The following is a 57120-nucleotide window of genomic DNA, read 5'->3' on the forward strand; positions in this document are numbered from 1 at the left end:
TACCTGACGTCCGACGAGGGCAAGGAGGAGCTCAAGGGCATCGGCGGCCTGTCCCCCGCGACCGCCGGCGTCATCCTCCGCGAGCTGGTGACGTTCGAGTCCCAGGGCGCGGAGGCCTTCTTCGGCGAGCCGGCGTTCGAGGTCTCCGAGCTGATGCGCACGGCCGCCGACGGCCGGGGCGTGATCTCGGCGATGGAGCTCGCCGCGGTGCAGGACCGCCCGGCGCTCTTCTCCACGTTCCTCATGTGGCTGCTGGCCGAGCTGTTCCAGGCGCTGCCGGAGGTGGGCGACCCGGACAAGCCGAAGCTCGTCTTCTTCTTCGACGAGGCGCACCTGCTGTTCGCCGACGCCTCGAAGGAGTTCCTCGACGAGGTGATCCGCACGGTGCGGCTGATCCGCTCGAAGGGCGTCGGCATCGTGTTCGTCACGCAGTCGCCCAAGGACGTGCCCGCCGACGTGCTGGGCCAGCTCGGCAGCCGGGTGCAGCACGCCCTGCGCGCGTTCACGCCCGACGACGCCGCCGCGCTGCGCGCCGCCGCCCGCACCTACCCCACCTCGTCGTACGACCTGGAGCAGACGCTGCAGCAGCTCGGCACCGGCGAGGCGATCGTCACCGTGCTGAGCGACCGCGGCACGCCCACCCCGGTCGCCTGGACCCGGCTGCGCGCGCCGCAGGCGTCGATGGCCGCCGCGCCGGAGGCCACCGTGGTGGCGACCGTCGCCGCGTCGGCGCTGCAGGCGACCTACGGCACCGCTGTCGACCGGCAGTCCGCCTACGAGATCCTCACCGCCAAGGCGCAGCAGGCCGCGGCGGACGAGCAGGCGCAGGCCGACCAGGAGGCGCAGGCGAAGGCCGACCAGCAGGCGGCGCGGGCCGAGCGCGCGCCGGGCGGCCGGTCACGGCCGGAGCCCAGCGCGTTCGACACGATCCTGCGCGCCGCCAACAGCCCGTTGGGCCGTCAGATCACGCGCTCCGTGCTCGGCACGCTCCTCAAGCGCTGACCGGGCGTCACGGGGCGGTGAGCCAGATCGCCGACGCCGCCGGCTCGGCGAGGTCGACGCGCGCGCCGTCGGCGAACGTCACCGACACCACGCCGGCGACGTCCTGCCTGGCCACCGTGACGTCCGCGTCGAGGACGAGGCCGACCGAGGCGACGTAGCGCAGCAGGTCCGGGTCGGCGTCGGAGATCCGCGCGACCCGCCACCGCCCCGGCGCGCTCTCCCACAGGGTGTGCGCCGGCGGCACCCGCACCGTGCCGTCCGCGCCCGGGATGGGATCGCCGTGGGGATCGCGGTCCGGGTTGCCGAGCAGGGTCGCGACGCGCTCGACGAACGCGTCCGAGACCGCGTGCTCCAGCTCCTCCGCCTCGTCGTGCACCTCGTCCCACGCGTAGCCGAGCTGCGCCACGAGGAAGGTCTCGAGGAGCCGGTGGCGGCGCACCATCTGCAGGGCGTGCGCGCGGCCCAGCTCGGTCAGGCCGACCGCGCCGTACGGCTGGTGGCTGACGAGCCCGGCGTCGACCAGCCGGCGCACGGTCTCGGACACCGTCGACGTGCCGACGCCGAGGCGCGCCGCCAGGGCCTTGGTGGTCACCGGCCGGTCGCTCCACTCCTGGGCGGACCAGATGACCTTCAGGTAGTCCTGCGCGACCGGGGTCAGCAGCTGCGTGGCGCCGGGCTCGATCACGCTGCCAGCGTAGGGCCCTACTGGTACGTCACGAGGTCCGGCGTGGGCTGGATCGCGTACGTCCCGACGGGGTCGAGCATCGCCGGCTTGTCCTCGTCGTAGAAGTTCTTCCACCCCCAGTGGACGCCGGCCGGCGCACCCTGCCGGATGGCGTTCCACGTGCCGACCTTCGCGGGCTGGCTGCCCTGGCCGTCGACGTGGATCACGACCGCGAGCTCGTCGTGCGAGGTGTCGAGGCGGTCCCGGCCGGCGATCATGCTCAGCGCGAACTCGTGCAGCACGAGCGCCTTCTGCGGGAGGTGGTGGTCCCGGACGAGCTGGGCCAGCCAGGCGGACACCGCGTTGACCTCGTCGACGTCAACGTGGCCGATCTGCTTGAGGTGCACCTGGGTAGGCCCCAGCCGCCACTCGGGGTCCAGCGCCAGGCTCACGTAGGGCAGCTCGAGCAGCGGCTGGTACTCCTGCGCCTGCGTGAGGAAGTCGGTGCGCCCCGGCTGCAGGTCGAGCACCACGCTCATGCCGGCCGCCCCGGCCGCCTGCACCAGCGGCAGCAGGTCTGCGACGGGTCGCTCCTGGGAGTAGTTGCCGTCCGTGCCGGGGCCGGCGGAGGCGATGGTCGCGATGATCTCGACGCCCGGGACCACGGTGTCGGCGGTCAGCGCGCGGTAGGGCTCGGCGTGCGCCTGCGCGCGGGCGATCGTCGCGGGCACGTCCTGCTCGCCGAGCACGCCGAGCGCCGGCGTCCCCGGGCTGCCGTAGATGGAGACGTACCGCTTGCCGGGCAGCGCCTCGTCCTGCGGGAAGTACAGCTGGCCGCCGCCCGGCAGCTCGACGCCGGTGGTCGCCGTGGCGACGCGCTCGGCCAGGCGATCGCCGGGGCCGAACGCGGCACCGAGGGCGAGGACGTGGGCCGGCGTGGCCCGCGCGAGCGCCTGGACGGCCGACGAGGTGGCGCGCGGGTCCGCCCCCGGGGCGTCGACGAGCGGCAGGCCGGCCGCGCGGACGGTCGCCAGCACGGCCGGCGGCACGGTCCCGGCGCCGGTGAGCGCCACGGTGGCGGCGACGGCGGCGGGTGGGCTCGTGCGCGGCAGCGTCGGGACCAGCGGTTCGGCCGCGGCGAGCACCGGGCTCGCCAGCACGGGCTGCGTCCGTCCCGGTCCCGGGTCCCCCGCCGCGACCGCGCCGACGACGACGGCGGTCGCCGAGGCGGCCAGGACGGTGGGGCGCGGGCGGGCCAGGCGACCCACGGCCGCGGCCTCGTCGCCGGGTGCCACCGGCGCCGTCGATCCGAAGGCCGCGCCGGTCGCACGGGTCAGGGCGGCGCCGCCCGCCCCGCCGGGCAGCCGCACGACGACCACGCCCCGCGGCGCGGGGGCCGGGCCGACGACGAGCACGGCGACGGTGCGCAGGCGGGTCAGCTCGGCCGCGAGGCCCGGCTCGGTGACGCCGCCGGACGCCGCTGCAGCGGGCGGTGTGAGCAGCAGGGGCGCCCCCAGCGCGACCGCGGCAGATGCCGCGGTGAGCTGCCCGGCGGTGTCGTCGGCGGCGGCGAGCACGGCGACCGGGGCGGCGGCGTACAGCGCGCGGCTGGCGGCCAGCGCCGCCTGGACCGGGTCCGTGACGTCGACGACCACCGCCGGCTCGGCCGGAGCGACGGCGCGGATCGGCAGCGGCCCGGACGTGCGCGACGGCGACGGGGGCGCGCCGGTGGGCGTCGTCACCGCGGGCGACGGACCGGTGCCGGCGGTGCACCCGGCCAGCAGGACGAGCGCGGGGACCACGAGCGCGACGAGGCGTCGCCGGGCCCTCGTCCGCACCACGCCACCTCCCGCCGTCGCCGGTCCGCCAGTCTAGGAGGCGCATCGCGCGACGGGCAGGAGGCCGAGGGCCAGGATCGGGCCATGGGCGGCACGCGGGACGCGGTGGCGGAGCTCGCGCGCGGGTACGTCGCCCTGCAGGCCGCCCGCCTGCGCAGTCTCGGCCCGGCGGCCACCGCCGGCGACGACGACGCGGTCCACGACGCCCGCACCGCGACACGCCGGCTGCGCACCGCGCTCGGCGTCTGCGCGCCGCTGGTGGCGGACGGTACCCGGCTGCGCGACGGGCTGCGCGGCGTCGGCCGCACGCTCGGCGCCGTCCGGGACCCCGCCGTCGAGCTCACCTGGTTGCGCGAGGCGCTCGACTCCCTGCCGCACGACGACGGCCGGGCGCGGGCCCGCCTGGTGGAGAACCGGCTGGCCGCCCGGCAGGCCGGCCTCGTCGTCCTGCGCCGCCAGCTGCGGTCCGCGGCGCACGGCCGGCTGCTGGCGGACCTCGATGCCGCGGTCCTCGGTGCCTGGTCGCCCGACGAGGGCCGCATCCTCCACCGCGCCGCCCGGGAGTGGCGCCGGCTCGACCGCGCGCTGGCGGCAGCCGACGCGGCGGGGCACGACGAGCGCGACGCCGCCCTGCACGCCGCCCGTCGCCAGGCGCGGCGCGCACGCTACGCGGCCGAGCTCGTGGGCGCGCCGGCCGGGCGCAGCGTCGAGCGGGCGGAGCGGGTCCAGGAGACGCTCGGCCGGCAGCACGACGCGGTGCTCGTCCGAGCCGTGCTCGCCGAGGTCGCCACGCAGGCCGGTGCCGCGGGCGAGGACCTGTCCGCCTACGACCGGCTCGCCGAGCGCGCCGCGCGCGCGGCCGCGCGCGCGGAGGACGACGCCCGACGCGCGGCCCGCCGGGCCCGGGCCACCGGGCACCGCCGCTGGATGCCGTAGGGCACCCCGTCGGCGGAGCGGCAGAGGCCGTGCCTAGATGTCGACCCGACGGTTGGTGCCGAGCTCGGTGAGGAACGTCGGCCCGCGGGCGGCGAGCTCGGCGGCGAAGTCGTCGGCCCACGTCGAGTACGGCCTGCTGGCCAGCGCGTCGTTGGCGAACCGCGGGTCCACCGTCACCTCGGTGACGGCGAACGTCGGGATGGCCAGGTCGGTCACGGGGCCGCCCCGCTCCACCTCGGCGATGACGAGCGGGGCGTTGCGGCCGGCGAAGACGTCGATCACCCAGCCGTCCTCGCCGAGCCAGATCGCGTGCCGCAGCTTGGCGACGCGCTGCCCGCCGCGGCGCACCAGCTCGACCGCGACGGTGGGGTCGATCTCCCGCTCCGCCTCGTACCGCGTGCCGGCCACCATCGGGCCCTTGACCGTGATGGCGCCGAAGTCGACGCCGTCGACGTGGGCCTCCAGCAGCGCGAGCTCGTCGGCGGCCGGGTCGACCTGCGCCGGCACGCCCGGCACCTGCGCGCGGACGCGGACCGCGTAACCCTCGTCGGACAGCAGGTAGCTCTGCACGATGAGCGCGGGCGTCGTCTCCAGCAGGCCGGCGGGCACGTCCCGCACGACGAAGCGGCGCTCGAACTCGAAGTCGCCGTACCCCTGCTCGCTCATCGCGGCCTCCTCGTCATCGACGGTTGCGAGCCTAGAGCGCCACCGTGCCAGACTCCGGGACATGGACGACGCGCCGCAGCGGTACGCCCCCGACTCCCACCTCGACGGCCGCACGCTGCTGGTCGCGGCCGCGTACGTGGTGCTGTGCCGGCCGGGGGCGGAGCACCACGAGGTGCTGCTCCAGCTGCGCCGCGGCACCGGGTACATGGACGGCCACTGGGCGACGCTCGCGGGGCACGTCGACCCCGGGGAGTCGGTCCACGAGGCCGCGGTGCGCGAGGCCGCCGAGGAGGCCGGCATCGACATCGACCCCGCCGACCTGGTCCCGCTGACCGTGCTGCACCGCTTCGAGCGCGGCGGCCCGGCCGTCGAGCAGCGCGTCGACGTCTTCTTCACGGCGACCCGCTGGCGGGGGGTGCCCACGGTCCGCGAGGTCGACAAGGCTGCCGCGATGGGCTGGTTCCCCCTCGACGAGCTGCCCGAGCCGGTGGTGCCGCACGAGCGGCTCGTGCTCGAGACGCTCGCCAGCGGCTCGCCCGTGCCGGCGGTGCTGTCGCTCCCGGGCTGACCGGCCCCCGGCCCGCGCACGGGCCGGCGCGTCAGCCGGTGTTCTGCAGCCCGGCGGCCACGCCGTTGACGCTGATGAGCAGCAGGCGGCGCAGGTCGTCGGCGTGCTCGGAGGTCTCACCGGTGCGCAGCCCGCGCAGCGCGCGCAGCTGCAGCAGGCTCAGCGAGTCCACGTAGGGGTTGCGCAGCTGGACGGCGCGCCCGAGCACCTTGCGGTTCTCGAGGATCGCCTGGGCGCCCGTGGCGGCCAGGACCCACTTCTTCGTCAGCGCCATCTCGTCCAGCACGGCCGCCGCGAGCTCGTCGCGCGCCCCGAGGGCCAGGTACCGCGCGGCGATCCGTTCGTCCGTCTTGGCCAGCGACATCTCGGCGTTGTCGATGAGCGTGTTGAAGAGCGGCCACTCCTGGTAGGCGGTGCGGACCAGCTCCGGGTCGCCCACCGCCTGCAGGCCGGACCCGAGGCCGTACCAGCCGGCGAGGTTGATGCGGGCCTGCGACCAGGAGAACACCCACGGGATGGCGCGCAGGTCGTCCAGGCTGGAGACGGTGAGGCCGCGCCGGGCCGGGCGGGAGCCGATCGGCAGCAGGCCGATCTCCTCCAGCGGCGTCACCTCGGCGAACCACTCCGGGAAGCCCGGCGCGCGCACCAGCGCGTGGAACCGCTCGCGCGAGGCCTCGTCGAGCGCCGTCGCCAGGTGGGCGAACCGGCGGGTGGCGTCCGCGTTGAGCTTCTCCACGGACGGCGCGCCCTGCAGGAGGGTGGCCGCGGTCACCTGCTCGATGTGCCGCGCCGCGATGGTCGCGTCGCCGTACCGGGCGAAGATCACCTCGCCCTGCTCGGTCAGCTTGAAGCGGCCGTCCACGGAGCCCGGCGGCTGCGCGAGCAGCGCGCGGTTGGCGGGGCCGCCGCCACGGCCCAGCGCGCCGCCCCGGCCGTGGAAGAGCGTGAGGCTGATGCCGTGGTCCCTCGCCCACGCCGTGATCTCGCGCTGCGCCTGGTCGAGGGCGAGCGTGGCGGACACCGGGCCGACGTCCTTCGACGAGTCGGAGTACCCGAGCATCACCTCGAGGCGCCGGCCGGTCTGGCTCAGCCGCCGCTGCACCTGCGGCAGCGCGAGCGAGCCGTCGAGGATCTGCACCGAGTGCCGCAGGTCGGCGAGGGTCTCGAACAGCGGGATGACGTCGAGGACCGGGATCTCGTCGTCCGCCCCGATGTAGGCGTACTCCGCGAGCTTGTAGACGGCGGCCAGGTCGTCCACCGACTGCGTGAACGACACGATGTACCGCCGCACCGCGGCGACACCGAAGCGGCGCTGCACCGTGCCGATGGCCCGGAACGTGTCCAGCACCTCGAGCGTCTGCGGGGCCAGCACGCCGTCCATGCTGTGGGCCTCGACGTCGGCGATGGCCGCGGCGTGCACCGCCGAGTGCTGGCGCACCTCGAGCTCGGCGAGGTGGAAGCCGAACGTGCGCACCTGCCACCGCAGCTTCTGCAGACGGCCGTAGGCGGCGCGGTTCGCCCCGCCCCGCGCCAGCGACTCCTGCACGACGACCAGGTCGGCCTCGAGGGCGTCCGCGTCGCGGTAGGCCAGGTCGGCGTCCCGGCGTCGCGTGGCGGCGATGCGGTCCGCGATGACCAGCAGCGCGCGCCGGTGCGGCTCGTTCGGCGAGTCGGCCGCGATCCGGCCGGTCAGCGCGTCCGCCAGCGCGCGCTGCCGCTGCCAGAGCGAGGTGAGCGCGCTCGACGCCGGCGCGCTGCCGACGTCCAGCGTCAGGCCGTCGGCCGCGGCCCGCGCGGAGGCCTCGAGCGCCGCCAGGGCGTGGTCGGAGGCCAGCGCCGCCGCCGCGCGCGTCACCTCGGCCGTGACGTTGGGGTTGCCGTCGCGGTCGCCGCCGATCCACGTGCCGAGCCGCGCCCAGGGGCGCACCACGGGCGCGGTGGTGCCGGCGCGGTCGCCGAGCAGCCAGTCGTCCAGTCGGCGGTAGACCGCCGGCAGGGTGTCCGCCAGGGTCGCGTCGAACACGTCGAGGACGGTGGCCACCTCGTCGAGCACCGTCGGCTTGGAGGCGCGCAGCGGCGACGTGCGCCACAGCGTGTCGATCTCGGCGAGCAGCCTGCGCTCGTTCTCGGCCAGCGTCATGCCGCCGGGGTGCCGGTCGTCGCGCTCCGCGACGAGCGCCGCGATCCGCCGGATCGCCCGCGCCACCGCCCGGCGCCGTGCCTCGGTGGGGTGGGCCGTGAAGACGGGCCGGAACTCGAGGCGCTGCAGCCGCGCGCGGGCCTCGTCCTCGCCCACCTCGGCCGCCAGCTGCGCGTACGCGGCGGGCAACGAGTCGTCGGGCGCGAGCTGCTGCGGCGGCAGCGAGGCCTCGCGCTCGCGCAGCACGCGGACGCGGTGGTACTCCTCGGCCAGGTTCGCCAGGTGGAAGTAGCAGGTGAACGCGCGGGCCACCTGCTCGGCCCGCTCGAGGGTGAAGCCCGCCACCAGGGCCTCGGCCTCCGCGAGCGCGGCGGGCTCGGGTTCGTCGTGCGCCCGGATCGCCAGCTCGCGCAGCTTCTCGACGTCCTCGTACAGCGACTCGTCGGTCTCGCGCAGCACCCGGCCGAGCAATCCGCCCAGCAGGCGCACGTCGTTGCGCAGCGGCTCGGGGACCTCGTGCCGAGCCAGGCCGCGCGCGGGGACGTCGGGAGTGGTCACGGGCCCCACCGTAGGGCCAAGGTCCTGACCTCGTCGCCGCCGTCCATGTCCGGCCGCGACTTTGCTTGTACTGTCAACTTTTCGCCTAGGCTGGGCGCATGACGACGCCGGACGAGGTCCGCTGGCTGACGGCCGACCAGCTGCGCGCGTGGGTGGGCCTGCTCTCGGTCGCCGAGCTGCTGCCGGCGGCGCTCGACTCCCAGCTGCGCCGCGACGCCGGTCTCACGCACTTCGACTACCAGGTGCTCGCGATGCTCTCCGAGGCACCGGGCAGGTCCCTGCGCATGACCACACTCGCGCAGCGCACCAGCGCGACGCTCCCCCGGCTCTCGCACGTCGTCGAACGGCTGGAGGGCCGGGGGTTCGTCGTGCGCACCCCGGACCCGGACGACGCCCGCGCGACCCGCGCGTACCTGGCGGAGCCCGGGTGGGACACGCTCGTCGCCGCGGCGCCGGGGCACGTCGTCAACGCGCGCGCCCTGGTCATCGACGCGCTGACCGACGAGCAGGTCTCCCAGCTCGAGAGCATCACGGGGGCGCTCCTGGCCCGCCTGGACCCGGAGGACCGGCTGGCCCGCCGCGGCTGAGCGGGTGCGCCGGCGTGGTCACCGCGTGATCACCGCGTGCACGCCCCCGAGGACACCGCCGTGCGGAGCGACTCCGCCTGCGCCACGACCGGCATCAGCTCGGCCGTCGTCATCGCGAAACCGAGGTTCGGGTCCTGGTCGGCCCTGGCGAAGACGATGCCGGCGGCCTTGCCGTCGGTGGTCAGCAGCGGGCCGCCGGAGTTGCCGGGACGCACCGTGGCGGCCAGCGAGTACACCTCACGTTCGTGCGACCCCTGGCCGTAGATGTCCGGGATCGGCGCCGTCGTCACCGAGATCACCTTGGCGCCGCCCGACGTCAGCGGGCCACCGTAGGGATAGCCCTGCACCACCGCGACGCTGCCCGCGGCCAGCGTGGGCACGATCGGCAGCGGAGGGGCGGTCAGCCCGTCCACCGCGATGACGGCGAGGTCGTTCGCCGGGTCGAGATAGACGATCCGGCCCTGCCGCGCGCGCTGCCCGGGGACCTCGACGAGGGGCCGGTCGACACCGGCAACGACGTGCGCGTTCGTGATCACCCGGCCGGGCGCGACGACGAAGCCCGAGCCGGTGGAGCTGATGCCGCACGCGTAGGCGGTGCCGGCGATCCGCGCCACGGAGCGGGACGCCTGCACGAGCGCGGGGTCGGCGAGGTTGACGTCCGGGATCGGCGGCGCGCTGCCGGGCAGCAGCGCGTCCAGCGTCGGCAGCCCCTGGGACAGCACGTCGTTGCGCAGCTGCGCCAGCGTGCGGCTGACGGGCGCCGGCGTGAGCCGGTCGATCGTGCGCAGCACCGACGACGACGCGATCGCGGGCGCCACGACCGGCGACCCGGTGGCGACCAGCGCGGACCCGACGAAGGACATCGCGATCGCGGCCACGACCAGGTTCGCGACGCCCCCGAGGACGCGGTCCACGCCCCGCAGCGGCGTGCGGTCGACGCCGCGACGCGCGACGCGTCCCACCGCGCCGCCGAGCGAGGCACCCAGCAGCGGTAGCGCGAGCGCCACCACGACGACGAGGGGGCCGCGCCAGGCGCTCGACGGCAGCGCGTCGTTGACGGGGGGCACCAGCCAGAACGCCGCGACGCCTCCGACGACGAGGCCGAGCAGACCGCCCAGGGTGCCGAGGAACCCGCGCGAGAGCCCGCCGGCGAACGCGGCGAGCAGGATGACGAGGAGCAGCAGGTCGACGACGAGCATCAGCGACATCCTGGTGCCTGGCGGCGCCGGTCGCTCGTCGGTCCACGGCGCGGCGGCTCGCGATCCACCAGCCGCCCGGCCGGCGCTCTTGCCACCTGGCGGCGGCCGGGTGACAGTTGCGTCGACCGGTCCGGCACGACGAGGAGGGCCCACATGGCCGACGACGCGGAGATCTCGCACCGGATCGGCGCGCTCGTCGACGAGGAGAAGCGCCTGCGGGAGCAGCTGACCGCGGGGCAGATCGCCCGCGACGACGAGCACTCGCGCCTGGCGGCCATCGAGGTGGAGCTCGACCAGTGCTGGGACCTGCTGCGCCAGCGCGCGGCTCTGCGCGACGCCGGCGGCGACCCCGCGAGCGCGACGGTCCGTCCCGCATCCGTCGTGGAGAACTACCAGGGCTGACCGGCCGACGAGCGGGCGGGCTGACCGGCATGCGCACGAGCGCGGCGAGGCGGCCATGACGCCCGCCCAGCGCCGCGTCCTCGTCGTCGCGATCCTGGCGACCTTCATCGCCTTCCTCGACGGGACCGTGGTGACCGTCGCGCTGCCGGCCATCGCGCGCGACCTGGCCGGGACGGGCGAGCAGGCCCTCGTGCTGCAGCAGTGGGTGGTGGACGCGTACCTGGTGACGCTCGGCTCGCTCATCCTCGTCGCGGGGTCCCTCTCGGACGTCTACGGCCGCCGCCGCGTGCTGGCCGCGGGCCTGGTCGGGTTCGCGGTCGCGTCCGCGGCCTGCGCGATCGCCCCGACCGGGGCCGTCCTCGTCGCGGCGCGGGCGGTCCAGGGCGTCGGCGGCGCACTGCTGGTGCCGAGCTCGCTGGCGATGATCGTGTCCGCGTTCGAGGGCGAGGCGCAGGGGCGGGCGATCGGGCGGTGGACCGCGTACTCCGGCATCGCCGGGCTCATCGGCCCGTTCGTCGGCGGGGTGCTGGTGGACCACCTGTCCTGGCGGTGGGTCTTCTGGATCACGGTGCCCGCGGCCGTGGTCACGCTGCTGCTGCTGCGCGGCGTGGCCCCCGGCTCCGTCCGCACCGGCCGGCGGATCGACACACGCGGCGCGGTGCTGGCCGCCGTCGGTCTCGCGGGCACGGTGTCCGCGCTCATCGAGGGCGAACGGCTCGGGTGGACGGACTGGCGGGTGTCCGTCCCGCTGGCGGTCGGCGTGCTCGGCCTCGCCGCGTTCCTCGTCGCCGAGCGGCGAGCCGACGACCCGATGCTGCCGCTGCGCCTCTTCGGCGCCCGCAACTTCGCCTGGGGCAACGCCGCCACGGCCGCGATCTACGGGGCGCTCGGGTTCGGCGGGTTCATCGTGACGCTGTTCCTGCAGCAGGTCGCGCACTACCCCGCGACCGCCGCCGGCCTCGCCTCGCTGCCGGTGACGCTCATCATGTTCGGGCTGTCGAGCCGGTTCGGCGCGCTCTCCGGGCGCTACGGCCCCCGGCTGTTCATGACCGCCGGGCCGCTCGTCATCGCCTGCGGCTACCTCCTCCTGCTCAGCACCGACGAGCGGGCGTTCTACTGGACGCAGGTGCTGCCCGGCATGCTGGTGTTCGGGCTCGGGCTGACGATGACGGTGGCGCCCCTGACCGCGGCGGTGCTCGGGTCCGCACCGCCCGCCGACGCCGGCATCGCCTCCGCGGTCAACAACGCGGTGGCACGGGTGGCGGGGCTCGTCGTCGTCGCGCTCGCCGGGGTCATCGTCGGCGGGACGCTCGGCGTCGGCTCGTTCCACACCGCGCTGCTGGTGACGGCCGCGCTGTTCGCCCTCGGCGGCCTCCTCAGCCTCGTCGGGATCCGCAACGCGCCGCACGTCGCGCCGACCGTGGTGCCGGCCGCGGGCGCCGGGGCGGCGGACCGCCCGGGCGGCGCGCCGGGCGTCTGACGGCCGGTCAGCGCCGCGGGAACGGCGCGGGCGGCCCGAAGGTGGTGCGCACGGGACGTGGCTCGACGCGCCACGCCAGCGCCCGGCCGATCTGCACGACGCCGAGCACGACGAGGACGACGCCGACGAGCCACCACAGCGTGGCCACCGCCCACACCGGCGACAGGAGCGCCAGGACGCCGGCCACGATGCTCAGCACCGCGAACACGGCGGTCCAGGCCTTCGACCCCGTCATCATCGGCAGCGTCGTGAGGGCGACGACGCCCTCGACGACCCACACCACGCCGACGACGAGCCCGAGCAGCGTGGCCAGGGACGCCGTCGCGGCCGAGAGGTCGCTGAGCGCGAACCCGCCGGCCAGGACGTAGAGGACCCCGAGCAGGAGGTGGCCCACGCGTCCCCACCCGCTCCGCGCCCGGCTGCCCAGCGCCGCCACGACGTAACCCAGCCCGGCCACGACCAGGTACACCGCGACGATCGCGGTGACGACCATCGCCGACCGGCCCGGCCAGAGCAGCACGAGCAGCCCCACCGTGAAGGCGAGCACGCCGCCCAGGCCGATCGCGCCACGCAGGGCGTCGCCGATGCCGTGCGGGCTCTCCACGACCGCGGACGTCACGGCGACCACCTCCCCTCGACGTCGTGGGCCGCCGGCAGCGGGCCCGAACGCCATCGTCGGCTCACCGCGGCCGTCCCGCTCGTCGGGAACCTCGTCGACGCCCCGGGGCGGCCACACCGGGGCGACGACCGGTCAGGCGTCGTACGAGCGGAAGTCGTCCTTCACCACGGCCGCCATCGTCGCGACCAGCGCCCGGAAGTCCTTGCGTCGCAGCGCCCGCGCCTGTGCCCGCGCCGCCTTCCAGGCCGGCCGGTCGGTCGCGTGCACGTCGGCCGTCGCCCGCGCCATCGAGCGCAGCAGGCGCGACGCATCCTTCGGCCGCAGGCCGGCGAGCTCGATGCGCACGATGTCCGGCGCCAGATCGCGCACCTGCCAGTCGAGCACCCGGGCCGCCGCCGCCGGGCCCCGGACGGTTGCGACGACGCGGGCGTAGAGCCCCTCGCCGGGCTGCGGGAGGCGTCCGTCGAGGCGGGCGGCCCACACGGCCGTGCCCGGGCCGAGCTCCTTGACCTCGCGCGCGTGCCACCGGCCGTCGGCAGCCCGGCCGACCCCGACGCGCCGGCGGTGGCCGAGCGAGCCGGTCCCGGCCTCGTGGACGTGCCACGTCGGCCGCCAGCCGGCCTCGGCGACGTCGACGGCCGCCGCGACCACCGCCGCCGGCAGGTCCGCTGCCGGGTGGCCGCCGGCGAGCCCGTCGTAGAACTTCGCGGGCGAGGCGAACGGCGGCACGAGCGCGCGCAGGTGCGCCGCGCCGGGCTCGGTCACCGCGACGTCGGCGCCGCCCCGCGCCTGCGCGTAGGCGTCGAGGATCGTGTCGCAGACCTCGTCGTCGTCCATCGCGATGTGCGGGGCGAGCGTGGCCGAGACCGCCAGCCGCAGCGGGTCCAGCAGCCACGGGCCCGTCCCCAGCTCGTCGAGGTCGTTGACGCCCCAGCGGCGCACCTGCCTGGCGTCCCGCCACGTGCCGAAGTTCTCCACGTGCAGGTCGCCGACGAGGGGCACGCGCGCGGTGTCGAGGACGCCGCCGGCCCGCTCGACGACCCGGGCCAGCCACAGGTAGTACGTGCCGCGCAGGAACCGGAGCCGGTCGGCGTGCATCTCCGCGTGCTTGCGGGCGACGTCGGCGCGGACCACCGTGATCCGGTCGGCGAGCCAGCGGTCGTAGTCGATCGTCAGCGCCCGCGCGCTGCGTGCGCCGCTCACGCCGGTGCCGCCGCGCTGGGCGCCGCCGGCCCTGGGTCGCTGCCCGCCACCATCCCGGCGCGCGCGGCGAGGCCGCCGCCGGCCACCGCGAGCCCGATGGTGACGATCGCGCCGAGCATGAGCGCGGCCGCCTCCCCCGGTCGCAGCACCCCGAGCTGCGTGCCGATGGTCGCCGCCGACACCGGGACGCCGAGCTGGGCGGCCGCGAGCATGCCGAGGGAGACGGGTTGGCGCAGCAGGCGCGCGACGAGGTGGGCGAGGCAGCCGCCGACACCGAGCGCGACGCCCAGCGCGATCATCCCGGGATGGCTCCCGAACTCGCGCAGGTCGAGCGAGGCGCCCAGCCACACGAAGTACAGCGGCGACAGGAAGCCGTCGGTCAGCGCGAACAGCTGGTGCGCCAGCCGCCGCGGCTCCCCGACCGCCGTGACGGCCAGCCCGAACGCGAACCCGGCCAGCATGATCGACACGTGCGTCGTGACCGCGAGCGCCGCCAGGGCCGCGAGCACCACCAGCTGGATGCGCAGCTCGAGGGCGAAGAGCCGCTGCTCGGACACGTTGTGGGCGCGCCGGCGCAGGCCCGACCGCTCGGCCTGCCGGTACAGCAGCCAGACGACGACCGCCGCGCCGATCACCGCCGCCGCCCCCGCCGCCGCCCGCGGCACGTGCGCCGGGTCGATGGCCAGCGGGAGCGCCACGATGCACGCGGAGTCGGCGATCGCCACCTGCGGCAGCAGGCCGATGATCTGCGGGCCGCCGAGCCGGAGGCTGTCGATGACAGGCAGGATGAGCGCCGCCGACGACGAGGCCATGAGCACCGCGTACAGCGGCACGTGGGGGATCCCCGCGACCCGCGCGACGCCGACCGCCAGCCCTGTCGCGACCAGCCCCACCACGACGGCCCGCACCGCGCCCGACCGCAGGGCCGGGCGCATCGCCGGGTCGCGCAGCGGCACGTGCGTGCCGGCGACGAACATGACGAGGGCGAACCCGATGTCGGCGAGGAACGAGAAGGACGGGTTGCCGGCATCGACGAGGCCCAGGCCGCTCCGGCCGATCGCGATCCCCGCGACGAGCTCGCCCAGGACGATCGGCAGGTGCCAGCCCTTCGGGTAGGCCAGCACGGGGCCCAGCAGGGCGACCAGCCCGATGACCGCCAGCTGCGCGAACGTCACGGCGGCATTGTGGCGCCGACCGGACCCGGCAGCCCTTCAGGACGTGAGCGCGCCGGTCGCGTGCGGCGGGCTGCACCGCCCGCCAGTTTCAACGTATACGGCACGGGGGGTCTTGCGGCAAGGCCCCCCGCGTGGAGCACGATGGCCGGCCGCGCGCCCCACCGCGGCCGCACACTCCACCCAGACACCCGGGAGCCGATGCCGTGACACCGCCCACCACCAGCGCCTTCGCCCTCCCCGCCCGGCTCGCGGCCAAGGCCGACCCGGCGCTCGTCGGCGCCGACGAGGCGCACTTCGCCGCCGTGGCAGCGGCCCTCGAGCGGCAGGTCGCCGACCTCGACGCCCGCCTCGACGCCCAGCGCCGGCTGCCCGCGACGCTCGGCCAGGAGGCGGTGGAGCGGGACCAGGGGATCCGCCGCCTGGCCGCGCGCCTGCGCGTGCTGCGCTCCTACGGCCTGGACCTGTGCCTCGGCCGCATGGTCGCCGCCGGTGACGGAACGCCGGTCTTCGTCGGGCGCCTCGGGCTGGCCGACGAGGACGGCCGCCAGCTGCTCGTCGACTGGCGCTCGCCGGCGGCGGAGCCGTACTTCGGCGCGACCCGCGCGCACCCGATGGGCCTGGCCAGCCGGCGCCGCTACCGCTGGACGGGGGGCCGCGTCAGCGACTACTGGGACGAGGTCTTCGCCCCGGACGGGAGCAACGGCGCGGCGCCCGACGACGAGTCCGCGTTCATCGCCAGCCTCGGCGCCAGCCGCTCGGCGCGCATGCGCGACGTGCTCGCCACGATCGCCGCCGACCAGGACGCGATCATCCGTGCGGGCTCGCGGGGGGCGCTCGTCGTCGACGGCGGTCCGGGCACCGGCAAGACCGTCGTGGCGCTGCACCGGGCGGCCTACCTCCTGTACGCCGACCCGCGCGTGGGCCGGCACCACGGCGGCGTCCTCGTCGTCGGCCCGCACGAGCCGTACCTCGCCTACGTCGAGGACGTGCTGCCCAGCCTCGGCGAGGAGGGCGTGCGCACGTGCACGCTGCGCGACCTCCTGCCGCAGGGCGCGGGTGCCCGGGACGAGCCCGATCCGCGCGTGGCCCGGCTCAAGGCCTCGGCCGCGATGGTGCGCGCGATCGAGCCGGCCGTCGCGTTCTACGAGCGGCCGCCGAGCACGGCCACGACGGTCGAGACGCCCTGGGGCGACGTCCGGCTCGGCCCGGACGACTGGGCCGAGGCCTTCGACGCCGCCGACCCGGGCACCCCGCACAACGAGGCGCAGGACGAGGCCTGGGAGCAGCTGGTGGCGATCGTCGCCGACCGGCTCGACGGCGTGCCCCCGGACGAGCTCGGGCGGGCGCTACGGCGGGACCGCGACCTCGTCACCACGTTCCGGCGGGCGTGGCCGCTGCTCGAACCGACCGACCTCGTCGGCGACCTCTGGACCGTGCCCGCCTACCTGCGCCTGTGCGCACCCTGGCTGGCGGCCGACGAGGTGGCGGCGCTGCAGCGCCCCGACGCGCAGGCGTGGACGGCCTCCGACCTGCCGCTGCTCGACGCCGCCCGGCGCCGGCTCGGCGACCCGGGAGCCGCGCGGCGACGGCGGCAGCGCGCGGCCCTGCTCGCGGACGAGCGGGAGCAGCGCGACCAGGTGATGGAGCACCTCATCGCGAGCGACGACTCGGAGATGCTCGTCATGTCGATGCTCAAGGGCGCCGACCTGCAGGGCGCGCTCGTCGACGAGGCCGCGCTGCCCGGTGTCGACGAGGACCCCCTCGCGGGACCGTTCGCCCATGTCGTCGTCGACGAGGCGCAGGAGCTGACCGACGCGGAGTGGCAGATGCTGCTCGCCCGGTGCCCCTCGCGCAGCCTGACGGTGGTCGGCGACCGGGCGCAGGCCCGGCACGGGTTCACCGAGTCCTGGCGGGAGCGCCTCGAGCGGGTGGGGCTGCGCGACGTCGGCCAGGCGACGCTGACGATCAACTACCGCACACCGCAGGAGGTGATGGCCGAGGCCGAGCCCGTGATCAGGGCCGCGATCCCCGACGCGAACGTGCCGACCTCGGTGCGCGCCACCGGGATCGGCGTGACCCACGGCCCGGCGTCGGACCTGCGAGCCGTCGTCGACGCCTGGCTCGCCGCGCACGACGAGGGCGTCGCCTGCGTCGTCGGCGACCCGGGCTTCGAGCCCGGGCCGCGCGTCCGCTTGCTGACGCCGCAGCTCGCCAAGGGCCTGGAGTTCGACCTGGTGGTGCTCGTCGACCCGGACCGGTTCGGCACGGGTGTCGAGGGCGCGGTGGACCGCTACGTCGCCATGACCCGGGCCACCCAGGAGCTGGTGATCCTGACGTCGCCGTGACATCCCTCAGGCCCGGAGCGCCGTCCGGGTGACGGCCTCGTGGCGCCGGCCCGGGGGCGGCCGCCTCCGCAGCCGGCGCCAGAGCACGACGACGAGTGCGACGCTCGCCGCCACCGCGATGCCCTCGGCGACGGCGGCGAGCGTCTTGTCGGGGAACCAGAACGGCTCGTACATGTCGGGCAGGGGACCGACGGCCCCCACCTGCCGATACACCGAGAGCAGGAGCGCGCCGAGGGCCGAGGCCGAGACGAGGACCGCCAGGACGGCGACGCCGAGTCCGGCGACCGCCGCCCGCCGCAGCACGACGACGAGCACGAGGACCGCCACGACCGCCGCGGCCACGGCCTCCGCGCGGAACAGGTCCCCCTGGCTGAGGCCGCCCGCCTGCCGGTTGGCGTCGTACCCCGGGGCGAGGCGGGCGTGGACCCACGCGTCGACGCCCAACCCGCCCGCGACCAGCAGCCGCAGCACCCACGTGACCATGTCAGCACCCGCTTCCGCCGGAGGTCGGTGAGGTCGACGGGGTGCCACCCTCCCCTGTCGTCGTCCACCGCTCGTCGGTAGAACGACGTCGGGGGCGCGCCGGCTCACTCAGGTCGCCGCGTGCTGCTCCACCTCGTTGCCGGGCGCGCGCGCCAGCACCAGGCAGCCGACGAGCGCCAGCGCGATCGCGACCGCGGCCGGCACCGCCCACCCGGTGCGGACGGTGTCCCCGAGGACGGCCAGCCCCACCGCACCGGGGACGACGACCTCGCCCACCGAGACCAGCGAGGCGGCCAGGCCGGCGGGACCCCGCTCGAGCGCACGCACGTAGGCGACGACCGCGACGAGCCCCGACAGCGCCACCACCAGGGCCATCGGCTGCCACAGGATCGCAGCGAGCGTGCCCGTGGTCCGCGCCGCGCGGACGCCGATCGCCACGCCCGAGTAGCCGAGGGCGCTGGCCAGCCCCATGACCCAGGCCGGCGCCCGGCGGTAGGAGGCCACGGTGCCGACGACGAGCAGCCCGAGGGCGACGAAGACCCACCGCTCGACGGTCGGGCCCGCGCTGACCGCCGGCTGGCTGCCGCCGGCCCCGGCGAGGACGACGAGGCCGCCGACGACGACCGCCGACGCGACCAGGTCGACCGTCCGCAACGGCGTGTGCAGCACCGGGTGCGCGAGGAGCACGACGACGACGAGCGACGACGCGATGACGGTCTCGACGAGGAACAGCGGCAGCCGCGCGAACGCCAGCAGCGACACCAGGAAGCTGAGGCCGTCCAGCGCGAAGCCGCCGAGCACGGCCGGCTGCCGCAGGGCCGACAGGCCCGTGGACCGCCGCGCGCCGAGCGCCTGGAGCACCGTCGCGACGCCGTACCCGACGCTCGCCCCGATCGCGGCCAGCAGCCCGACGATCACGGGTCCTCCCCCCACCCACGGCGGCCGGCCGGTCGGCGCGTCCCGACCTGCACCGTATCTGCACGCACCCCGCGCGGCGACGACGGCTGCGTGACCCCTGGCGCCCCTACCCTCGTCCACGGCGAACGACGAAGCGATGGGCAGGTCATGGGTCTGACGGACATCCCGTTCCTGGTGCTGGTGCTGGCGCTGACGGTCGGGGCGCTGGCGTGGGGCGCCCTGCGCGCACCTCGCGGCACGGGCGCCCGGGGGGTGCTGGCCCGGCTGGGGATCCAGGTGCTCGTCAGCGCGCTCGTGGTGCTCTCGGTGGCCACCGTGCTCAACCGGCAGAACGAGTGGTACGCCAGCTGGGGCGACCTGTTCGGCTCGTCGACGCCGGTCGTCAAGGCCGACGCCGGCGGCGCCGCCCCGCAGGCGGCGCTCCAGGTGGAGCCGACCGGCCCCGGCCTGCCCACCCTGACGCGGCACGAGCTGCCGCCGCTGCCGTCGCCCGGCCGGCGGGACCAGGTGTTCACCGTCACCGGGCAGGCCAGCGGCCTGACCGGCCGGGTCCTGGTCAGCCTCCCCGTCGGCTACGAGGACCCGGCCAACGCCGACCGGTCCTACCCCGTCATCGTCGCGTTCCACGGCTACCCGGGCGCGCCCGAGGTGTGGATGCAGGGCGTCAACCTCGTCCCCTCGCTCGACGCGCTGGGCGGCCGGCACAAGATCGGCCCCGTCATCGTCGTCGCGCCGCAGATCGAGTTCCCGGCGGGGGCGGACACCGAGTGCGTCGACGGCGGCACCGGGCAGCCGCAGGTCGAGACGTGGCTGGCGAAGGACGTCCCGGACGCCCTGGCGGCGCACCTGCGCGTGGCGCGGGACCGCGCGTCCTGGGCCACCCTCGGGTTCTCGTCGGGCGGCTGGTGCGCCGCGATGGTGACGATGCTGCACCCCGACGTGTACGGCGCCGGCGTCGTCCTCGGCGGGTACATGTCGCCGATCTTCGAGAACGCCTACGTGCCGTTCCGGCCCTCGGACGCGGCCTTCAAGCGGTACGAGCTGGTCCATCTCGCCTCGTCGAGCCCGCCGCCGGTCGCGCTGTGGCTGCAGACGAGCAAGGCCGACTCGCTCTCCTACTCCTCGAGCGCGGCGCTGCTGCGGGCGGCGCGCCCGCCGCTGTCGATCCAGTCGCAGGTGGACATCAGCTCCGGCCACCGGATCACGGTGTGGGCCGACGCGATGCCGACCGCGCTGACGTGGCTCGGCACGACCGTGCAGGGGTTCCACGCCTGACCGCCCGGGGGACATCCCCCGTTCCACGACGGCGGATCGCACCCTGCCACTCCCGCCAGGGCACGGCGAGGCTGGGACCATGACCAGCATGAGCGTGCCAGCCACCGGGACGACCCAGGCCGTGTGGGCCGGGCGGGAGCGGCGCGGACCCAACGTCCTCACCGCACCGTTCCACCCCCGCACCTGGCGCGAGCACGGGTACCTCTGGCTGGCGCTGCTGCTGGCGCCGTTCGCGCTGGCCTACGTCATCCTCGTGCCGTCGCTGGCGGCGGGCCTGGTCGTCACGGTCGTGGGGCTCGGGCTCGTCGGCGTCCTGGTGCTCGCCGCGCGCGGCTGGGGCGCGATGTACCGGGGCCTGGCGGCCGGGCTGCTCGACGAGCGGGTCGAGGAACCTCCGGCGTTCGGCCGGCCCCGGGGCTTCTGGCGCGGCCTGTGGGCGATGCTCGGCGACGTCGACGGCTGGCGGGCGCTGCTGTTCATGCTGCTGGCGTTCCCGGCGGCGATCGCCGGCTTCGTCACGAGCGTCACGTTCCTGGCCACGGGCGCCGGCGGGCTGACGTACTGGTACTGGTACCGCTTCCTCCCGCTGCAGGCGGCCACCGACGGCACGCTGCACCGCGGTGCCCAGTTCGGGAACGACTGGTTCGCCGACACGCCCCGCCGGCTGTGGCTCGTCGCGCTCGGCGGGTTCGTGCTGCTCTTCGTCTGGCCGTGGCTCCAGCACCTGTTCGCCCAGCTGTTCCGCGTGCTGACGCGGGCTCTGCTGGGCCCGTCCCGCACCAGCGTCCGCGTCGCGGAGCTGCGCGCCTCCCGGGCGGCCCAGGTCGAGGACGCCGACGCCCGCCTGCGCCGGATCGAGCGCGACCTGCACGACGGCACGCAGGCCCGGCTCGTCGCGGTCGCGATGCAGCTCGGCGAGGCCCGCGAGCAGCTCGCCTCGGGCGACCCCGCGGTGGCCGACGAGCTGCTGAGCACCGCCCACGCCTCGACGAAGGAGGCACTGACCGAGCTGAGGGAGATCGCGCGCGGCATCCACCCGCCGGCCCTCGACAGCGGCCTGGCGATCGCGCTGGAGACCCTCGCGGCGCGCGCGCCGGTGCCCGTGACGCTCACCGTCGACCCGTCGGTGACGGTCGGCCGCGCGCTGTCCCCCGCCGTCGAGTCCATCGCGTACTTCACGGTCGCGGAGCTGGTGACCAACGCCGCCAAGCACGCGGGCGCGTCGGTGGTGCGCGTCAGCCTCGACCGCTCGGACGGCTCCCTGCGGCTCTGGGTGTACGACGACGGTCGGGGTGGCGCGCTCGTCGTGCCCCCCGACGGCACGGGACGCCGGACCGGGCTCGCCGGGCTCGCCGACCGGGTGCGGGCCGTGGACGGAACGTTCGACCTGTCCAGCCCCGCCGGCGGGCCTACGGTGGTCACCGTGACGTTGCCGGCCAGCACCCGATCGTGAGCCACCCGGTCCAGGGCAGGCCGTTGCGGATCATCCTCGCGGAGGACTCGGTCATCCTCCGCGACGGCCTCGCCGCGCTCCTCGGTCGCCGCGGGCACGAGGTCGTCGCGGCGGTGGGTGACGGCGAGGCGCTGCTGGCCGAGGTCGACTCCCTGGTCGCGACCGGGGCGGCTCCCGACGTCGTCGTCGCGGACATCCGGATGCCGCCCTCGCACACCGACGAGGGCCTGCGGGCCGCCCTGACCCTGCGGGCGAGCCACCCTCAGCTCGGGGTCCTGCTCTTCTCGCAGTACGTGGAGACGCGCTACGCCTCCCGGCTGCTCGCCGGCGACGCGCGCGGCGTCGGCTACCTGCTCAAGGACCGCGTGGCCGACGTCGGGGACTTCGTCGACGCCCTCGTCCGGGTCGCCGACGGGCAGACCGTCCTCGACCCCGAGGTGGTCCGCCAGCTGCTCGGCGCCACCGGCGGCCGGGACGCGGGGCTGGAACGGCTGACCGCCCGCGAGCGCGAGGTCCTCGAGCTCATGGCGCAGGGCCGGTCGAACGGCGCCATCGCCGACGCGCTCTACCTCTCGTACGGCGCCGTGGAGAAGAACGTCGCGGCCATCTTCACCAAGCTGGACCTCGAGCCGGACGCCGCCGACCACCGCCGCGTCCTCGCCGTGCTGCGCTACCTCGGCGCCTGAGCGCCGCCGCCAGCCGCGCCGGCGGCTCGCCGCCTCACGAGCGGGGGACAACCCCCGCCCTCCCCTGAGGCCGGCCCACCACCGCGTCGGCGGACCGCCGCCGGCCGTGCGGGGGACCGACCCGTACCGGACATCACCGCAGGTCATGAGGCTGAACGGGTCAGCATCACCGACCCGGAAGGCCCGCCATGGCCACCGTCCTCGCCCGCCCCGCGCCCGCTGCGACGCTCCCCCGGCCGGCGCCGCCCGCGCGGGACACGTTCGTGGACGCCGTCCGCACGCTCGGCACGCTCGGCATCGTCACGCTGCACTGGCTGATGGCCGAGGCGACGTGGGACGGCCGCACGCTCGTCGTCGGCAACGCCCTGCACCACGGCGCGGCCTGGCTGCTGACGTGGCCGATGCAGGTGCTGCCCCTGCTCTTCTTCGCCTCCGGCGCGGCGGCGGCCTACCAGCACGCCGCCGCGGCCACCCGGAGGCGGGCGGCGCTCGGCGGCCGGCTGCGCGCGGTCGCCCGGCCCGTGGCGGTGTTCGCCGCCGTCTGGGCCGTCGCGGCCGTGGGGCTGATCGCCGGCGGGGTGCCCGGTGGCGCCGTGCGCCGCCTGGTCCTCATGGCGCCGCAGCCGCTGTGGTTCCTCCTGGTGTGGCTGGCGCTGCTCGTGCCGGTGCCGGCGCTGGTGCGGGTGTGGCGGCGGTGGCGGTGGCGCGCCCTCGTGGTGGCGGCGGCCGCTCCGCTCGTCGTCGACCTGCTGCGGTTCGGGGCGGGGGTCCGTCCGGCCGCGTGGGCGAACGTGCTCCTGGTGTGGGCCGTGCCGTTCCTGGCCGGCGTCGCCTACGCCGACGACCGGGTCGCCGGCCGTGCGCCCGTGTCGCGACGCGCGCTGTGGGCCGGGCTCGCGGCCGGGCTCGGGGCGATGACGGTCCTCGTCGTCGCGGGCCCCTACCCCCGGAGCATGGTCGGCATGCCGGGCGACGCGATCTCCAACCTCAACCCGCCGACGGCGCCGATCGTCGCCCAGGCGATCGCTCAGGTGTGCGCGGTCCTCCTGCTGCGCGCGACGATCGAGCGCTGGGCGCACGGCCGGGGGCGGCCGCTCCTCGGCTGGCTCGCCCGCCGGTCGATGACCGTGTACGTGTGGCACCTGACGGCGATGTTCGCCGTCGTCGGGCTGGACCTGGTGGCGCTGCACGAGCGGCTGCCCGTGGCGTGGGGAGTCGACTGGTGGGCGAGCCGGCCGGCCTGGTTCGGCGCCTACGGGCTGGTGCTCGCCGGGCTCGTGCGCGTGTTCGGCCGTTTCGAGCGACGGCGATCACCGGTGTCGCAGGGTGCGGCGGGCGTGGCTCGACGAGCACGAGGACGAGCCCGCCGGCGTCTGGCTGGTGCTGGCGAAGAAGGGCACACCCGGCCCGACGTCCCTCACCTACGCCCAGGCCCTCGACGAGGCGCTGTGCAGCGGCTGGATCGACGGCCAGAAGCGCCCCGGCGACGCGGCGACCTTCCGGCAGCGGTTCACGCCGCGCCGGCGGACCTCGATCTGGTCGCAGCGGAACATCGGGCTCGTCGCCGAGCTCGTGACCCAGGGGCGGATGCGCCCGCGCGGCCGGGCCGAGATCGACCGCGCCCGCGCCGACGGGCGGTGGGCGCGGGCCTACGCCGGGGCGGCCACCGCCGAGGTGCCCGACGACCTCGCGGCCGCCCTGGCGGCGTCGCCCGACGCCGCCGCGCTGTTCGAGCGGCTGTCGGCCGCCAACCGCTATGCCGTGCTCCACCGGGTCGCGACCGCCAGCCCGGCCGCCCGGGCCGGGAGGATCGCGACGCTCGTCGGGCGGCTCGCGCGGGGTGAGACGCCGCACCCGCAGTGACGCCCACCGGCGGCGCCCGGTCGCACGATCGGCGGCCGGCCGTCACCATGTGGTGACAGGTCCCCGGGACGGTGGGCGCCCGATCCCGGGAGGCCGCCATGGGCCGGCAGAGCACGATGCAGGACAGCGTGCGCGACTCACGGTCGCGGGCCAGGCGTTTCCTCGACCTGCTCGGACCCGGCCTCGTCACCGGCGCCGCGGACGACGACCCGTCGGGCATCGCGACGTATGCGCAGGCCGGGGCGACGTTCCGCTACGGCCAGCTGTGGACGGTCGTCCTCAGCTTCCCCCTCATGGCGGCCACGCAGGAGATCTGTGACCGGATGGCGCAGGCCACCGGCGACAGCTTCGGGCGGCTGATCCGCCGCCGGTTCCCCCACTCGCTGCGCCTGGTGATCGGCGTGCTGGTCGCCCTCCTCATCGTCGCGAACGTCGTCAACGTCGCGGCGGACCTCATGGCGGTCGGCCAGGGCATGGCGCTTCTCCACGCCGGCCCGGGGGTGGTGTGGAGCGGCCTCTTCGGAGTCGCCATCCTGGTCGCGGTCGTCGCCGGCTCGTTCGAGACCATCGGTCGGGTCTTCAAGTGGCTGTGCCTGGTGCTGCTCGTGTACCTCGGCGTCGTCGTGGTCGCCGACGTGCACTGGTCCGAGGTGCTGCGCGGCCTGCTGGGGTTCGGTTTCCGGATGACGCCGGCCTACCTCGGGCTGACGGTGGCCGTGCTCGGCACGTCGATCTCGCCGTACATGTTCTTCTGGCAGACGGCGCAACGCGTCGAGGAGCTCCGCGCCCAGGACCTCGGCGGCCCGCGCGCCCCGACGCTGTCGCAGCGCACACCGCGCGCCCGGCGCCGCGCGATGCGCGACGGGCGGATCGACGTCGTGACGGGCATGGCCTTCTCGTGCCTCATCATGCTGGCGATCATCATCGCCACCGCGGCGACCCTGGGCGCCTCGGGCCAGCAGGTGGCCTCGGCGGCGGACGCGGCGAAGGCGCTCGAGCCCATCGCCGGCCGCTGGGCGACCGTCCTGTTCGCGATCGGGTTCATCGGGTCCGGCGTCCTGGCGGTCCCGGTGCTCGCGGCCTCCGGCGCGGCGGGCATGGCCGGGCTGACCGACCGGGAGTGGGGCCTGGACCGCTCCCCGGCCCGGGCGCCGCTCTTCTACCTGCTGTTCGGCGTGGGGATCGTCGCGGGCACCGCGATGAGCCTCGCCCACCTCGACCCGATCCGGCTGCTCGTGCTGAGCGCCGTCGTCAACGGGATCGCCGCGGGACCGTTCCTGCTGGTCATGATGCTCATCTCGCGCGACCGCCGGATCATGGGCCGCTATGCGAACGGTCGCGTCGCCGCCGCGCTGGGGTGGACCACCACGGTCGTCATGTGCGTCGCCGGCGCGTACGGCGTCTGGTACACGCTCGCCGGCGGCTGAGACACACATCGTGCTCGCAGGTTCGGCGGCGAGGATGGGTCCGTCAGCGCGGGCGTCGGCGCACAGGAGGGCGCGGGATGGTCGACCTCACCACCCTCGGCACCGGTGTCACGCACGGTCCCGGTGCGGAGCCGCCGCCGACGCTGCGCCGCTGGCTGCTCTCGCGCGAGCGGGACCGGCGCCGCGAGCGGATCCTCGGGGCGGTGCTGCTCGTCGCCGCCCTCGTCCTGGCGGGCTGGACCGTCTACCTCGGCTCCGCCGACTCGCCGCGGGCCCTCCACCGCCCCTGGGCGCTGGCCACCGTGCTCGGCATGAACCCGTACACCCTGATCTGGGTGGGCATCGACGTCCTCGAGACGCTCGGCCTGGCGCTGATCGGCATCTTCCTGCGCCTCGGCCGGGCCGCGACCCACACGGTGGCGCTGCTGGCGCTGCCGCTCTTCCTGCTCGACGCGTGGTTCGACATCCTCACGTCGATGTCGCTGCACCGCCTCGTCGTCGCCCTGGTCATGGCGGCCGCGTCGGAGGTCCCGGCCGCCGTCACCTGCGGCTGGGTCGCCTGGAAGGCGTCGCGCTTCGCGCCGTCCGTGGGCCGGCTCGCGGCGCCCCTCGGCGGCTGACCGGACCGGGCCCCGCGGGGAGGCGGGACCGCGGCGACGCCGCGCGGTGCCCGGCGTCAGCCGCCCGCGCGCCTCGGCAGCGCGAACGTCGCCACCAGCCCGACGGCCAGCGCGACCGCCGCCAGCCCGGTGGTGACCTGGCTCGCGTGGATCATGGCGTCACCCGCGGCGGCCGCCGCGGCGTGCATCCCCGGCGCCGCCTGCAGGCCCGCGATCGCCGTGCCGGCGCTGTCCTTGACCGCGGCGGTCAGCTGGTCGACCGTACCCGCGGGCAGCCCGAGGGCGCCGAGGTTGCGCCGGGTGGCGGCGGCCAACGTGGACACCAGCAGGCCGCCGAGCAGGGCGACCCCGAGGGCGGACCCGAGCTGGCGCACGGTGCTCTGCAGGCCCGAGGCCTGCCCGCTCTCGTTGACCGGGACGTCCGAGAGCAGCAGGGAGGTCAGCTGCGCGGTGGCCATGCCGACGCCGATCCCGTAGAGGAACAGCCACAGGCACAGCGCCACGGCGGTGATGCTCGTCGACACGCTGAGCGCCAGGCCCCCGACGGCGATCGCCTCGAGCGCGAGCCCGGTCTGCACGATCGCCCGCTGGGACATCCGGCGGGCCAACTGAGGCAGGGCCCCCGAGACGAGGAAGGTGCCCATCGCCAGGCAGAGGATCACGCCGCCGGTCCCCAGCGCCGAGTAGCCGAGCGTGCCCTGCAGCAGCAGCGGCAGCGTGAACAGCAGGCCGAACTCGCCGAAGGCGACGATGAGCGCGGCCACGATGCCGGCGCGGAAGGTGCGCACGCGCAGCAGCGCCAGGTCGACGAGCACGTGCCGCCCGGCCGCCGCGCGGCGGGTCTCGACGACGACGAAGGCCACGAGCGCGAGCACGCCGCCGGCGAGGGCGAACGGGACGGGCGACAGCGCACCGGAGTCCTGCCGGACCCAGCCGAACCACGACGACTCGATGAGCGCGAAGACGATGCCGCCCATGCCGACCGCGCTCAGCGCCACGCCCCAGGCGTCGGTGCCGGGAGCCGCCGTGGCGTCCCGCGTCTCGGGCACCGCCCGCACGATCCCGAGCAGCACGAGCAGCCCGACCGGGATGTTGAGCCAGAACGCCCAGCGCCACGAGACGTCCGTGGCCAGCCACCCGCCCAGCAGCGGGCCGATCGCGGCCATGCCGCCGATGGCTGACCCCCAGACCGCGAAGCCGATGGTGCGCGCGCGCCCGGTGAACGTCGCGTTCAGCGTGGACAGCGTGCTCGGGACCACCATCGCCGCCCCCAGGCCCTGGACGAGCCGGGCGACGACGAGCTGCGCGGCCCCGCCGCTGAGCCCCGCCACCAGCGAGGCCGCCATGAACAGGACCATCCCCGCGGCGAAGAACCGCCGCCGCCCGTGCAGGTCGCCGAGCCGGCCGACGGTGATGAGCACGGCGGCGAACACCAGCGCGTACGACGCGTTGAGCCACTGCGCGTCCGCCCCGGTCAGGTGCAGGTCCGCCATCACCACCGGCAGGGCGACGTTGACGATCGTCGCGTCCATGATGACGACGGCGACCCCGAACCCGATGGTCAGGAGCGCGGCCCAGCCGCGGCGGTCCAGCGTGGGGGTCGGTGCGGCGGTGCTCGACACGTGCGTGCTCTCGGTCACGGTTGCCGATCTTACCGACACAGTGTCGGTAAAATCAACTGGCCCCGTATCGACGTCCCGACATGACGTCGATACCATGGCACACGCCCGATCACCGGCCCGGGGAGGGAGCGGCGTGCCCAAGATCCAGGCGGCCACCGTCGTCGAGCACCACGCCGCGCAGCGTGCGGCACTGCTGGACGCCGCCCGCGCGCTGCTCTCCGAGGGACCGACCACCGAGGCGCCGAGCCTCGCGGACGTCGCCGCCCGGGCGGGCCTCGCACGGTCGAGCGCGTACTCGTACTTCAGCTCGCGCGAGGACCTGCTCAACGCGCTGGCCGCCGACACGTTCCCGCGCTGGACGCGCTACGTCCGCGACCGGATGGCCCGGCAGCGGACGCCCGGTGACAAGGTCCTGGCCTACGTGGACGCCAACGTCCACCTCGTCGCCCGCGGCGACCACGCGCTGATGATGACGCTGGCCTCGATCACGCGGCCGGACGCGGTCGCGACCCCGACGCACGCGATGCACGACGAGCTGCGCACCCCCCTGGTCGGCGCGTTGCGGGAGCACGGCGCGAGCGACCCCGAACGGATGGCCGAGCTGGTGCAGGCGCTCGTGTTCGCCGTCAGCCGGCTGGTCTCCGAGGGCGCCGGGGAACGCCGCGCCCGTGCGCTCGCGCACGAGCTGCTGGGGCCCTACCTCCGCACCGACGGGCCCGGCGCGGCCTGACCGGCGGTCAGGCGAGCGAGAGGAACAGCTTCTGCAGCTTCGCCCGATCGACGCCGGCGGCGTCGTCGCCGCGCGTCAGGCACTGCTCCAGCCCCGAGGCGATGATCGCGAAGCCCGCCCGGTCCAGCGCCTTCGAGACGGCCGCCAGCTGCGTGACGACGTCGGCGCAGTCCGCGCCGGACTCCAGCAGCTTGAGCACGCCGCCGATCTGCCCCTGGGCACGGCGCAGGCGGTGGATGACCGCCGTCAACTCGGTGGTGTCAAGCTGCATCAGGGGCCTCCCCCGGGCTGCGGTGCCACCGAGCCGGTGGCGTGGGTCGTGCAGGGATCGTACCGGCGCCCCTCACGCGCGCTTGGCCAGCGCGTAGAAGAAGAGGGCGACAGGCCGGTACATCACGTGGGCGAACTTGGTGAACGGGAGCATGAGCATCAGCTCCATGGCCACCGCGACGTGCAGCAGGAACACCCAGTAGCCCCACGCCGGGGGCTGGCCCGCGTACAGGGCCACCTCGATCGCGAACCCGGTGAGGCCGGTGATCCACAGCAGGGTCAGGAGCATCCAGTCCGAGCCGGTGCTGGTGGCCTGGGTGGCGCTCCACCGCCGCCAGCGACCCACCATGAACAGCGTGACGCCGTACATCAGCGACAGGCCGGCGACCGTGCCCAGCAACCGGGACGGGTACCAGATCGGCACCGCCGTCCCCGTCGCCTTGACGCCCAGCAGCTCGAGGCCGTAGTCGATGATCGTCGCACCGAACAGGCCGAGGAATCCCCAGACCGTCAGCGCGTGCACCAGCCAGCGCCGGCGCCACAGCGGCTCGGGCTCCGGCTCGCCGTCGCAGTCCTGGCGGAAGCGCCGTTGGCCGAGGGACTCGACACCGAGCGCGTCCCACGCGGCGCCGGCGGCGCGGCGGACCGCCTCGCGCGAGCCCGCGACGGCCTCCCACGTCACGCCCTCGCGGCGTGCGGTCGCCCGCACCATGCGCACCACGCCCCAGGCGCCGGCCAGGACCATCGCGGCCATGGCGCCGATGCCCAGCCAGTGGATCAGCTCGTTGGGCACGAACTGGAAGAGCGCGAGCGTCGGCGCGTGGAGGCCGCCGAGGTCGGCCTGCGTGAGCATGAACGTCGCGAGCACGGCGGCCACCAGCACCCCGATGAGCAGGCCGAGCCTCGGCCGGGTGTAGATGACGCGGGCCAGCCCCGTCGGCTCGTACGAGGCGATCGCGTACCGGCGGGCGGCGGCCATGAACTCGCCGGGGTCCGCCTTCGTCGGGCAGGACTGCGTGCACAGGGCGCAGCCGTAGCAGGCCCAGAGCTCCTTGGAGCCCAGCAGCTCGTCCTTCAGCCCCACCTGCGCGTACCGGATCATCCGGCGCGGGAACGTGGCGTCGTTGTCCGAGAGCAGGCAGGTGGCGGTGCAGTTGCCGCAGCTGAAGCAGGCGCTGACGTCCGCGGCACCGAACTTCTTCAGGTCGGCCAGCAGGTCGACGTCGACGACGGTGGTCATGTCAGGCTCCGGGGTTCGTCAGCGCGTAGGGGAACCAGCCTTCGTCGTCGTCGTCGGGCAGCTCGACGAGGTGGCCGTAGCGGCGCATCCCCATCACCCAGTAGACGACCTCCTCCGCCGGGTGGCCGATCGCCTCGGCGATCTGCGGCACCCGGAGCGGACCGTCCGCGAGGGCGGTCCTGATCGCGGCGTGCATCGACATCTCCTCGCGGATCACCTCGCGGGGATCGCGCAGCGCGTGCGTGCTCATGCCGGCACCCCCGTCGTCGCCAGACCGTCGATCGCGGCGAGCATCTGCGCCGACGTGTACCCCAGCAGGTCGATCGCGTCGTCCGGGCAGACCGGCACGCAGCCGCCGCAGCCCTTGCAGTTCGCCGCGCTGACCAGGGCCTTCTGCCCGGTGTCGCACACGTACGACGAGATCGCGTCGTACGGGCACGTGGTCAGGCACGCGCCGCACCCGGTGCAGGCCGCCTCGTTCACCGTGGCGACCAGCGGGTCCAGCTCGGCGAAGCCGCGCTTGAGGATGCCGGCGCTCTGCGTCACCGCCGCGAGGCCGCCGCTGACGGCCTCGGTGGCGGGCTTCGGGCCCTGGCACGTGCCGGCGATCATCACGCCGTCCACGACGGTCTCCACCGGCCGCAGCTTGGGGTGGATCTCGTTGTAGAACCCGTCGTCGCCCGTGGGGAGCTTGAGGAGCGTCGTCAGAGCCTCGTTCTCGCGCGGCACCATGCCGGTCACCAGCACGACGAGGTCGACCGGCAGCGTGATCGGGTCCGGCCCGGTGAGCGCGTCGACCAGCGTGACCGCGAGCCGGCCGTCGGCCGTGCGCTCGACCTCGGGGGGCGCGTCGTCGGGGTACCTCAGGTACACCGACCCGCGCTCGCGCGACTGCGTGTACAGCAGCTCGTAGCGGCCGTACGCCCGCACGTCGCGGTGCAGGTGGAACTGACGCACCGTCGGGTCGAGGCGGGAGACCTTGAGGGACGCGTGGACCGTGGCGGCGCAGCAGAACTTCGAGCAGTACGCGTTGCCCTCCGGCTGCCGGTTGCCCACGCAGTAGACGTAGGCGATCGAGCGGACCCGGCGGCCGTGCCAGGCGAGCGTGCCGCCGGCCGCCTCGTCGACCAGCGTCCCGAACTCGGCCAGCGTCACGACGCCCTCGATGCCGTAGCCGAGCTCGCCGACCTCGGGCTGGTAGACGTCGGCCCCGGTCGCGATGACGAACGTGCCCACCTGGAACTGCCGCAGCTCGTCGGCCGCCTCGCTGCGCACGTGCACCTTGGCGGTGTAGTTGCCGAACGACCCGGTCTTGCCCACGAGCTCGGCGTTCGTCAGGACGGTGATCGTCGGCCGCTCGGCGATCTCCGCCAGCAGCCGGGCGACCTGATCGCGCCCCGGCACGTCGTGCGGGAACGTCGGGCCCAGCCGGCCGAGCCAGCCGCCCAGCTGGGCCTCGCGCTCGACGAGGATGACCGCGATCCCGATGTCGGCGAGGCCGATCGCGGTCCGCAGGCCGGTGACGCCGCCGCCCACGACCATCGTCGCGGGCACGGTCTCGACCCGCAGCGGCTCCAGGGGCGTCGACAGCCGCGTCTTGGCGATGCCGGCGGTGACGAGCGCGATGGCCTTCTGGGTGGCACCCTCGCGGTCGTCGGAGTGCGCCCACGAGTCCTGCTCGCGGATGTTCACCTGCGTGTAGGCGTACGGGTTGAGGTCCGCCCGCCGGGACACCCCGCGGAACGTCGTCGTGTGCAGCTTCGGCGAGCACGACGCCACGACCAGGCCGTCCAGGTGCTGCTCGCGGATGTCCCGCACCATCTCGTGCTGCTGGCCGTCGGCGCAGGCGAACATCGTCGTGGTCGCGACGACCACGTCGGGGTCGTCGGCGATCGCCGCGCGCACCGCCGCGACGTCGACGTAGTCGGAGATGTTGCCGCCGCAGTGGCAGATGTAGACGCCGATGCGGCGCGGGGCCTCGCCCTGCTCGCCGGCTGCCTGCGGGTTCTCGCTCATGCCAGCACCTCCGCCGTGGTCGCCACGGACGTCCGCTCCAGGTGGGCGGCCACCTGGGCGACCGCCGCGCCGGCGTGGACGATCGAGTCGACGATGTCCTTGGCCCCGGCCGCCGTCCCGGCCACGAACACGCCGGGGATGTCGGTGACACCCGGATCCAGGTCGTCGTCGGGCTCGGCGACGTAGAAGTACTCGTCCAGCCCGAGGGGCTCGTCGGAGAACAGGCGCTCGACGTCCCGGTTGGGCTGGATCCCGACGGCCAGCACCACGAGGTCGTACTCGGCCTCGACGATCTTGCCCGAGCCCTCGGTGTCCTCGTAGCGGAGCACGAGGTCGCCGTTCTCCTTCTCCGTGATGCCGGACACGCGCCCGCGGATGTACTGCGCGCCCATGTCCTTGGCCTGCTCGTAGAACTCGTCGTACCGCTTCCCGGCGGCGCGCATGTCCATGTAGTGCATGGTCACGTCGGCCAGCGGCAGGGCGCCCATGATCAGCTGGTTCTGCTTGATCGAGTACATGCAGCAGACCTTCGAGCACAGCGGGTTGCCCACCTGCTGGTCCCGCGAGCCGGTGCACGAGATGTAGGCGATCCGCTCCGGCACCTTCCCGTCGCCCGGCCGCAGCACCGTGTTGTAGGGCCGTGTCGGGGCGAGCAGGCGGTCCATCTGCATGCCCGTGATGACGTTGGGGTACCGGCCCCAGCCGTACTCCGGCTTGGCGTCGGCGGCGAACAGCCTGTAGCCGGTGGAGACGACGACCGCGCCGACCGTGACCTCCGACACCTTCTCGCGCTGGTCCATCCGGATCGCGTCCGCCGGGCAGGCGCGCACGCACTCCTGGCACTCCGAGCACACGCCGCAGTCCAGGCAGGACCCGGCGCCGGAGCGGGCCTCGGCGTCGCTCAGCGGCGCCTCGACCTCGTCGAAGGTCCGCGGCATCGGCCGCAGGTCGGCCTGGCCCTTGACCGGGTTGCGGTGCCCGTAGGCGGTCTGCCGCGAGAGCACCTGGTCGTGCGTCACGGTGTCGAGCCGGCCGTCCAGCACGGTGAAGCCGTCGAGCGACCGGCCGGTGAGCCACCGGTCCACCATGTGCGCCGCGCGGCGACCCGAGCCGATCGCGCGGGTGATGTCGGTGGCGCCCGCGGTGACGTCGCCGGCGGCGAAGAGGTACGGCAGCTCGGTCTGCAGGGTCCGCGGGTCGACCGCGATCCGCTGGCCACGGCCGACCGGCACCACGCCCTCGTACAGCCCGGCGTCCGGGCTCATGCCGATCGTCGAGATCACCACGTCGCACGCCACCGTGCTGGTCGCCCCGGGCACGGGCTCGGGGCTGCGACGGCCCGAGGCGTCCGGCTCGCCCAGCCGCATCCGCTGCAGCGTGAGGCCGGTCACCCGACCGTCGGTCGCGAGCACCTCGAGCGGCGTGACGAGGAACTCGAACACCGCGCCCTCGGCCTCGGCGTCGTCGGCCTCGACGTGGTGCGCCGGCATCTCGTCGCGCGTGCGCCGGTAGACCACCTTCGCCTCCGCGGCGCCGAGCCGCAGCGAGACCCGCGCGGCGTCCATCGCGACGTTGCCGCCGCCGACGACGACCACGCGCTTGCCGGTGAGGTCGGGGGCGTGGCCGTTGGCCACGTCGGCCAGGAACTCCAGCCCCGTCACGGAGCCGGTCGCGTCCTCGTTCGGGACGCCCATCCGGGTGGCCTGCTGGGTGCCGGTCGCCACGACGACGGCGTCGTAGCCGCCCTGCTCCTTGAGCGCGACCAGGTCGGTGACCGCCGCGTCGCACTCGATCTCGACGCCGAGCGACGTCAGGTTCGCGATGTCGGCGTCGACCACCTCGTGCGGCAGCCGGTAGGCGGGGATCGCGTGGCGCAGGTAGCCGCCGGGCTGCGAGCGCTTCTCCAGCACCTTCACCGCGTACCCGAGGCGCGCCAGCTGCCAGGCGGCGGTCAGGCCCGCAGGGCCGGAGCCGACGACGGCAACACGACGGCCGTTCGGCTCGGCGACCTCGACCACCGGCGCCGCGGGCGCGGTGCCGTGCGCCGCGTAGTGGCGGTCGGCGGCGAACCGCTTGATGAGGCGGATCGGCACCGGGCCCTCGAGCTTGGTCCGGGTGCACTCGGACTCGCAGGGGGCGTAGCAGGCCCGGCCGAGGGTGCCGACGAGCGGGGTGGCGTCGAGGACCAGGTTGAAGGCCTCGTCGTCCTTGCCGTTGCGGACGAGGGAGACGTAGCCGTGGGCCTTGATGCCGGCAGGGCAGGCGCCGATGCACGGCGACGTGCCCTCCCGCTGGAGCACGGCCTTCTTCGGCACGGCCTGCGGGAACGCGATGTAGGCGGCACGGCGGGCGACGAGGTCGGCGTTGAACTGGTCGGGCACGGCCACGGTGCAGGCGGTCTGGCAGTCGCTGCAGCCGGTGCACGCCGCCCAGTCGACGAAGGTCGGCTTCTCGCGCACGGTCGCGTGGAACGTGCCGCGCTCGTCGCGCCGGATCCCGCTCACCTCGGAGTACGTCTTCGTGGTGATGTTCGGGTGGTTGATCGTCGACGACATTTTCGGGCCGGAGATGCAGCTGGCGCAGTCCAGCGTCGGGAAGACCTTCGACAGCAGGATCATCCGGCCGCCGACGCTCGCCTCCTTCTCGACGAGCAGCACCTTGTAGCCCATGTCGCCGAGCTTGATCGACGACTCCATGCCGCCGATCCCGCTGCCGATCACCAGGACGTCGTAGTCCACGAATGGCTCCTGTCTCGCGCGCGGCGCAGGCCGTGCGGACGACCGCTCAGATGAAGAGGTTGACGTTCGCCTCGTCGGCCTCGCCCAGGTAGGTCGCGACGCCGGCGTACTCGATGCCGTCGAGCAGCTCGTCCTTCTGCAGGCCCATGACGTCCATCGACATGGTGCAGGCGATGAACTTGACGCCCTGCTCGCGGGCGGTCGCGATGAGCTCGGTGAGCGGCATCACGTTCTCGTCGCGCATCGCCTTCGCCATCAGCTTGGGCCCGACGCCGGCGAAGTTCATGTGCGACAAGGTGAGCTTCTTCGGACCGCGCGGCATCATCGCGCCGAACATCTTCTGCAGGACCGTCTTGCCCGACGTCGGCACGTGCATGTCCTTGCGCAGGGCGTTCAGGCCCCAGAAGGTGAAGAACATCGTCACCTCGTCGTCCATCGCCGCAGCACCGTTGGCGATGACGAACGCGGCCGTCACCTTGTCGAACTCACCGCTGAAAACGATGATCGTCTTCTTCACGTCGAAGCCTTCCTTCCTGGAGGGGCCGCGCTCAGCCGACGGCCACGGGCCGGGGCCCGAGCTCGGCGAGCGCGGCGGCGAACTCACGCATGTACTTGGCGAACGGCTCGGCGCACACCGAGCAGACGGCGGCCATCTTCAGCCGCTGCGGCTCGAGGCCCTGCTCGGCCATCAGCTGCTGCGCCTGGGTGACCAGGTGCGCCGTGCGCTCGGCGCAGTCGGGCAGGTAGGCGCACTCCTCGCCGTCGGAGGCGATGAAGACGCCGTCCTGGCCGGTCTGCAGCGCGTGCAGGATCCACGACGGCTTGATGCCGCTCGAGCAGGGCACCGCCAGGACCGACACGGTCGCCGGGTAGTGCAGGTGCCGGCTGCCGGCCAGGTCGATGCCCGGGTCGGAGATGTTGTTCGTGGAGAAGACGAGGATCCGGGGCGCGGGTGAGGCGCTCACCGGATCACTTCATCTTCTTGAGGAACAGCCGCAGGTAGCCGGAGTCCTCGTAGTGCCCCAGGAAGTCGTGGCCCATCTTCTTCGCCCAGGCCGGCAGGTCCTTGAGCGTGCCCGAGTCCGTCGCGAGCACCTCCATCACGCCGCCCACCGGCACGGTCCCGATCGCCTTCTTGGCCGCCAGGATCGGGCCCGGGCACGACGTGCCCCGAGCGTCCACCACCGTGGTGCCCGTCAGCGCCTTGAGCTCCTCGGTCTGCGCACTCATCGCTTCTCCTCCTCGAGAACCGGCGGGATCGCCGCGGCACCAATCTCCGGGCTCGCCCGCACCGTCGCGCGGGTCGTTGGTCCTTACCCCCCGGGGTACATGTGTGACATTTCTCACATATACGCCTCCGGGTATGTCTGGACGGCGTTGGCGCTGGTCAGGGCCGCTCGGTGGGGCTGCCGCGCGGCCGGGCCCCGTGCCCCGGAAGGCGCGCACGACGAGGCGATGAGAGGCTCGTCCCCGTGGGCCTCGACGAGATCGCCGAAGTGGTCGTCGGGATCGTGATCGCCCTCGGCGCGCTCCTGTTCCTCATGGACTGGGTCGAGCGCACCACGTCCGCACCGCCGCCCCGACCGCGCGCCGACGAGACCCCTCGGGCAAGCGGCACCGGATCAGCCTTCCGGCAGCGCTGACGACCGCGACGCGCGCCCGCGCTACCGGTCGGAGACGCCCAGGGGCGCGGGGGGCGAGGCGCTGTCGAGCGGTGCGAGCGGCGCGGCGAGGTCGCGGTCGAGCAGCTCGGTGGCGTGGTCGCCGCTCACGGCAGGCATGAACAGGTACCCCTGGCCCGTCGCGCAGCCGATGTCCTGCAGGAAGACGAGCTGGTCGAGGGTCTCCACGCCCTCGGCCACGACGGCGAGCCCGAGCGACGTGCCGAGGCTGACGAGCGCGGTGAGGAGCTCGGTCGTGCGGTCCCCGCTGGCGAGCGTGCGCAGGAAGCGGCGGTCGATCTTGAACGCGTCGACCGGGAACCGGTGGAGCGTCTCGAGCGTCGAGTAGCCGGTGCCGAAGGCGTCGATGTGCAGCCGGAGGCCGGCGTCGTGCATCTCGGTCATCAGGCGCAGCGCGGCGTCGGGATGGCGCTTGAGCGTCGCCTCGGTGACCTCCAGCGTCAGCCGGTCCGGCGTCAGCCCCTCGCGCTCCAGCGTCGCCAGGACGTGCGGCAGCAGGCCGCGGTTCCAGAACTCCCGGTCCGAGACGTTGATGCTGACGTTGACCACCCGCGGCCCCCACAGCGCCAGCTGCCGGCAGACCTTCTCGACCACGCGCCGGCCGAGGCTGACGACGAGCCCGGTCTCCTCCATCTCGGTGAGGAACTCGTGCGGCAGCAGGAGCCCGCGCTCGGGATGGCGCCACCGCACCAGCGCCTCGAACCGGTCGGCACGGCCCGACGCCAGGTTGACGATGGGCTGGTAGAAGACCTCGAGCTGGTCCTCCTTCAGCGCGGCGACGATCTCGGCGTTGAGGACCTGCTGGTGCACCGCCTGGCTGCGCATGGCCTCGTCGAAGTACGCGACGGTCCCGGGCTCCGTCGTCTTGGCCCGGTACATCGCGGTGTCCGCCTCGCGCAGGATCTCCTCCCCCGAGCTGTAGGCGACGGAGCTGGCGGCGATGCCGATGCTGGCGCGGACCGAGACGCTGCGACCCTCGAGGTCGAGGCCCCGGGCGAGCACGGCCTGCACCCGCTGCGCGACCACGAGCCCGCCGGCGGCGTCCGTGTCGTGCAGGAGGATCGCGAACTCGTCGCCGCCGAACCGTGCGCCGGTGTCCACCGAGCGCAGCTCCTGGGCGATCCGGTCACCGACGACCGTCAGGACGCGGTCGCCCGCGGGGTGCCCCAGGGTGTCGTTGATCAGCTTGAACCCGTCGAGGTCGAGGAAGAGCACGGCGAACGGCGTCCCTGACCGGTGGTGGTCCGCGATCGCGGAGTCCAGCCGCTCGAGGAACAGCCGCCGGTTGGGCAGCCCGGTCAGCGAGTCGTACAGCGCGTTGCGCCGCACCTCGTCCTGCAGCCGCCGGGACTCCAGGGCGGTGCACAGCAGCGAGGCCCAGTGCCGGTAGGTCTCCCGCGCCGACCTCGTGTCCACCTCGCCGACCACGGCGAGCAGTCCCCAGTCGCGCGCGGCGGTGCGGACCGGGACCACCACGCACACGTCCGGCGCCCCGGCCGCCGCCCCGCTCGTCATCGTCGCCGGCGGGAAGTCGCGGACCGACACCCCCGAACCGACCAGACCGGGCACCCGCCGGAACGGGTCGTACGTGCCCGCGACGGTCAGCCGGCCGCGGCCGGGATCTCCGTCCCAGAGGGCGAGGACGCCGGTGGTGACGTGGGTCCCCGCGAGCCAGTCGAGGTCCCGCGGGTCGTTCTCACCGGCGTCGAGGAGCCCCCGGTCGACGACGTACTGCTCGGCGATCGCGACCTCGGTCGTCTCCACCTGGCGCAGCAGCCCACCCGCCTGGGCCTTCCACAGCGCGGCGGCGATGCGCGCGGCGACCGCCGACCGGGCCGCCGACCCGTCGGGAGCCACCCGCTCGGCGTACGACACGACCGCGTCCAGGACGCGGCGCAGCGCATCCGGCGACGGCGTGAGCCGGCTCAGGGAGACGACGAGGTCCCGGATCTCGACGTCCGTCACGCCGGTGTCGGCGGTCAGCAGGCGCTCGATGGTGCCCACGCTCGCCAGCACCGCGTCGCGGGTCGCGTCGCCGGGCTCCTTGCCGGCGAGCAGGACGGTGACGAGCGCGTGCTGCAGCTCGTCGTGCGGCTGCCCGGCCGGGGTGCCGACCAGCCGGCCGCCCGCGTGCGGCTGCGCGCGGTGCCCGTCCGCCGTGCAGCCGCAGGACTCGCGCAGCGCCAGGACGACCGACTGGGCGGTGAACACCCGGTTCGGGACCGTCTCGCCCCGGATCCCGGCGAGCACGAGCCGCCCCGCGAGGGCACCGACCTCGTCGAAGCGCTGGTTCACGCTCGACAGGGCCGGGACGGCGAACGCGCCCGCCTCGATGTTGTCGAAGCCGACGACCGCGAGGTCGTCCGGGACCCGGACGCCGGCCTCGGCCAGCACCGCCATGAGACCGAGCGCGTTGCGGTCGGTGGCGACCATGAGCGCGGTCGGGCGGTGCGGGGACCGCAGCAGCTTGCCCGCGGCCTCCCGGCCGCCCACCTCGCCGTTGTCGGCCGCGTTGATGACGGCGTCGGAGCTCACCGCGAGGCCGTGCGCCTTCATCGCGGCGGCGTAGGCGTCGAACCGGTCCCGCACGTCCGGCTGGGTGAAGTTGCCCACGAAGCCGATGTCCGCATGGCCGTGGGCGATGAGGTGCTCGACCGCCGCGAACGTCCCGCCGTGGTTGTCCGGCATCGCCGCCGGCGCCGGGAAGTCCTCCATCCGGGTGCTGGACAGGACGACCGTGACCCCGGCCTCCCGCAGCCTGCGCAGGTACGGGACGTTCGCCGCGGTGGTGATCGAGACGACGCCGTCGACGCCGGACCAGCCGACGGGCGTCGCGAAGTCGCTCGGTTCCCACAGCTCGTCGCGCGGCGCCGACGCGGGCCGCGTCTCGACGACGACCATGCGGCCGTGGGCGGCGGAGACCTCGCGGCCGAGGCCGGTGAGGAGCTCACCGAAGTAGTGCCCACCCAGGCTGGGGGTCAGGACCATCACGGTCGCCGGAGTGCTCACGGCCAGCTGCCTCTCTGGAACCGGCGTCGCGGTGTCGGCGCGGGACACCGCTCTTGTATCGGAAGGTCGGGCGATCCGCATGAGGCGCGCCGATCACCCCTGGCCCTCCGGGGCGGTGGGCACCGTGTGACGGGTGTCACAAGACCCGGGCGGGACCAGGTCTGCTGGCTACCCTGGGACCATGCCTGCCGTCGACGAGCCGTCCGAGGGTGTGCCCCCTGAGGAGGTCGAGCCTCCCCGCGCTCCCGGCCGGCCGCGCGACCCCGAGCTGGAGGCGCGCGTGCAGCGCGCCGCGCTGCAGGTGTTCGGCGAGGTGGGCTGGCGTGGCCTGACGATGGACGCGATCGCCTCCCGGGCCCGGGTCGGCAAGTCGGCGCTCTACCTGCGCTGGGCGGACAAGGGCGAGGTGCTCGTCGCGGCCCTGCGCGGCGCCCAGAACGACGCGTTCGGCGTGACCGACGACGACGAGGAGACGCCGGACGCCGCGCCGAGCGCCTCGGTGCGCGACTACCTCGTCCGCCACGCGCTGCACCGGGCCAACCTCTACCTCGGCGAGTACGGGCTGGCGATGATGCGCCTGTACACCGACGTGTGGGCCAACCCGGACATCCTCGGGACGCTGCGGGAACGGGCCGTCACCCGCTTCGTGCTCGACGAGCGGGAGCGCGTCGCGGCGGCGATCAAGCGTGGCGAGTTCGCGCCCGGAGCCTCGGCGATGCGCATCCTCGACGCGATCGAGGGTGCCGTCCTCATGCACGTACTCGTCACGCCCGCGCCGCTGCTGCCGCGCGTGCGCGCCGGGATCCAGGAGTACGTCGACCTCATGGTCGACGACCAGCTGCGCGCCGCCGGATATCGCGGCCCAGCCACGGCGCCGGACGACGAGCCCACTCGCATCGTCGTCGCGGCGCCGTGACCTCGGCGCGGCCCCTTGCGGGGTCATCCTTCGCGGAAGCCGACTCCGAAGCCGCCCCGCGGGTAGTGCCACCGCAGAGCGCCCGGGCTGGCGACCGCCAGGCACGTGCCGCACTCCAGGCATGCGGCGTACTCGGCGAGGATGGTGCCGTCCTCCAGCTCGCTGTACACGCCGGCGGGGCAGACGGCGACGAGCCGCTTGCCGGTCCCGGTGCGTCGGCACACCTCCTGGTCGATCTCGATGTGGGACTCCGCCTCGTCGAGCACGAAGCGGTTGTGCCCCAGTCGTTCCGCGGTCGTCTGCGGGTTCACAGCGCGCGCACCCCCGCCCATCCGTCGCTCATGAGCTGTCCGATCGTCACCGGCGAGCGGCGCACCGCGCGCCACGCCGTCGCCGCCAGGTGCCGGCGCGGCGACCCGTCGAGCGAGAACACGTCGTGGAACAGGCCCGCGGCGAGCTCGCCGTACGCGCCGTACATGCGCCCGCGCTCGAGGAACGCGGGCGCCTTGGCGTAGGTGCGCAGGTCCTGCATGACGAAGCTCTCGTCGAGGTGCCGCCGGTAGGCGGCCAGGCCCGTGGCGGACGTGTCGCCCGCGGCGACGGCCTCCCCCACGCCCCGTGCGGCCGCGACGGCGGACCCGATGGCCAGGTCCATGCCCCGCACCGTCAGCCCCGAGTTGATGGTGAGGCCGGCGGCCTCGCCCACCACGACGAGCCCGTCGCCGACGACCTGCCCCACCATGCCGAGGCCGCCCTCGGCGACCAGGTGCGAGCCGTACTCGAGGACCTCGCCGTCACGCAGGTAGGGGGCCAGGCCCGGGTGCGCCAGGCAGTGCTCGAACACCTCGACGGCCGTGCGGCCCGAGCGGACCAGGTCGTCCAGCCGCAGCACCACGCCGATCGAGAGCGACTCGGTGTTGGTGTAGAGGAAGGCGCCGCCGCCGATGCCCAGCGTGCAGTCCCCCACGATGGCGTGCGCCGCCCCCTCGTCGCCCGTCACCCCGAACCGGTCCTCGATGACGCGCCGCGGCAGCCCGACGACCGCCTTGACGCCGACCGCCAGGTGGTGCTCGGGCGGCTTCGGTCGCAGCCCGATGCTGCGGGCCAGGAACGAGTTGACGCCGTCGGCGGCGACGACCACGCGTGCGCGCAGCTCGTCGTCGCCGGCCCTGACGCCGACCACGCGCGGCGAGGCGCCCGGGCCCGGCTCGGTGAGCAGGGAGTCGACGCGGACACCGGGCATGAGGAAGGCGCCGGCCTCCTCCGCCCGCTCGGCCAGCCACGGGTCGAACCTGGCACGCAGCACGGTCACGGCGTTGACGGGGGCGGCCAGCGGGCCGCCCGCGTAGTCGATCGCGACCGACGAGTCCGCGGTGAGGAAGGTCGTGACGTGGCGCGTGATGCGCCGCTCGACGGGGGCCTGGTCCACGAAGCCGGGGAACACCTCGTCGAGCACGCGCCCGTACAGCACGCCGCCGGAGAGGTTCTTCGCGCCGGGGGTGTCGCCGCGCTCGACGAGCACCACGGACAGCCCCTGTCGTGCCAGGAGCGTCGCGGTCACGGAGCCCGCCGGGCCGGCGCCGACGACGATGACGTCGAAGTCCGGCTCCCCCGCCGCCTGCTCAGTCATCCGAGCCGCCGAGCGCCGCGGTCAGGGCCGGGACCACCTGGTAGAGGTCGCCGACGACGCCGTAGTCGCACTGGCCGAACACCGGCGCGTTCTTGTCGTTGTTGACGGCGACGATGACCTTGGCGTCGCGCACGCCCACCATGTGCTGCAGCTGGCCCGAGATGGCCACCGCCACGTACAGGTCGGGCGCAACGTGCTGGCCGGAGATGCCGATGTAGCTCTCCTTCGGCAGCCACTCGACGCCCTCCGCGAGCGGGCGCGAGCACGCGACCTCGCCGTGGACCGCCGCGGCCAGGCCGCGGATGAGGCCCAGGTCCGCCTCGGCCTTGAGGCCGCGGCCGACGCCGACGACGACGGAGGCGGCGCCCAGGTCCACGCCGGCGCGCACCTTGGGCCGCACCTGCGTGACGGTGGCCGCGTCGAGCGGGGCGCCGGCCACCTCGGCCACGGGCGCCGTGGCACCCCCGGCCGGCACGGCGCCGGCCTCGACCGCGAGCACCGCCGGACCGCCCTCGAGGGCCACGGTGCGCTCCGCGATGCCGCCCATGACGGCGTGCGTCACGACGACGCGCCCGTCGGCGACGGAGACGGTCCGCACGCCACCGAGCACGGGCGCCTGCGTGCGCGCGGCGACCGCGCCGAGCAGCGCGCGGCCCGCGGGCGTGGCGGCGCCGACGACGGCGACCGGCCGGGCCGCGGCGACGAGCTCGGCCACCTGCGGCGCGAAGGCCTCCAGCGGCACGGCGCCCGGCTCGCCGAGCCAGACGACGCGGTCCACCCCGGCGGCGACGGTGTCGGCCACCGGACGGGCGCCGACGACGACGGCGACGACCTCGTCGGCCACCGTGCGCGCGACCTCGACCAGGCCGGTGACCGCCGGGTCGTCGGCGACGACGACCCAGGACTGCGATGCGTTCGATGCGTTCATGGGCTGCTCCACTTCCTCGCGCGAGGCCTACAGGACGCCGGCCGAGCGCAGCGCGCCCACCAGCTGCGACGCCGCCGACGCGGGGTCGGACCCGTCGAACAGGACGGCCCGCCGGTCGCCGCCGGACGGCTTGGCCGTCCCGAGCGTGGCCAGCGTGACGGCCGGCGCGGGGACGTCGAGGGCGGCCAGCGCGAGCACCTCGACGGGCTTCTTGGCCGCCGCGAGGATGTCCTTCATCCCCGCGACGCGCGGCACCACGGCGTCCGCAGTGGCGGCCAGCACCACGGGCGTGCGCACGGCGAGCACCGCGACCCCGGCGGGGGTGTCGCGCTCCACGGACAACCCCTCGGCGGCCGGGGTCACCGCGGTGACGCGGCCCAGCCCGAGCCAGCCCAGCTGGGCCGCCGCGGTCAACGGCACCTGCCCCTCGGCGACGTCGACCGACGAGTCGCCCGCGAGCACGAGGTCCACGCCGCCGATGGCGCGCACCGCGGCCGCGAGCACCGCGGCCAGCCGGGTGCTGTCGGCGCCCGCGAGCGCGTCGTCGGCCACGAGCACCAGGCGGTCCAGCCCGCGCGAGAGCGCTGCCTTGCGGGCCAGCGGGGTGTCGATCGCGGCGGCGCCGACGGTCAGGCCGACGACCTCTCCCCCGGTCTCGTCGGCCAGCCGCCGCGCGAGCTCGAACGCGACGGGGTCGTACTCGCTGACGGCCGGCTTGCCGCGGGCCTCGTCCACGGTGCCGTCGGCGCGGACCTCGAGGTCCTGGGGGTTCGGCGCCCACTTGTAGGCGACGACGATCTTCATCGGGGTTCCTCCTCGTCCTGGTCCGCTGCTCAGCTGTGGTCCTTGACGATCTGACGGCCCGCGATGTGCACCATGATCTCGTCGGTGCCGCCCCCGAACCGGTGACCGCGCAGGTCGCGCCACAGCCGCGAGACGCGGGCGCCGACCGTGACGCCCACGCCGCCGAAGATCTGCAGGGCGTCGTCGGCCACCTCGAACCCGGACATCGCGCAGTACCGCTTGCACAGCGCGCCCTGGCTCTTCAGCGGCAGCCCGCGGTCGAGCATCCAGGCCGTCTTGTAGACAAAGTTGCGCATGTTCTCGAGCTTGATCGCCATGTCGGTCAGCTTGAGCTGGGTGAGCTGGAAGTTGCCGATGGGCTGGCCGAACTGGACGCGCTGGGCGGCGTAGGCCGCCGCGTCGTCGAACGCGCACTGCGCCTGGCCGAGGCACGTCGCGGCGATGACGAGCCGCTCCATCTCGAAGTTGCGCATCAGCTGCTTGAAGCCGTTGCCCTTGACGCCGACGAGGCACTCCTCCTCGGGCAGCGTGACGTCGTCGAGGAAGATCTCGCAGCTGTCCTGCGTGTACCAGAGGATCTTCTCCAGGCGGTTGGTGGTCACGCCCGGGGCGTCCATCGGCACCAGGTACATGGAGATCGCCTTGCGCGGGTCGTCCGTGTCCGGGTTCTTCGCCATGACCAGCAGGTACTTGCTCTGCAGCGCGGCCGTGATGAGCGTATTGGTGCCGTTGAAGGTCACCAGCCCGTCGTGGTGCACGGCCGAGGTGGTCATCGCGGAGTTGTCCGAGCCCGCGCCGGGCTCGGTGAACCCGAGCGCGAACGGCACGCGGCCGTTGGCGAGCAGGCCGAGGATCTCCTGCTTCTGGGCCTCCGAGCCGAACTCGAGGATGTCCATCGCCTGCAGCAGCTCGAGGCCGAAGCCGTTGTTGAGCCCCTGCCGGCAGACGCGCTCGGCGAGCAGCACGAGCGTGACGGCGTCGCACGGCATGCCGCCGTACTCCTCCGGGAAGCCGAGCGACATGAAGCCCGCCTCGTGCAGGGCCTTGCGGAAGCTCGTCGCGGACTCGTGGTGCAGGTCGAGGTCCGCGATGTACGACTCGGGGCACTCGCGCTCGAGCAGCTCGTCGAGGCTGGACAGGAGCAGCTCCTGCTCGTCGGTCAGCGTGAAGTCCATCGTGGTGTGCCTTTCGCAGGATGTGGCCGACGTCGTCGTCCGGCGGCGCCCGCCGGCGCCCGGTGCCCATCGTCGGGCCACGCCCCGCGACGTCTCTCAGGACGATCGTCCCTAGTTACGGACGTCACAAGTCCGGAATTGTTCTGCCCGGGCCGCACCCGGCCCATGCGACGAAGGAGACGCCCGTGGCACAGGTCATCACGCCCCAGCAGGCCGCCGCGCTGATCAAGGACGGCTCCACCGTGGCGCTGTCCGGCTTCGGCCTGGCATGCGTCAACGAGGAGACGCTCATCGCCGTCGAGCAGCGGTTCCTGGCGGAGGCGGCCCCGCGCGACCTCACCGTGGTCCACGCGTCCGCGGTGGGCAACCGCCGCGACAGGGGCATGAGCCACTGGGGTCACCGCGGCCTCATCAAGCGCTGGATCGGGGGCATCGCCATCGCCTCCCCCGGCCTGGCCAAGCTCATCCAGGAGGACGGCTGCCAGGCCTACAACCTGCCGCAGGGCGTCATCACGCAGCTCTACCGCGAGATCGCCGCCAAGCGGCCCGGCGTCATCACCAAGGTGGGCCTCGGCACGTTCGTCGACCCGCGGGTCGAGGGCGCGCGCATGTCGCCGTCCTCGACCGACGACGTTGTGCAGGTCATCGAGCTCGCCGGCCAGGAGTGGCTGTTCTACCCCTCGTTCCCGGTCGACGTCGCGCTCATCCGCGGCACCGTGGCCGACGAGCACGGCAACCTCACGCTCGAGCACGAGGGCCTCAAGCTCGAGGTGCTGCCGATCGCCCAGGCCGCCCGCAACAGCGGCGGCATCGTCATCGCGCAGGTGGAGTCGATCGCCGCCGCCGGCTCGCTCGACCCGAACCTCGTCAAGGTGCCCGGCATCCTCGTCGACTACCTCGTCGTCTCGCAGCCGGAGAACCACTTCCAGACCGAGAACACGCGCTACAACCCGTCGTTCTCGGGCCAGCTGCGCGTGCCGCTGGAGGCGATCACCCCCATCCCCCTCTCCGAGCGCAAGGTCATCGCGCGACGCAGCGCGATGGAGCTCCGCCCGGGGGCGGTGCTCAACCTCGGTGTCGGCATCCCGTGCGACGTCGGCACGGTCGCCGCCGAGGAGGGCATCAGCGACCAGATCATGCTCACCACGGAGGCCGGCGCCATCGGCGGCGTCCCGGCGGGCCTGAAGGACTTCGGGCACGCGTACAACCCCGAGGCCCTGGTCGACATGCACTCGCAGTTCGACTTCTACGACGGCGGCGGCCTCGACTGCGCCGTGCTGGGCCTGGCCCAGGCGGACAGCCACGGGAACGTCAACGTCTCGAAGTTCAACGGGCGGGTGGCCGGCTGCGGTGGGTTCATCGACATCTGCCAGTCGGCCAAGACCCTGATCTTCGCCGGCACGTTCACCGCCGGCGGCCTCGAGGTCGAGGTCGCCGGGGGCGAGGTGAAGGTCGTCGCGGAAGGCAAGGCGCACAAGTTCCTGCTCGACGTCGAGCAGATCACCTTCTCGGGGACGTACGCGGCACAGCGGGGGCAGCGCGTGCTCTACGTCACCGAGCGCGCCGTGCTGCAGCTCGTCGACGGCGTCATGACCGTCATCGAGATCGCCCCGGGCATCGACCTCCAGCGCGACGTCCTCGACCAGATGGACTTCACGCCCGCGGTCTCGCCCACCCTGAGCCCCATGCCCGCGGGACTGTTCCGCGAGGTCTGGGGAGAGCTGAACACCCTGTCCACCCCCGAGCGCACGGCCTCCGTCGCCGCTCTGTCCTGAAAGACACCGTGATGCAGACCATCAATCGTTGGCGGGTCCTTGCCGGATCCGTGCTCGTCCTGCTGTGCACCGGCGCGATCTACGCCTTCTCGGTGTTCGCCGGGCCGCTCACCAGCGCGCACGGCTGGACCATGGGTCAGGTCATGCTGGCCTTCACCATCAACGGGGCCATCGCCCCCATCCCCATGATCGCCGGCGGCTACATCATCGACCGCGGCGGCGCCCGCCTCGCGATCTTCGGCGGCTCGCTCCTCTTCGCGCTCGGGTTCATCCTCACCGGCACCGCGAGCAGCACCACCCAGCTCTACCTCTACTACGGCCTCATCGCCGGCCTGGGGCAGGGCTTCGCGTACTCGGGGTGCCTCAACAACACGATCAAGCTGTTCCCGGACCGGCGCGGCCTGGCGGCCGGCCTCATCACCATGGGCATGGGCGCCGGCTCGGTCGTCGCCGCCCCCGTGGCGCAGGCCATCATCAAGTCGTCGGGCGTCGGCGCGGCGTTCGTCCGCATGGGCATCGTCTACGCCGTCGTCGTCGTGCTCGGCACGCTGCTCATCCAGCCCGCGCCGAACGGCTACGCCCCGGCCGGGTGGACCCCGCCGACCGGCGCCGCCGCCCCGGTGAACCACACGTGGACGGAGATGCTGAGGAAGCCGGCGTTCTACCTCATCTTCGTCATGCTCGGCGCCGGCGCCTTCTCCGGCCTGCTCATCGCCTCGCAGCTCTCCCCGATCGCCCAGACCAAGATGTTCGGCATCAGCGCCGCGACCGCCGCGGTGCTCGTCTCGATCTACTCGATCTGCAACGCGGCCGGGCGGTTCGCGTGGGGCGCGGTCTCCGACCGGCTCGGCTACACCACGGCCGTCGTGTTCATCTACGCGGTCGTCGCCGTGGCGATGGTGGTGCTCCTCACGCTGCACTCGACCGTCGGCTTCGTCATCGGGATCGTGCTGCTCGGCCTCTGCTTCGGCGGCGTGATGGGCGTGTTCCCCGCCCTGACCATGAAGACCTTCGGCCCCCGGTTCCAGGGCGTCAACTACGGCATCATGTTCAGCGCGTACTCGATCGCCGCGTACTTCGGCCCGAAGATCGGCGCGTCGATGGGTGGTGGCGCCAAGGGTGACTACACCAACCCGTTCATCGTCTCGATCGTCGTCGCCGGCGTCGGCATCGCGCTCGCCGTGGTGCTGGGCCGCGTCCTCGCCGTCAAGGCGCCGGCCGCGTCCCGGCCCGCCGCCCAGGTCGGCGCTGCCTCCTGAGCACCCCGGTGGAGGGGCGACCGGGCCCGTCCTGCCGCCCCTCCACCGGCCTCACCCGTGACGCGATGATGTCCCCCACCGACCTGTCTCTGGTCTCGGCGCTCGGACGCCGGGCCCAGGACCGTCCCGACGATCCCGTGATCCGCGACGACGCGGACGCGGTGCTCGACGCCGGCACGGTGTGGCGCCTCGCGACGGCGCTGGCCACCACCCTGCGCGAGCAGGGCACCCGGCGCGGCGACCGCGTGTGCTGGTCCGGTCGCAACGACCCCGGGCTCCTGGTCACGCTGCTCGCCACCCACCTCGCCGGCGCCGTGTTCGTCCCCCTCAACTTCCGCGCCACCGGCCCGGAGCTGGCCGCGGCGCTGGACCTCGTCGAACCGCGAGCGGTGGTGGTGCACCCCGCGACGGGGCCGGTGGACCCGGACCTGGCGGCCTGCGCCCCCGCCCGGCTCGACTGGCCGACGGCCGCGCTGCGACCCGCGGACGACGAGCCCGCCGTCTCCCCCGACCCGGACGACCTGGCCGTCCTCATGTTCACGTCGGGTTCCACGGGTCGCCCCCGGGCCGTCATGCTCAGCCACGCCAACCTGTGGTGGAGCTCCCGCAACCTCGAGGAGTGCCTCGACCTGAGGGCGGACGACGTCACCCTCGCCGTCGCCCCGATGTTCCACATCGGCGGCCTCAACACCTTCACCCTGAGCACGCTGCGCCGCGGTGGCACCGCCGTGGTGCGATCCACCTTCTGCGCCGAACGGACGCTGACGGACCTGGCCGTCGGGGGCATCACGAGCGTGTTCGGGGTGCCCGCCATGTATGCCGCGATCGCCCGGTGCCCCGAGTTCGGGCAGACCGACCTCTCCCACCTCCGGGTCGCCCTCGTCGGCGGTGCACCGGTCGCGACGCAGCTCGTCGAGGCCTACGCCCGGCAGGGCGCCACGCTGTACCCCTCCTGGGGGATGACGGAGGTCGCTCCCTCCGGGACGCTCCAGCGCCAGGCCCGCGGCGGATCGCCCACGTGCTCGATCGGCACCCCGCTGCCCTACCTCGAGCTGCAGCTCGTCGACACCGCGTCCGGCGAGGTCGTCACAGGCGCCGGACGCCGCGGCGAGATCCGCGTCCGCGGACCACAGGTGACGCGCGGCTACTGGCGCGACCCGCAGGCCACCGCGGCGGCGCTCGCGGACGGCTGGCTGCGCACCGGGGACCTCGCCGTGCGTGCCGACGACGGGTGCCTGGACGTCGTCGGGCGCATGAGCGACGTGATCAACACCGGCGGCGAGAAGGTGCTGCCCGACGAGGTCGCGGCCGCGATCGCCGGGCTGGACGTCGCCGACCTCGTCGTGGTGGGCGCCCCGGACCCGACCTGGGGCGAGATCGTCGTCGCCGTGCTCGAGTGCGACCCAGCGACGGCGCCGTCGCTCGAGGAGGTCAGGGCGCTCGCGTCCCCGCAGCTCGCCCGCTACAAGCTGCCGAAGGCGGTCGTCGCCCTGGCCGCCCTCCCACGCACCGCGAGCGGCAAGGTGGACCGGTGCGCCGTCCGGACGCTCGCGGCGTACCACCTCCGCCCCGAGCAGGGCGACGGCTCAGCGGCCGCGGTGGGTCCGACCGACTAGAGCCCGTTGGCCCGTGTGACCGTGGCGAACCAGCGTGCGCTGTCCTTGGGGATGCGGGCCTGGGTGGCGTAGTCGACGTAGTGCATGCCGTAGCGGTAGCCGTAGCCCCACGACCACTCGAAGTCGTCGAGCAGCGACCAGGGGAAGAAGCCGACGAGCGGGACGCCGTCGTCGATCGCCTGCCGTGCGGCGCGGATGTGGGACTCGTAGAACGCGATGCGCTCGGCGTCGTGGACACGGCCCTCGGGGTCGACGTAGTCGTGCAGGGCGATGCCGGTCTCGGTGACGACGAGCGGCACCGAGGTGTAGTCGCGGGCGACCCGGGTGAGCACGGTGCGCAGGCCCTCGGGGTGCACCCCGATGCCGACGATCGTCGGGTCGGGGTCCGGGACGCGCCGCCAGCCGCGGACCGGGTCGTCGGGGTCCGCCAGCACCGCGTGCTGCTCGTAGTAGTTGATGCCGAAGAAGTCCAGCGGCGCCGCGATCGTGGCCAGGTCGCCGTCGCGGACGAAGCCGAAGTCCGTGACGTCCCGGAAGTACGCGGCCGCGTCCGGCGGGTAGGCGCCGGTGAACAGCGGGTCGAGGAACATCCGGTTCTCGACGAGGTCGAGTCGGCGCGCGGCCGCCTGGTCCTCGGCGGTGGCGGAGGCCGGGTAGGGCGCGGTCAGGTTGCAGGTGATCCCCACGTGGCCGGCGACGGCCTGCTCCCGCAGCCGTTGCGCCCCGATGCCGTGGGCGAGCAGGAGGTGGTGGACGGCCCGGACGGCGGTCGCCTCGTCCCGCATCCCGGGCGCGTGCTGGCCGAGGGCGTGCCCGACGAAGGCGGAGCAGTACGGCTCGTTGAGGGTCAGCCAGTACGGCACGCGGTCGCCCAGGCGTTCCGCGACCGCGGCGACGTAGTCGCCGTACCGGTGGGCGGTGTCACGGTTCGCCCAGCCGCCGAGGTCCTGCAGGTACTGCGGCAGGTCCCAGTGGTACAGCGTCACCACCGGCGTGATGGCGCGAGCCAGCAGCTCGTCGACGATCCGTTCGTAGAAGTCCAGCCCCTTCGGGTTGACGTTCCCACCGAGCTCCGGGACCACGCGTGGCCAGGCGATCGAGAACCGATAGGCGTTGACGCCCAGGTCCTCCAGCAGGTCGACGTCGTCGCGCCAGCGGTGGTAGTGGTCGCAGGCGATGTCGCCCGTGTCACCGCGCACGGTGGCGCCGGGCGTGTGCGAGAACGTGTCCCAGATGGACGGCGTGCGTCCGTCGTCGTCGACGGCCCCTTCGATCTGGTAGGCGGCGGTCGCGGTTCCCCACAGGAAGCCGTCGGGGAAGGCGTTCGTGGTCATGTCAGGTCCAAGTCGCGTCGGAGTTCGGGCTCAGTCGAAGGCACCGCGGTCGAGGCGTCGGCGACGCCCGATCGCGTCCACGACGACGGCGATCACGAGGATCACGCCCGTGGAGATGTTCTTGATCGCCGCCGGCTGGCCGAGCAGGTCCAGGCCGTTCTGCACCGATCCGACGACCAGCGCGCCCAGCAGCGCCTGGTAGATCCGGCCCCGCCCACCGAACAGGCTGGTGCCGCCGATCACGGCCGCGGCGATCGCGTTGAGCTGCAGGGTGCCGCCACCCAGGGCGCTGGAGGCGGAGAACTGCCGCGACGCCTCCAGCACCCCGGCCAGGGCCGCCAGCGCCGAGACGATGACGAAGACGACGATCGTGGTCCTGCGGACCCCGATGCCGGCTCGTCGGGCGGCCTCGCGGTTGCCGCCGATCGCGTAGACGTGCTGCCCGAAGGTCGTCTGCCGCATCAGGACGGTGCCGGCGGCCAGCAGCACGACGAGGATGACGAGCATCCACGGCACGCCGAAGTACGAGTTCAGCAGCGCCGCACCGCCGAGGGCCACCACGGCGACGACTGCCAGCGTGGTGACGCCGCTGCGCACCGACGCACCGGCCAGCCCGTAGCGCCGGCGACGGCGCCGGTTGCCCCCGACGACCGCCGCCGCGGCGAGGATCCCGACCCCCGCCAGCGCCCAGCCCCAGGCGGGCGGCAGGTAGGTGGAGGCGATCGCCTTGACGAGCGGGTCACGGATCGCGATCTCGCCTCCGGCGCCGACGACGAGCAGCTGCACGCCCTGCCAGACGAGCAGGCCGGCCAGCGTGACGATGAAGGACGGGATGCCGAACGCGGTGATGACCGTGCCGTGGACGAGGCCGATGAGGCATCCGATGAGCAGGGCCAGCCCGATCGCGGCCAGTCCCGGCAGGTGCCCGTCGCGGATCGTCAGTGCCACGACCCCGGCGCTGACACCGGCGATGGCACCCACCGACAGGTCGATCTCGCCCAGGACGAGGACGATCACCATGCCGATCGACAGCGTGCCGAGCACGCCGATCTGCAGCACGAGGTTCGACAGGTTCCGCGCGGTGAGGAAGTGCGGGTTGAGCAGCTGGAAGACGCCCCAGACAGCCGCCATGCCGAGGAGGACCAGGACCGGTCCGGTCAGGTGCGGGGCGCGCACCGCGGCGCGGCCGCGGTCACGGTCGGGTGACGGCGGGGCGGTCGCGGCCGCTGGGCTGGTGGTGGTCATCACGAGTCCTTCCGGGGGCCGACCTCGGCGCTGCCGGTGATGGCGGCCACCACCTGGTCGGGGGTCGTCTCGGACGTCAGGAAAGTGCCGGCGTTGCGCCCCAGCCGCAGGACGCAGATCCGGTCGGCCACCGCGAAGACGTCGGCCATGTTGTGGGAGATGACGACCACGCCCAGGCCGCGCTCCCGCAGGCTGCGCACCAGCCGGTAGACCATCGCCGTCTGTGCCACGCCCAGGGCCGCGGTCGGCTCGTCGAGCAGCACGATGCGTGATCCCCACAGCGCGGCGCGGCTGACCGCGACCGCCTGGCGCTGGCCGCCGGACAGGGCCGCGACCGGGGCGTCGAGCCGGGGCAGGTGGGCCGCCAGGTCCGCGATCACGGCAGCGGCGTCACGCTCCATCTCCTCGCGGTTGAGGAACGGGGTCCGCGAGCGCCGCACCTCGCGGCCGAGGTAGAGGTTGGCGACCACGTCGAGGTTGTCGCAGAGCGCGAGGTCCTGGTAGACGGTCTCGATGCCCAGCCGGGTGGCCGCGGCGGGCGAGCCGAGCTCCGCCGGTTGACCGTCGACGAGGACCGTGCCCTCGTCGATGCGGTGCGTGCCGGCGATCGCCTTGACGAGCGTCGACTTGCCGGCGCCGTTGTCGCCGACGAGCGCGACGACCTCCCCCGCGTTCACGTCGAGGTCGACGCCGTCGAGGGCGACCACGTGCCCGTAGCGCTTGCCGATGCCCCGCATCTGCAGGACGGGCCGGGTCGTCGCTCCCGACCCGTCCTGCAGCGCGGTCCTCGTCACAGCGGGCACTTGCTCGCCGCAGCGTCGACGCAGATCTTCGCCTTCGTCGTGAACCCGTCCTTGATGACCGTGTCCGCGATGTTCTTCAGCGTGACCGCCACCGGCTTGAGCAGCACGGAGGGGATGTCACCCGAGCCGTTGTTGACCGACTGGGTCGCCGTCGCCTTGAACGTGGCGTCGTCACCCGTGGCCAGGGCCAGCGCCAGCTTGGCGGCCGTCGTCGCCTCGTCGTGGATCGACTTGTAGACGGTCATCGACTGGTCGCCCAGGATGATGCTCGTCAGGCCCGCATCGGTGGCGTCCTGGCCGGTGACCAGGACCTTCCCGTTGAGCTGACGGGCGGTCAGGGCCGTGATCACCGCGGTGGCGAGCCCGTCGTTCGGTGCCAGCACACCGTCGACCTTGTCGTTCAGCTTGGTCAGGGCCTGCTCCATCGACCGCTGCCCGGTCGCCGGGTCGAAGCCGGCGGTGTCCGACTCGTAGCCGAGCTTGAGCTTGCCGGAGGCGAACGCGGGGTCGAGGACCTTGTGCGCGCCCGCCTTGAACGCCGCACCGGGCGCCGAGGTGGTGTCGCCGTTGATCATGACGACCGTCGAGCCGTCCTTGAGGTTGTCCAGCAGGTACTGGCCCTGCATCTCGCCGACCGTCTCGTTCTCGAACGAGATGTAGCCGTCGGGCACGGCGCCTTCGATGTTGCCGTCGTAGGCGAGCACCTTCGCACCGTCGGCGTGCGCCTTCTCCACGATCGACGCGCCGGCCTGCGCGGTGTAGGGGCTGATGACGATGACCTTGGCGCCGTTGGTCAGCGCCGACTCGGCCTGCTGCAGCTGGGTGTCGGCCGAACCCTGGGCGTTGTTGGCGATGACCGTCGCGTTCGGGTCGAGCGCCTTGACGGCGTCCGTGAAGTACGGCTTGTCCTTGCCCTCGAACCGGTCGGCGCAGGTGGAGCACGGCATGAGGAACGCGATGGTGACCGCCGGACCGCCGGCGGCCGCCGTGGTGGCGGCAGGGGCGCCGGCTCCGGCCGTCGTGGAGGGCGGCTGCGTGCCGCCGGCGCTGCTGCAGGCGGCGAGGGCGGCGATCGCGATGGCGGCGAGGGTGGCCGCGGCGAGGCGAGATCGCATCGTTGCGATTCCTTTCTGTGGGGGCGGAGGAACTGTTCGGACGGTGGCGCGTGGCTGGGGCTAGAGGCCCCAGCCGTGCTCGATGAAGTGGTCCAGCGGCAGGGTCGCGGCGCCGAGGGCGGCGATCTCCGGGCCGAGGGTCGAGCGCTCGACGACGACCTCGGCACCGGGCTGCGGCAGCGAGTAACGGCGGACCGCGGCACGCAGGTCGGCGAGGAACTCGCTGACGATCCGGTCGCCGAACCAGCCGGCGACGACGACCTGCTGCGGGTTGTAGAGGTTGACGAGGTTCGCCAGCGCCAGGCCGAGGTGGTCGACGAGGCCGTGCAGCGCCGACCGCGCGCTCTCCTCGCCGTTGCGGTAGGCCGCGAAGAGCTCGTCGACACCCGTCGACTCGCGCCCTCGCCAGGCTTCGTCCCGCCCGCGCCAGCGCTCCAGGACGGCGGACGCGCCGACGAAGGTCTCGACACAGCCCTGCGAGCCGCACCGGCACCGCACCCCGTCGAGGCTGATCTTGGTGTGGCCCCACTCGCCGGCGGAGCTGCTCGAGCCGCGGTAGAGCCGGCCGTTGGTGATGATCCCGGCGCCCGCTCCGTCGCCGATGAAGACCACGACCCCGTGCTCGACGCCCTTCGCCGAGCCGAACCACGACTCGGCCTGCGTCGTCGTCTTCGCACCGTTGTCGATCAGCACGGGGAACCCGAGGCGGCGCGCCAGGGGCGCGAACGTCTCCGTCTCCCACCCGACCACCTGCGCGTGCACGATCGGCTCGACCGCCGGATCGGGAGCGCCGGCCGCGCTCTCGGGGTGCTCGACGATGCCGGGGACGCCGAGCCCCAGCCCGAGCACCCGTCGCTCGGACCCATCGCCCCGCGGCCCGAGCTCGGCCCGCATCGACGTGACGTACTCGTCGACGAGCTTGGTCACGTGGGCCGGCGCGATCCGCCGGCCCGCGAACTGGTACTCGCGCGACGCCAACCGGCGCATCGTCAGGTCGAACGCCTGCACGCTGACCCGGTTCTCACCGACGTCCGCACCGAAGACCACGGCCGCCTCCGGGTTGACCGCCAGCAGCGTCCGCGGGCGGCCGCCGGGCGAGTCGGACTGGCCGCGCTCGACGACCGTCCCCTCGGCGATCAGCTCCCCCACGAGGGTCGTCACGGTGGCCGGCGACAGCGAGGTCTCCTCGCCGAGGGACGCCCGGCTCGTCTCACCGCTGAAGAGCAGGTGGCGAAGCAGGAGGGCCCGGTTCGCACGCCGCACGTCGCGGACGGATGCCTTGCGCTGCGCTGCGCCGCGTTCGTTCACAAGTTATTTTTTAGTCCGAACTAAGCACGGGTGTCAAGCGGCGCGTTGTCAGGATGCGCGGCGCCGCCCGCCCCAGGTGCCGGTCGATGGGCGTCGGTCGGTCGTCAGCTCGTCGGCTTCGGCGCCGGCTGCTCGTCCCGGTGGAACAGCAGCAGATCCGGCAAGGACGTCGCGAAGTAGTCGATCGGGGATCCGTCGGTGACCGCTCCCGCGGGCTCAGCGTCGCTCGTGACGGCCCGCGAGCGAACGGCGACCGCTTCCTCGTTCGCGCCGAGGCGGTCAAGGACGCACGCAAGACGCTCGTGCAGCTGCCGCGTGTCCGTCAGCGGATGGCGGGCCTCACCGAGGTTCTCCGGGATCTCGATGGCACGGCGGAGGAAGCCCGCGGCCCCCTCGAGATCGCCCCGCCCCTGCGCGAGTGCCGCCAGTGTCGTCGTCGTCGACTCCCACACGGAGATGACCGCGCCTTCGCCGCCTTCCCAGGGCGCGAACTGCCGGGACTCGAGGATGGCGAGCGCCTCGACGGCACGGCCGACCTTGACGAGCTCCTCGCAGTAGACCGCGGTCAGGTCGTCCCGCCGGAGCACCTCGGGGCGGGCCTGGTCCAGCAGGGTGACGCGGACGGATGCACCCGCGCCCATGCGCGCCAGCAGCTGGTCCCTCTCGTACAGGAGGCGTGCGTTCGTATCGAGCGCGATGGCTCGGTCGTACAGCTCCAGAGCGCGCTCGTCCTCCCCGTCCAGGTTGACCAGCGCGATCGCGGCGTTCCGCATGATCACGGAGTCCCGGGCGCCGCGGGCGATCGCGGCGAGCCACAGCTCGAGGGCCTCCCGTTGCCGGCCGGCGTCGTACAGCAGCATCCCCAGCAGGGACGCTGCCCTGTCGTCACGCTGGTCGGCCCTGAGTGCGGCGCGGAGCGCGTCATGGTCTGCGTGACCGGCCGGGAAGCACCAGGTGTCGTCCATCGCGCGCGCCCGGCGACGCGCGTCGGCAGCCTTGGCGTGGTCGCCGAGCGCCTCGAGCACGACGGCCCGGTGATAGGCAGCCAGCGGGCGAAGCTCCCCGGCGGCGGTGGGCTCGGCCTGCTCAGCATCGGCCAGCACGCTCTCGGCGTTCTCCAACGCTCCAGCCGAGGCAAGCTCGGACGCGACATCGATCAAGGTCCGGCCATCGCCGCTCCGCGCGAAACCTGCGAGCTCGCGTCCTACCTGGTCGAGGCGGTCACGGGTCAGCCATGCCGTCAGCACGTCGTCCGCCTCGGGGACACGTCCAAGGTGACGGAGCGCAACGACGCGCACGGTCTCGGCACGCGAGTCCTCGGGGCAGCCACGCAACGCCGCGTCGGCTCGGGCCGCCGCCTCGGCCCACCGACCGGCCCGGGCGTCGATGCGCGCGAGCTCGAGACTCGCCGGGCCGCTCCAGCGTCCGTCCCACGCCGACTTCGCCAGGGCGTCGTAGGCCTCCTCGCTCCGCCCCTGCCTGACGAGCGCGAGTCCCAGGAGGTACGAGGCCTCGCCGTCTCGCGGATTGCCGTTGCGCCTCGTCAGGCGCGCGATGGCCCGGCGGGCATGCTCTTCCGCGCCCTCGACGTCGGCCCGACGCAGGCGATCGTCGGCGAGGGCGATGTGGGTTCGGGCGTCACCGGGGTCGCGGCGCAGAGCCTCGTTCCAGTAGGGCAGGGGTGAGCGGGTCGGATGACGGTACTGAGCGAGATGAATGCCCGTCAGATAGAGCTCCTCCACCGTCGACATGTCCTCCGGCGCCGCCGGCTCGACGGCGACCCAGGGTTCGGCGCCCC

At 74.2% G+C, this 57120-nt stretch carries 50 protein-coding genes and 1 pseudogene (2 of these 51 cut by a window edge); 20 read left to right on the top strand and 31 right to left on the bottom strand.

Features of this window, described 5'->3' with window-relative positions; genetic code table 11:
* A protein-coding gene (locus BGO37_RS16455) for a helicase HerA-like domain-containing protein (RefSeq protein ID WP_291756677.1) crosses the window boundary here: on the top strand, positions 1–1002 show its 3' portion. It extends 783 nt beyond the left edge of the window; the window shows 1002 of its 1785 coding nt (coding positions 784–1785); its start codon lies beyond the left edge, outside the window; its stop codon occupies positions 1000–1002.
* Positions 1003–1009: 7 nt separating this feature from the next.
* On the opposite strand, the gene BGO37_RS16460 is transcribed toward BGO37_RS16455, so the two are convergent.
* Positions 1010–1687 (bottom strand): metal-dependent transcriptional regulator, encoded by a 678-nt coding sequence (locus BGO37_RS16460; RefSeq protein WP_291756679.1) that lies wholly within the window; start codon positions 1685–1687, stop codon positions 1010–1012.
* Positions 1688–1704: 17 nt separating this feature from the next.
* Positions 1705–3504, bottom strand: coding sequence for a hypothetical protein (locus BGO37_RS16465; RefSeq protein ID WP_291756681.1), 1800 nt, complete (start codon positions 3502–3504; stop codon positions 1705–1707).
* Positions 3505–3588: 84 nt separating this feature from the next.
* On the opposite strand from BGO37_RS16465, the gene BGO37_RS16470 reads away from it, so the two are divergent.
* Positions 3589–4440 (top strand): CHAD domain-containing protein, encoded by an 852-nt coding sequence (locus tag BGO37_RS16470; RefSeq protein WP_291756683.1) that lies wholly within the window; start codon positions 3589–3591, stop codon positions 4438–4440.
* A gap of 33 nt (positions 4441–4473) precedes the next feature.
* Here the strand turns inward: BGO37_RS16470 and BGO37_RS16475 are convergent, their stop codons facing one another.
* Positions 4474–5106 carry a hypothetical protein gene (locus BGO37_RS16475; RefSeq protein ID WP_291756685.1) on the bottom strand — a complete coding sequence of 211 codons (633 nt, stop codon included), beginning with the start codon at positions 5104–5106 and terminating at the stop codon, positions 4474–4476.
* 61 nt (positions 5107–5167) lie between these two features.
* Here BGO37_RS16475 and BGO37_RS16480 point away from each other — a divergent pair, with 61 nt between their 5' ends.
* Positions 5168–5674, top strand: coding sequence for an NUDIX domain-containing protein (locus BGO37_RS16480; protein WP_291756688.1), 507 nt, complete (start codon positions 5168–5170; stop codon positions 5672–5674).
* Positions 5675–5705: 31 nt separating this feature from the next.
* Here BGO37_RS16480 and BGO37_RS16485 read toward each other — a convergent pair whose 3' ends face one another.
* Positions 5706–8372 (bottom strand): phosphoenolpyruvate carboxylase, encoded by a 2667-nt coding sequence (locus BGO37_RS16485; protein WP_291756690.1) that lies wholly within the window; start codon positions 8370–8372, stop codon positions 5706–5708.
* A 98-nt stretch (positions 8373–8470) separates the two neighbouring features.
* Between BGO37_RS16485 and BGO37_RS16490 the strand changes: the two genes are divergently transcribed.
* The gene (locus tag BGO37_RS16490) at positions 8471–8959 is read left to right on the top strand and encodes a MarR family transcriptional regulator (RefSeq protein ID WP_291756692.1); all 489 of its coding nucleotides are present in this window, start codon (positions 8471–8473) and stop codon (positions 8957–8959) included.
* Positions 8960–8988: 29 nt separating this feature from the next.
* Here BGO37_RS16490 and BGO37_RS16495 read toward each other — a convergent pair whose 3' ends face one another.
* Positions 8989–10158 carry a MarP family serine protease gene (locus BGO37_RS16495; protein ID WP_291756694.1) on the bottom strand — a complete coding sequence of 390 codons (1170 nt, stop codon included), beginning with the start codon at positions 10156–10158 and terminating at the stop codon, positions 8989–8991.
* Between the two features lie 153 nt (positions 10159–10311).
* Here BGO37_RS16495 and BGO37_RS16500 point away from each other — a divergent pair, with 153 nt between their 5' ends.
* Positions 10312–10560, top strand: a complete 249-nt coding sequence (locus tag BGO37_RS16500) for a DUF2630 family protein (protein WP_291756697.1) — start codon at positions 10312–10314, stop codon at positions 10558–10560.
* 55 nt (positions 10561–10615) lie between these two features.
* The gene (locus BGO37_RS16505) at positions 10616–12040 is read left to right on the top strand and encodes an MFS transporter (protein ID WP_291756698.1); all 1425 of its coding nucleotides are present in this window, start codon (positions 10616–10618) and stop codon (positions 12038–12040) included.
* A 7-nt stretch (positions 12041–12047) separates the two neighbouring features.
* Here BGO37_RS16505 and BGO37_RS16510 read toward each other — a convergent pair whose 3' ends face one another.
* From BGO37_RS16510 to BGO37_RS16520, 3 genes are all read right to left on the bottom strand, one after another.
* On the bottom strand, positions 12048–12659 hold the full coding sequence (locus tag BGO37_RS16510) for an HdeD family acid-resistance protein (protein ID WP_291756700.1): 612 nt from the start codon (positions 12657–12659) through the stop codon (positions 12048–12050).
* A 132-nt stretch (positions 12660–12791) separates the two neighbouring features.
* Positions 12792–13862: a DUF2252 family protein gene (locus tag BGO37_RS16515; protein ID WP_291756701.1), complete on the bottom strand. Its 1071-nt coding sequence runs from the start codon at positions 13860–13862 to the stop codon at positions 12792–12794.
* Positions 13859–15037: a cation:proton antiporter gene (locus tag BGO37_RS16520; protein ID WP_291756704.1), complete on the bottom strand. Its 1179-nt coding sequence runs from the start codon at positions 15035–15037 to the stop codon at positions 13859–13861. Before BGO37_RS16520 ends, BGO37_RS16515 begins: the two co-directional genes overlap by 4 nt.
* 203 nt (positions 15038–15240) lie before the next feature.
* Between BGO37_RS16520 and helR the strand changes: the two genes are divergently transcribed.
* Positions 15241–17382 carry an RNA polymerase recycling motor ATPase HelR gene (gene helR / locus BGO37_RS16525; RefSeq protein WP_291756707.1) on the top strand — a complete coding sequence of 714 codons (2142 nt, stop codon included), beginning with the start codon at positions 15241–15243 and terminating at the stop codon, positions 17380–17382.
* Between the two features lie 6 nt (positions 17383–17388).
* Here helR and BGO37_RS16530 read toward each other — a convergent pair whose 3' ends face one another.
* Entirely contained in the window at positions 17389–17865 is a 477-nt protein-coding gene (locus BGO37_RS16530; RefSeq protein WP_291756709.1) for a hypothetical protein, read from the bottom strand.
* 108 nt (positions 17866–17973) lie between these two features.
* Positions 17974–18783 carry a hypothetical protein gene (locus BGO37_RS16535; protein ID WP_291756711.1) on the bottom strand — a complete coding sequence of 270 codons (810 nt, stop codon included), beginning with the start codon at positions 18781–18783 and terminating at the stop codon, positions 17974–17976.
* 147 nt (positions 18784–18930) lie between these two features.
* Here BGO37_RS16535 and BGO37_RS16540 point away from each other — a divergent pair, with 147 nt between their 5' ends.
* From BGO37_RS16540 to BGO37_RS16570, 7 genes and pseudogenes are all read left to right on the top strand, one after another.
* Positions 18931–20058, top strand: coding sequence for an alpha/beta hydrolase-fold protein (locus tag BGO37_RS16540; RefSeq protein WP_291756713.1), 1128 nt, complete (start codon positions 18931–18933; stop codon positions 20056–20058).
* An 88-nt stretch (positions 20059–20146) separates the two neighbouring features.
* Positions 20147–21511 carry a sensor histidine kinase gene (locus BGO37_RS16545; RefSeq protein WP_291756716.1) on the top strand — a complete coding sequence of 455 codons (1365 nt, stop codon included), beginning with the start codon at positions 20147–20149 and terminating at the stop codon, positions 21509–21511.
* Positions 21512–21534: 23 nt separating this feature from the next.
* On the top strand, positions 21535–22197 hold the full coding sequence (locus BGO37_RS16550; RefSeq protein ID WP_291756843.1) for a response regulator transcription factor: 663 nt from the start codon (positions 21535–21537) through the stop codon (positions 22195–22197).
* A gap of 188 nt (positions 22198–22385) precedes the next feature.
* Positions 22386–23456: pseudogene (locus BGO37_RS16555) on the top strand (acyltransferase family protein); the annotation flags it as partial.
* Between the two features lie 67 nt (positions 23457–23523).
* Complete coding sequence (locus BGO37_RS16560; protein ID WP_291756845.1) at positions 23524–24060, top strand: YdeI family protein; 537 nt, start codon at positions 23524–23526, stop codon at positions 24058–24060.
* Positions 24061–24158: 98 nt separating this feature from the next.
* A complete protein-coding gene (locus BGO37_RS16565; protein ID WP_291756719.1) occupies positions 24159–25487 on the top strand; it encodes an NRAMP family divalent metal transporter in 1329 nt (442 codons plus the stop codon).
* A gap of 77 nt (positions 25488–25564) precedes the next feature.
* Positions 25565–26107 carry a hypothetical protein gene (locus BGO37_RS16570; protein ID WP_291756722.1) on the top strand — a complete coding sequence of 181 codons (543 nt, stop codon included), beginning with the start codon at positions 25565–25567 and terminating at the stop codon, positions 26105–26107.
* A 56-nt stretch (positions 26108–26163) separates the two neighbouring features.
* Here BGO37_RS16570 and BGO37_RS16575 read toward each other — a convergent pair whose 3' ends face one another.
* The gene (locus tag BGO37_RS16575) at positions 26164–27747 is read right to left on the bottom strand and encodes an MFS transporter (protein WP_291756724.1); all 1584 of its coding nucleotides are present in this window, start codon (positions 27745–27747) and stop codon (positions 26164–26166) included.
* A gap of 115 nt (positions 27748–27862) precedes the next feature.
* Here BGO37_RS16575 and BGO37_RS16580 point away from each other — a divergent pair, with 115 nt between their 5' ends.
* Positions 27863–28459, top strand: a complete 597-nt coding sequence (locus tag BGO37_RS16580; RefSeq protein ID WP_291756727.1) for a TetR/AcrR family transcriptional regulator — start codon at positions 27863–27865, stop codon at positions 28457–28459.
* A gap of 7 nt (positions 28460–28466) precedes the next feature.
* On the opposite strand, the gene BGO37_RS16585 is transcribed toward BGO37_RS16580, so the two are convergent.
* The 8 genes from BGO37_RS16585 to BGO37_RS16620 form a co-directional block, all read right to left on the bottom strand.
* Positions 28467–28730 (bottom strand): metal-sensitive transcriptional regulator, encoded by a 264-nt coding sequence (locus tag BGO37_RS16585; protein ID WP_291756729.1) that lies wholly within the window; start codon positions 28728–28730, stop codon positions 28467–28469.
* Positions 28731–28802: 72 nt separating this feature from the next.
* Positions 28803–29969 carry a 4Fe-4S dicluster domain-containing protein gene (locus BGO37_RS16590; RefSeq protein ID WP_291756730.1) on the bottom strand — a complete coding sequence of 389 codons (1167 nt, stop codon included), beginning with the start codon at positions 29967–29969 and terminating at the stop codon, positions 28803–28805.
* 1 nt (position 29970) lies between these two features.
* Positions 29971–30219, bottom strand: coding sequence for a hypothetical protein (locus tag BGO37_RS16595; protein WP_291756733.1), 249 nt, complete (start codon positions 30217–30219; stop codon positions 29971–29973).
* Positions 30216–31985 (bottom strand): CoB--CoM heterodisulfide reductase iron-sulfur subunit A family protein, encoded by a 1770-nt coding sequence (locus tag BGO37_RS16600; protein ID WP_291756736.1) that lies wholly within the window; start codon positions 31983–31985, stop codon positions 30216–30218. Before BGO37_RS16600 ends, BGO37_RS16595 begins: the two co-directional genes overlap by 4 nt.
* Positions 31982–34723, bottom strand: coding sequence for an FAD-dependent oxidoreductase (locus tag BGO37_RS16605; protein WP_291756738.1), 2742 nt, complete (start codon positions 34721–34723; stop codon positions 31982–31984). Before BGO37_RS16605 ends, BGO37_RS16600 begins: the two co-directional genes overlap by 4 nt.
* 46 nt (positions 34724–34769) lie before the next feature.
* Positions 34770–35240 carry a DsrE/DsrF/DrsH-like family protein gene (locus BGO37_RS16610; RefSeq protein WP_291756741.1) on the bottom strand — a complete coding sequence of 157 codons (471 nt, stop codon included), beginning with the start codon at positions 35238–35240 and terminating at the stop codon, positions 34770–34772.
* Positions 35241–35271: 31 nt separating this feature from the next.
* Positions 35272–35688, bottom strand: coding sequence for a hydrogenase iron-sulfur subunit (locus BGO37_RS16615; RefSeq protein WP_291756744.1), 417 nt, complete (start codon positions 35686–35688; stop codon positions 35272–35274).
* A gap of 4 nt (positions 35689–35692) precedes the next feature.
* Positions 35693–35953 carry a sulfurtransferase TusA family protein gene (locus BGO37_RS16620; protein WP_291756747.1) on the bottom strand — a complete coding sequence of 87 codons (261 nt, stop codon included), beginning with the start codon at positions 35951–35953 and terminating at the stop codon, positions 35693–35695.
* A gap of 242 nt (positions 35954–36195) precedes the next feature.
* Here BGO37_RS16620 and BGO37_RS16625 point away from each other — a divergent pair, with 242 nt between their 5' ends.
* Positions 36196–36366 (top strand): hypothetical protein, encoded by a 171-nt coding sequence (locus BGO37_RS16625; protein WP_291756750.1) that lies wholly within the window; start codon positions 36196–36198, stop codon positions 36364–36366.
* 21 nt (positions 36367–36387) lie between these two features.
* On the opposite strand, the gene BGO37_RS16630 is transcribed toward BGO37_RS16625, so the two are convergent.
* On the bottom strand, positions 36388–39414 hold the full coding sequence (locus BGO37_RS16630; protein ID WP_291756752.1) for an EAL domain-containing protein: 3027 nt from the start codon (positions 39412–39414) through the stop codon (positions 36388–36390).
* A 181-nt stretch (positions 39415–39595) separates the two neighbouring features.
* Here BGO37_RS16630 and BGO37_RS16635 point away from each other — a divergent pair, with 181 nt between their 5' ends.
* The gene (locus BGO37_RS16635; RefSeq protein WP_291756753.1) at positions 39596–40330 is read left to right on the top strand and encodes a TetR/AcrR family transcriptional regulator; all 735 of its coding nucleotides are present in this window, start codon (positions 39596–39598) and stop codon (positions 40328–40330) included.
* Between the two features lie 23 nt (positions 40331–40353).
* Here the strand turns inward: BGO37_RS16635 and BGO37_RS16640 are convergent, their stop codons facing one another.
* Genes BGO37_RS16640 through BGO37_RS16660 form a run of 5 tightly spaced genes read right to left on the bottom strand, consistent with a single transcriptional unit; the run spans position 40354 to position 44867 of the window.
* Complete coding sequence (locus BGO37_RS16640) at positions 40354–40641, bottom strand: ferredoxin family protein (protein WP_291756755.1); 288 nt, start codon at positions 40639–40641, stop codon at positions 40354–40356.
* Entirely contained in the window at positions 40638–41960 is a 1323-nt protein-coding gene (locus BGO37_RS16645) for an FAD-dependent oxidoreductase (protein WP_291756758.1), read from the bottom strand. Before BGO37_RS16645 ends, BGO37_RS16640 begins: the two co-directional genes overlap by 4 nt.
* Positions 41953–42888, bottom strand: coding sequence for an electron transfer flavoprotein subunit alpha/FixB family protein (locus tag BGO37_RS16650; protein WP_291756759.1), 936 nt, complete (start codon positions 42886–42888; stop codon positions 41953–41955). Before BGO37_RS16650 ends, BGO37_RS16645 begins: the two co-directional genes overlap by 8 nt.
* A 27-nt stretch (positions 42889–42915) precedes the next feature.
* Positions 42916–43692, bottom strand: a complete 777-nt coding sequence (locus tag BGO37_RS16655) for a hypothetical protein (protein WP_291756760.1) — start codon at positions 43690–43692, stop codon at positions 42916–42918.
* A 29-nt stretch (positions 43693–43721) separates the two neighbouring features.
* Positions 43722–44867: an acyl-CoA dehydrogenase family protein gene (locus BGO37_RS16660; protein WP_291756761.1), complete on the bottom strand. Its 1146-nt coding sequence runs from the start codon at positions 44865–44867 to the stop codon at positions 43722–43724.
* 185 nt (positions 44868–45052) lie between these two features.
* Between BGO37_RS16660 and BGO37_RS16665 the strand changes: the two genes are divergently transcribed.
* The 3 genes from BGO37_RS16665 (at position 45053) to BGO37_RS16675 (ending at position 49517) form a co-directional block, all read left to right on the top strand.
* Positions 45053–46642 carry an acyl CoA:acetate/3-ketoacid CoA transferase gene (locus tag BGO37_RS16665; protein WP_291756763.1) on the top strand — a complete coding sequence of 530 codons (1590 nt, stop codon included), beginning with the start codon at positions 45053–45055 and terminating at the stop codon, positions 46640–46642.
* A gap of 11 nt (positions 46643–46653) precedes the next feature.
* Positions 46654–47901, top strand: a complete 1248-nt coding sequence (locus tag BGO37_RS16670; RefSeq protein WP_291756764.1) for an OFA family MFS transporter — start codon at positions 46654–46656, stop codon at positions 47899–47901.
* 65 nt (positions 47902–47966) lie between these two features.
* The gene (locus BGO37_RS16675) at positions 47967–49517 is read left to right on the top strand and encodes a class I adenylate-forming enzyme family protein (RefSeq protein ID WP_291756765.1); all 1551 of its coding nucleotides are present in this window, start codon (positions 47967–47969) and stop codon (positions 49515–49517) included.
* Here BGO37_RS16675 and BGO37_RS16680 read toward each other — a convergent pair.
* From BGO37_RS16680 to BGO37_RS16705, 6 genes are all read right to left on the bottom strand, one after another.
* Positions 49514–50851, bottom strand: a complete 1338-nt coding sequence (locus BGO37_RS16680; protein ID WP_291756766.1) for a GH1 family beta-glucosidase — start codon at positions 50849–50851, stop codon at positions 49514–49516. The genes BGO37_RS16675 and BGO37_RS16680 overlap by 4 nt on opposite strands.
* Positions 50852–50881: 30 nt before the next feature.
* On the bottom strand, positions 50882–52096 hold the full coding sequence (locus BGO37_RS16685; protein WP_291756768.1) for an ABC transporter permease: 1215 nt from the start codon (positions 52094–52096) through the stop codon (positions 50882–50884).
* Positions 52096–52890: an ATP-binding cassette domain-containing protein gene (locus BGO37_RS16690; protein WP_291756769.1), complete on the bottom strand. Its 795-nt coding sequence runs from the start codon at positions 52888–52890 to the stop codon at positions 52096–52098. Before BGO37_RS16690 ends, BGO37_RS16685 begins: the two co-directional genes overlap by 1 nt.
* Entirely contained in the window at positions 52887–54014 is a 1128-nt protein-coding gene (locus tag BGO37_RS16695) for a substrate-binding domain-containing protein (RefSeq protein WP_291756771.1), read from the bottom strand. Before BGO37_RS16695 ends, BGO37_RS16690 begins: the two co-directional genes overlap by 4 nt.
* Before the next feature lie 60 nt (positions 54015–54074).
* Entirely contained in the window at positions 54075–55322 is a 1248-nt protein-coding gene (locus BGO37_RS16700) for an ROK family transcriptional regulator (RefSeq protein ID WP_291756772.1), read from the bottom strand.
* A gap of 104 nt (positions 55323–55426) precedes the next feature.
* A protein-coding gene (locus BGO37_RS16705; RefSeq protein ID WP_291756775.1) for a DUF5107 domain-containing protein crosses the window boundary here: on the bottom strand, positions 55427–57120 show its 3' portion. 1393 nt of this gene lie beyond the right edge of the window; the window shows 1694 of its 3087 coding nt (coding positions 1394–3087); the start codon falls outside the window, past its right edge — the gene reads right to left on this strand; its stop codon occupies positions 55427–55429.

The organism is Cellulomonas sp. 73-92 (genome assembly GCF_001898175.1).
Lineage (GTDB): Bacteria > Actinomycetota > Actinomycetes > Actinomycetales > Cellulomonadaceae > Cellulomonas.

What these genes read in the sequence shown, in the direction of transcription:
- BGO37_RS16505 (WP_291756698.1), top strand. Translation starts at nt 10,616, where the DNA reads ATGACGCCCGCCCAGCGCCGCGTCCTCGTCGTCGCGATCCTGGCGACC.
- BGO37_RS16540 (WP_291756713.1), top strand. Translation starts at nt 18,931, where the DNA reads ATGGGTCTGACGGACATCCCGTTCCTGGTGCTGGTGCTGGCGCTGACG.
- BGO37_RS16660 (WP_291756761.1), bottom strand. Translation starts at nt 44,867, where the DNA reads ATGGACTTCACGCTGACCGACGAGCAGGAGCTGCTCCTGTCCAGCCTC.
- BGO37_RS16595 (WP_291756733.1), bottom strand. Translation starts at nt 30,219, where the DNA reads ATGAGCACGCACGCGCTGCGCGATCCCCGCGAGGTGATCCGCGAGGAG.
- BGO37_RS16500 (WP_291756697.1), top strand. Translation starts at nt 10,312, where the DNA reads ATGGCCGACGACGCGGAGATCTCGCACCGGATCGGCGCGCTCGTCGAC.
- BGO37_RS16600 (WP_291756736.1), bottom strand. Translation starts at nt 31,985, where the DNA reads ATGAGCGAGAACCCGCAGGCAGCCGGCGAGCAGGGCGAGGCCCCGCGC.
- BGO37_RS16655 (WP_291756760.1), bottom strand. Translation starts at nt 43,692, where the DNA reads ATGAAGATCGTCGTCGCCTACAAGTGGGCGCCGAACCCCCAGGACCTC.
- BGO37_RS16470 (WP_291756683.1), top strand. Translation starts at nt 3,589, where the DNA reads ATGGGCGGCACGCGGGACGCGGTGGCGGAGCTCGCGCGCGGGTACGTC.
- BGO37_RS16570 (WP_291756722.1), top strand. Translation starts at nt 25,565, where the DNA reads ATGGTCGACCTCACCACCCTCGGCACCGGTGTCACGCACGGTCCCGGT.
- BGO37_RS16650 (WP_291756759.1), bottom strand. Translation starts at nt 42,888, where the DNA reads ATGAACGCATCGAACGCATCGCAGTCCTGGGTCGTCGTCGCCGACGAC.
- BGO37_RS16530 (WP_291756709.1), bottom strand. Translation starts at nt 17,865, where the DNA reads ATGGTCACGTGGGTGCTGCGGCTGCTGGTCGCGGGCGGGTTGGGCGTC.
- BGO37_RS16635 (WP_291756753.1), top strand. Translation starts at nt 39,596, where the DNA reads ATGCCTGCCGTCGACGAGCCGTCCGAGGGTGTGCCCCCTGAGGAGGTC.
- BGO37_RS16620 (WP_291756747.1), bottom strand. Translation starts at nt 35,953, where the DNA reads ATGAGTGCGCAGACCGAGGAGCTCAAGGCGCTGACGGGCACCACGGTG.
- BGO37_RS16480 (WP_291756688.1), top strand. Translation starts at nt 5,168, where the DNA reads ATGGACGACGCGCCGCAGCGGTACGCCCCCGACTCCCACCTCGACGGC.
- BGO37_RS16645 (WP_291756758.1), bottom strand. Translation starts at nt 41,960, where the DNA reads ATGACTGAGCAGGCGGCGGGGGAGCCGGACTTCGACGTCATCGTCGTC.
- BGO37_RS16565 (WP_291756719.1), top strand. Translation starts at nt 24,159, where the DNA reads ATGGGCCGGCAGAGCACGATGCAGGACAGCGTGCGCGACTCACGGTCG.
- BGO37_RS16670 (WP_291756764.1), top strand. Translation starts at nt 46,654, where the DNA reads ATGCAGACCATCAATCGTTGGCGGGTCCTTGCCGGATCCGTGCTCGTC.
- BGO37_RS16675 (WP_291756765.1), top strand. Translation starts at nt 47,967, where the DNA reads ATGATGTCCCCCACCGACCTGTCTCTGGTCTCGGCGCTCGGACGCCGG.
- BGO37_RS16490 (WP_291756692.1), top strand. Translation starts at nt 8,471, where the DNA reads ATGACGACGCCGGACGAGGTCCGCTGGCTGACGGCCGACCAGCTGCGC.
- BGO37_RS16685 (WP_291756768.1), bottom strand. Translation starts at nt 52,096, where the DNA reads ATGACCACCACCAGCCCAGCGGCCGCGACCGCCCCGCCGTCACCCGAC.
- BGO37_RS16475 (WP_291756685.1), bottom strand. Translation starts at nt 5,106, where the DNA reads ATGAGCGAGCAGGGGTACGGCGACTTCGAGTTCGAGCGCCGCTTCGTC.
- BGO37_RS16590 (WP_291756730.1), bottom strand. Translation starts at nt 29,969, where the DNA reads ATGACCACCGTCGTCGACGTCGACCTGCTGGCCGACCTGAAGAAGTTC.
- BGO37_RS16695 (WP_291756771.1), bottom strand. Translation starts at nt 54,014, where the DNA reads ATGCGATCTCGCCTCGCCGCGGCCACCCTCGCCGCCATCGCGATCGCC.
- BGO37_RS16585 (WP_291756729.1), bottom strand. Translation starts at nt 28,730, where the DNA reads ATGCAGCTTGACACCACCGAGTTGACGGCGGTCATCCACCGCCTGCGC.
- BGO37_RS16545 (WP_291756716.1), top strand. Translation starts at nt 20,147, where the DNA reads ATGAGCGTGCCAGCCACCGGGACGACCCAGGCCGTGTGGGCCGGGCGG.
- BGO37_RS16495 (WP_291756694.1), bottom strand. Translation starts at nt 10,158, where the DNA reads ATGCTCGTCGTCGACCTGCTGCTCCTCGTCATCCTGCTCGCCGCGTTC.
- BGO37_RS16680 (WP_291756766.1), bottom strand. Translation starts at nt 50,851, where the DNA reads ATGACCACGAACGCCTTCCCCGACGGCTTCCTGTGGGGAACCGCGACC.